Origin of the sequence: Beduini sp. (assembly GCF_047239305.1) — a bacterium.
Lineage (GTDB): Bacteria > Bacillota_I > Bacilli_A > Erysipelotrichales > Coprobacillaceae > Beduini.
Window position 1 is genome coordinate 57,672 of record NZ_JBKTEM010000006.1, and the last position, 51,451, is coordinate 109,122.

The following is a 51,451-nucleotide window of genomic DNA, read 5'->3' on the forward strand; positions in this document are numbered from 1 at the left end:
ACTTCTTGTACAAAGTCAATATTTAAAGCTTGAGATAATGCTAATCCGCCTGACCCTGTCATGGCAACTCTCATCGGCATATCCCCTAATTCGTCCATCATCTCCTTAATCATCCTTTTCAGATTTGCTTGCACATCCGAATAATGACGCTGATAAGTACGATATAGACATTCATCTGATTCATTGGTTAAATACAACTTAATGGTTGTAGAGCCAATATCAATTCCCAAGAAATTCATAAATACCCCCTAAGCAACCTCTTTTAAGATCATACAGATAGAATGAATAGCAGCATATAACTCCTTCTGCTTATCTTCATCTAAGCTCTTAAATCTTTCAACGATCTTGTTCACCATTCCTGATAACTGATCATCAAGTAATTGTTTTCCATCATCGGTAATATTAAAACGAATGACACGGCGGTCTACTTCATCGATCATTCGACTGACATAACCGACACTGACTAGACTTTTTATGATAAGAGATTGTTGTTGTTTTGTAATATTTTGAATCTTCGCCAACTCATTTAGGCTAAGATCCCCTTCTACATTGAGTACGCATAACGTACGAAACTGAAGCATAGTTAATTTTGAAATCAATTTATTTTCATAAGGTTTCAAAGTTTTTTGATTAAGCACAAGAATATCAAACAGATCATTCTTTAATGTAAGATAATCCAATATACTCCCTCCTATTAGTCAACCTTTATTGACTAATAAATAATAGCACAAATCAAAATTATAAGATACAAAAAAGCTTCTTTTTTTACATTATCTCACAAATTTTGTCATTTTGATTATCTATTTCAGCAAGTTCTTTAAATTGGTTGCATTCTATTATAAAATGTAATTAAGGAGGGATATTTTATGAAAAAACTTTTATTTCAAAAGATTATAATACGCCTTGTTTTGGTTGTTATTTTCTGTCTTATTTGGTATTTTGCACAGCATTCAACTTTAACCTATATTTTAATGTATCCCGTATTTATCTGTAGTATCCTCTTTTTCGCAATTGCCTGGTTTAGTTATCTGAACCTTGATGGCATGCAGATCAATCGATTCAGCTTTAGTCGTCAATCAAACCAAATGGTTAATAAAATCGGCAATGATCATATTGAACAGACAACAGTAATTGGTTCTGCCAGCAATGAAGTGATTGCTTTTTACAGTGATATTATCGTTGGAATTATCCTGATTTTACCTTCTGTTGTTCTATCTCTTCTATAATTTATCGGGAGCAAAGCAAGGCTTGCTCCTTTTTCTTTACAATTTGTTTAAAAGTATAAAATATGTTTAGTAAATTAAGTCGATCTTTGCTATAATAAGGAATGATGTTGAAAAAAGGAGTGTGAAGAAATGAAGAAAATTGCTTTTGATAATGATAAATATGTGAAACTGCAATCTAAGCACATATTGGAACGAATTGGACAATTCGGAAATAAACTATATTTAGAGTTTGGCGGTAAATTATTTGATGACCATCATGCGGCTCGTGTACTGCCTGGCTTTGCTCCTGACAGTAAATTAAAAATGCTGCTGGAGATGAAAGATAAAGTAGAGGTTGTGATCGCCGTATGCGCCGGTGATATTGAAAAAAATAAAATACGCAGTGATATGGGAATTACTTATGATGTAGAGGTACTGCGTTTAATTGATGCTTTCAGAGATATCGGTCTTTATGTCGGAAGTGTTGTGATTACGCAATATTCTAATCAGCCTTCTGCAGATACCTTTAAAAGTCATTTGGAACATTTAGGGATCAAAGTCTTTTTACATTATCCTATTGTTGGTTATCCAAATAATGTGGAAATCATTGTTTCCGATGAAGGCTATGGAAAAAATGAATACATTGAAACAACAAAACCACTAGTTGTGGTAACTGCACCGGGTCCCGGTTCAGGAAAAATGGCGACTTGCCTGTCACAGTTATACCATGATCATAAACGTGGCATTGAAGCAGGCTATGCAAAATTTGAAACTTTTCCAATCTGGAATTTACCTTTAAAACACCCTGTTAACTTGGCTTATGAAGCAGCAACAGCTGATTTAAATGATGTCAACATGATTGATCCATTCCATTTGGAAGCTTATGGAGAAACAACTGTCAACTATAATCGTGATGTTGAAATTTTTCCAGTACTAAATGCGATGTTTCAAAAGATTTTAGGTGAGAGTCCTTATAAATCACCAACGGATATGGGGGTTAACATGGTAGGATATTGCATTTGTGATGATGAGGCAGCCTGCGCTGCAAGCAATCAAGAAATTATTCGTCGCTATTATAATACAAAAGTAGAATTTAAAAAGGGACATGCGGATGAAGAAGCGATTCGCAAAATTGAAATCATCATGTCAACAACAAATATTTCAACGGATATGCGTCGCTGTGTTTCTCCTGCATTAAAGAAAGCAGAGTTAACTGATGGACCGGCAGTAGCCATTGAATTGCCGGATGGTTCTATCGTAACTGGTAAAACTTCTTCTTTGTTAGGAGCAAGTTCTTCAGCTTTACTCAATGCATTGAAAAAATTAGGGAATATCAACGATGAAATTCCTTTGATTTCACCAAGTATCATTGAACCTATACAGCGTTTAAAAATTAATTCACTGGGAAATAACAATCCTCGTTTACATACAGATGAAATACTTATCGCTCTAGCCATCAGTGCTACCACAAATCCTTTATCTCATTTAGCTTTACAGCAGTTAGATAAATTAAAGAATTGTGAAGCACACAGTACCGTTATTTTATCACAGGTAGATATGACAACATTCCGTAAATTAAACATGAACTTAACTTGCGAAGATAAATATCAAACCAAAAAACTTTATCATCGTTAAAGAAAAAAGTCTGTACTACAATTTAAGTACAGGCTTTTTTAATCTTCATTTTTAGCGAACTGACTTTGATACAGGTTTGCATAAAACCCATCTTTATTTAATAATTCATTATGCGTTCCCTGCTCAATTATCTTTCCAGCGTTCATCACCAGTATTGTATCCGCATTTTTAATAGTAGATAATCGATGAGCCACAATAAAGCTTGTTTTACCCTTCATCATCTCATCAAAAGCGCGCTGAACACGAATTTCTGTTAAGGTATCAATCGAGCTGGTAGCTTCATCTAATATAAGCATAGGCGGATTCAGCAGCATAACTCTGGCAATCGACAATAATTGTTTTTGTCCCTGAGAAATGCTGTTGCCATCATCACTAATGACTGTATCATACCCCTGTGGCAAACGTTTGATAAAACTATGCGCATAAGCCTTTTTAGCTGCTGCAATAATTTCCTCATCTGTAGCATCTTTTTTACCATAGGCAATATTTTCCTTGATCGTACCGCCAAATACCCAAGTATCTTGAAGAACCATTCCATATAATCCACGTAAATGATCGCGAGGTAAAAGCATCATATCTTTATCTTGAATCTTAATGCTTCCGTTATTAATATCATAAAAACGCATTAATAGATTAATAATTGTTGTTTTTCCGCAGCCGGTCGGACCAACAATCGCTATACGCTGTCCCGGCTGTACATGAATATTTAAATCAGTAATCAATGGACGACTTGGCTGATAAGAAAAATCAACATGATCAATATCTACTTTTCCTTCACAATGCTCCAGTGTCACAGCCGGTGTATGATCCGCTGACTGAGAAGGCTGATCGAGAATACCGAAGATTCGCTGAGCCGCAGCGACAGCACTTTGCAGTTCAGTAATGACACTGGAAATATCATTAAACGGTTTTGTATACTGATTAGCGTAGGATAAGAAGCTTGACAACTGTCCAATACTGACATGACCATAGACAACACTTAAAGCGCCGTAAATTCCTACCGCTGCATAAACCAGACCATTTACAAAGCGTGTGCTTGGTCCGGTAATAGCACTTAGCACCTGCGCCTTTACTCCGATTTTTTGCAGACGGCCGTTAATCTCTTCAAACTCCTGCTGACTGACTGATTCGTAGCTAAACGCTTTAACAAGCTTTAACTGACCAATATATTCTTCTACAAAGCCTCCCATTTCTCCACGCACCGCTAATTGTCCGCGCAGAAACTTATATGAGAATTTCGCAATCAGTGAAGCTACAACCAGAGAGATCGGAGTCATAAAGAATACAATCATCGCGATATTAAAATTAATCGACATCATAAAGATTAACGTTCCAACAATCGTCATGATCCCTGTAAACATATTCGAAAAGCCTTGCAGAAGACCATCACTGATTAAATCAATATCTACAATAATGCGGCTGATAATTTCTCCATGAGAGGTTGTATCAATATATTTTAATGGCATTTCTTCGAGCTTGCTAAATAACTCTTCACGAAGATCCTTCACTGTGCGATACGAAAGCTGATTAGTACATAACTGCATAAAATAAGTTAATACTGCACTCATCACCACAACAATCGCCAAATTTCTTAATATAATCAGCAGTCCTGTAAAATCTACTAAACCTTTTCCAATCAAAAGATCTACAGCCTGACCAATAATAATCGGTGTTAATAAAGTAAAGAACACACAACCGATCGCTCCTATTAGTGCTCCAACAAAATATTTTCGATATGGCTTTACATATTTAAGCAGTCGTTTCAATGGTTGTATATGCATTTTCTAACTCCTTACTAGATAGCTGAGATTTACAGATTTCCTCATAGATCTCACAATCTTTTAATAATGATAAGTGTGTTCCTTTTCCAACGATCTGACCTTCATCTAGAACAACGATCAAATCGGCATTTCTAACTGTATTGACTCGCTGTGAGACAATGATCACAGTAGTATTCTTCATATTTTTATAGATAGCTTTTCTTAAAGCTGCATCAGTCGCAAAATCTAATGCACTGGCACTGTCATCCATAATTAAGATTTCCGGATTACCGACCATAGCACGAGCAATGGATAAACGCTGACGCTGACCGCCGGATAGATTCTTTCCACCTTGATAGATCATCGTATCTAGTCCTTTTGGTAATTGATCCACAAAATCCTTAGCTTGAGCAATTTCTAAAGCACGGTAGATTTCTTCATCCGTTGCATCATTTTTCCCCCACTGCATATTCTTTCTTAACGTACCTGAAAATAAAGATACTTGCTGAGGTACTACAGATACTTTTTTTCTTAATATATTAAACGCATAATCCTTGACATCAACTCCATCAATTTTTACACTGCCCTTTGTTACATCATAGAAACGTGAAATCATCTGGATCAAGGTCGACTTCCCGGCACCTGTCACTCCGATTATCCCTATCGTCTGATTTGGTTTAATTTTCAAATTTATACTTTGTAAGAAAGCATCTTTCGAACTGTCATAAGTAAAATCAACATTATCAAATTCAATACAATAATCGCTTTTACAATTCAACATTGTTTTTGGATTTTCCACAACACTGGCTTTAATATCAAAAACCTCGTTGATACGTTTAGCACTGGCGTTTCCTTTATTAATAATGACTAAGGTGTTTGAAAAAGCAATTAAAGCGTTTAAAATAGTGGTCATATAGCTGATGAAAGCAATAATTTCCCCCTGACTCATAATCCCATTATCAATCTTAATTCCTCCTTGATAAATAATCAGGATTACCGCAATATTAACAATCAGTATCGTAATAGGATTCAGTAAAGCGTTTAGTTTACCTGCTTTTAAAGCAAGGTCACGCTGTTTTACTGCCGCATCTTCAAAACGCGTTTTTTCATAATCTTGACTGGATACGGAGCGAATAACACGTACTCCTTCCAGATTTTCTCTGGTAATCAAAGATAAGCGATCAAGCATTTTTTGTACTTTCTTGAAAGCTGGCATGGTTCGCGTGATAATATAATAAATACTCAATGCTATAAATATAGAAGCGATAATAAATATAATCGATAATTGAAGGTTTAATCGTATCGCTAAAATGGTAGCTCCAATAACTAAAAACGGTGCACGTGAAGCCATACGAATTGTCATCGCAATAGCACGTTCCACATTATTAATATCACTGGTAATACGTGTCATTAGTGATGGCGTTCCAATCCTATCTATTTCTTTATGAGATAATGATTGAATATGAGCAAATAAAGCATTGCGGATTTCAGTTCCTGTCCCCTGTGAGGTAACCGATGCAAAATACTGACAAGTCAATGAGCAGGCATATCCGACTGTAGATAAGATCACCAGCATTATCCCTTTTTGTAATACAATAGAAGCATCCCCCGTTGGAATTCCGTTATCAATAATATCTGCCATGACCAATGGAACAGCTAACTCCAAAGCAGCTTCGGCTATTTTAAAGAACGGTCCAAAGAAGGCTTGCCATTTATATTTCTTTAGATATTTAAGTAATCTAAACATAATTTTCCCCCTATCCTTCTTAAACTTCCCTAATTATAATATAAATGTTATTATATTAATAGTATATATTATATATAGTTACTATATATTAAAAGTATGGGAGAAAACTATGGAATTAAGACAGCTACTTTACTTTAAAACGATTGTTGAAGAGGGAACAATATCGAAAGCTGCCATTGCTTTACATATGGCACAGCCGCCGCTGTCCATGCAGCTTAAAAGCTTGGAAGATGAACTGGGAGTAACACTGCTAAGACGTTTACCACGCCGTGTAGAATTAACTCAGGAAGGACGTCTTTTTTATAAACGGACATTACAAATACTAGAATTAAGCGAACAGACCACAAGAGAAGTTCAAGATATAAACTATCATCAAAAAATTCATATCGGCATTACTTCTTCTAATGGTGGAATCATGCTGAATCCTTGTCTTGATACATTCAAAATCAAATACCCTGATTTGGCTTTTGAAATTCATGAGGGTAATACCTATGAAATGATTGATGAAATCAAATCACATCTTATTGACTTAGCGATTATTCGTACACCTTTTGACAGTACCGGATTGAGTTTTAAATATTTACTCCAAGAACCGATGATTGCGATTGGCGGAGGTGAATATTTAAACGATACTAAGCACATAACGCTTAGCGACATGATGCCCTTTCCGCTCATTATTTATCGCCGTTATGAACGAATCATTCAGGAGGCGTGTTTAAATCAGCATTTAGTTCCTAATATTATCTGCAAAAACGATGACTGCAGAACTTCCTTGTTATGGGCAAATATGCACAAAGGGATTGCTATTGTTCCACAATCTGCATTATCGCTGTATGCCATTTCCGAGGAAATAAAAAAAGTTCCCATTTTAGAACAGGAACTTTATACAAGTGTCGCTATTGTTTGGCGAAATGATCAGGATTTATCTGCCCTCATCAAAGAATTTATCGACGCATTTAATCCTCTTTCACAATAATTCCTAATAGGCGAGAAAGATTGATTGCCTGAAACGTATCGACAATCGCTCCCTTTAGATCATTCAGTGTGATCGCAATTCCTTCAATAGTATTCGTTCTTAAATCTACTCCGTTTAATGAAGTGAAAAAGAATTCACAGCGTGTTAAATCATTGTTTTTAAATTCAATGCCTTTAATCTTCATATCATTAAAGCTTCCATAAGACAGATCATTTTCTTCAAACAGCAGATGATCTGTTTTTGTTTTGGAAAAATTCATATAGGTCATTAAACAATGTTCAAAACGAACATCTTTCATATAAGATTCAATAATTTCTAAACCAGTACATTTACATTCAATAAACTCACAACGCAATATAGAAATATTAGCTAATGTGAGATTTGCTATTTCACAATGGTCAAAATGACAATCAACAAAACTGATGCGATGATCTTTAGCTAAGAAAAACTGCACGTTTTTAAAACGGCAGCCATCAAACTCTCTGATCCCCTCTTCATCAATAACCGTATTTTCAAAATAACCATGGCTGACAAACCCATCATCCATTACGACTTTAATGGATTCAATGACTTCCAACTTAGGCAGGATTTTAGGAGAATTTATTTTCATGACTCTTCAATGACCCCCATTAATTCTAATATACGATTCAGATCATCCGTATCTGTATATTTTAAAGTAATGGTTTGATCTTCCACCTTTGCTTTTGTTCTGAACTTCTTGCGTAAAAGTCCTTCTACATAAATAAATTCTTTGCTTTTTTCCGGTTTTTCTTTCTTTTTATTATTTTTGCTTAATTCAATTCCACGTACAATATTTTCTACATCACGAACAGATAGATGATCTTTGATTGCACGGTTTGCAATCTCTTCTGCCTTGCTTGGCTCTAATGTAATCAATGGTCGTACATGCCCCATTGATAAACTGCCATCTAACACATAGGTTTGCAATGTTGAAGGCAGCTGCAACAGTCTCAACGTATTTGCAATATGCGTTCTTGACTTTCCTAAACGTGTTGCTAACTGTTCTTGTGTTAAAGATAATTTATCCATCATCATACGATAAGCCTGAGCTTCTTCGATCGCATTCAAATTCTCTCTTTGAATGTTCTCTAATAAAGCCACTTCCATCATCTGATCATCATTAAATTCTACAATAATCGCCGGAACTTCATTCAATTCCGCAATCTTAGCCGCTCTGAAACGTCTTTCACCAGCCACAATCTCATATCCTTGCACAGATTCCTTTAAGATCAATGGTGTAAAGATTCCATGCTGTTTAATCGATAAAGCCAATTCATTTAATTTTTCTTCATCAAACAAACGTCTTGGCTGATAAGGATTTGGACGAATTTGATCCAATGTCACTGTAATTTGTGAATTCTTTGGTGTATTCTTTTCAATATCATCAATAAAAGAAGTCAAGTCTCCGCCAAAGATATCATCTAAACCTTTTCCTAAACGTTTTTTAGTTGTCGTTGTTTTCTTTTTACTTGCCACCATTTCTTACGATCACTTCCTTCGATAGATTTGCATAAGATTTTGCGCCTTCAGAAGTACGGTCATAATCATAGATACACATTCCTTCTGATGGTGCTTCTGATAATTTGATATTTCTTGGAATAAAGGTTTTATAAACCTTGTCTCTAAAGTATTTTCTTACTTCCTGAGATACTTCAATTCCTAAGTTAGTACGCTGATCCAGCATCGTTAACAATACGCCTTCAATAGATAAGTCCGGATTGAAAGAATCCTGAATAAATTTAATTGTACTGAGCAGCTGAGTCAGTCCTTCCAATGCATAATACTCACATTGAACCGGAATCAATACGGAATCACTGGCTGCCAAAGCATTTCGGTTAAGCAGTCCTAAAGACGGAGGACAGTCAATAATGATAAAATCATAGTCATCTTTGACTCTTGCCAGTTTTTCTTTTAAACGTAATTCTCTTCCTGTCTTGAGTTCTGACAATTCCAAATCTGCCGTTGCAAGGTCAGCACTGGCTGGAACAATTGATAAACGAGGTACAGATGTACATAATACAACATTCTTCACTTCCTCATCGCCAACGATAATATCATAAGATGTTCCTTTTATCTGCATACGATCAACACCGATTCCCTGAGTCGCATTTGCCTGAGGGTCAATATCGATCATCAATACTTTTTTATTCAAATAGGCTAATCCTGCTGCTAAGTTCACACTTGTTGTGGTTTTACCTACGCCACCCTTTTGGTTAGTGATGGATATGATCTTTCCCATATGTTTCTTCCTTTCTGATTGCTACGCCGATTTTTTCTCCCATTTTAACTTTGACTTCAATATCCTGTGTTGAAAAATCAATAATATCCTGGTCTATTTCTACGGTGTTCTCTTTAAATAATAAGACGACGGTAGATCCGCCAAACTCAAACCATCCTTTTATCATTCCTCTTTTGAAAGCTTCAACAGGCTGGTTTTTTATTTTTCCTACCATCATTGCGCCGACTTCCATCGCAATGACTTGATCAAAATGCACAGTCTCTAATACATTAACATTGCGACTGTTGGTTTTATAAATTTTATAGTGATAACTGGCGATTGGATTTACAGTATGTAACTTTCCTTTAATTCTGTAATCGAACAGATAGCTGCCTTCATCAATGAAACAGTAGCGATGATAGTCATCCACACTCAAACGAAAAATTAAAGCAACTCCATTTTGATATTGCTGTGCCAATTCTTTATTTTGCAGTAAATCCTCAACACTATATAAACTATCTTTAATCTTAAAGCAAGTATGCTCATCTATTTTATAATAAGTAACCTTACTATCGCAAGGGGAAATTAAATGATCGGCAATTTGATCAATAGGTCGGCATGCTTCTTTGATCTCCCTTGTGAAGAACTCATTATAGCATGAATACTTTGTCGGTTTGTATTCATTCATATCAATCTTGTTGTTTTTGATAAAAGAAGGGATCAAAAACGTTGAAAAACGAGTATTTAAAAAACCACCCGCTATTTTAGATACAGTTGGTCCAATCAATGGGCGAAGTAAAAATCTGCCAAACGCATGCGAATAAAGAAATCGCATAGATCCTGTCTGATCATCGGGCAATACTTCTCCATTTCTTTTAACGATGTGATTCTTCATTCTAAATCAGCCTCATCAGCAAAATAAATTCGATCAAGGCAATAATCACCATAACGCCAAGTCCTTTTTTACCTGCTTTTCTGATTCGAATATCCAATACGAAAAGCATCGCTACAATAATTACGATGGCTCCGTATATTTGTATAAAATAGGTTCCTAAATAATCTTTAAAAGCAAATACTAATGGAAAGATAATCGCCGATGTCGTGACCGGCATTCCTGAATAATATTTTCTTTTATCTGTTGTCTGTTTCTGTCTTGAGCTTTCCTGTACATTAAAATACGCTAATCGAATCATTGCACAAAGAACATAAAGCAGCAAAATTAAAACAGAAAAACTATTTTTCATTCCTAAAGAATAGGCGATAACTGCGGGAAAAACGCCAAAGCAAACTAAATCAGTCAAAGAATCAATCTGAATTCCAAACTCTTTTTCTTCATCGTTACGTGCTTTTGTACGTGCAATCGGTCCATCCAGCATATCACAAAAACCAGATGTCATCAGACAAATGAACGCAAAAACTGGTTTTCCCGACATTGCAAAATGAATCCCGACTACTGAGACGCAAAGACTTATATATGTTAAAATGACTGTATAGTTATAATACCCTAGCATTGTTATTCCTCCAAAATCTCCTACTATCTGACATTATAGCATAAAACACTTTGACTATTATCATAATTTTTCAAAAATGTAAGTTTTAATGGTTAAAAAAATCCGCTTTAAGTTGATAAACCACATGGATTCCTTGGTCTTGTTTACTTTTTCACACAATAATAATTTCTTAAAATTTTATTACCATTACTACATTTAATGAAAGATCCAATATTTTGTTTAAAGTGTCTGACCTTTACTCAATTTTTTGAATATATTTTTATACATCAATATTGACTTTATAATTATTAATAATTACTTTTATATCTTCTAATTTATTGCGCTATTTTAATTGAACATTTTATTGTCAGTGCATACTGTGTTAAAATAAAAACAGTTATAGATGATTGGGAGGAAAAGAATATGGATTTAAATGATATGAAAGAAAGAATGCTGACGGGAATGCTTTATCTTCCCAATGATGAATCGATCATGAATGAACAGGCACTGTGTTTAGAAAAACAATATGATTTTAATGCCACACGTCCTATGCAAAAAGAATTGCGACAGACTCTGTTGAAAGACATGCTGGCGAGCCTTGGTGAGGACTGTTATATTGAACCTCCGCTGCACGCAAACTGGGGTGGGAAGCGACTGCACTTAGGAAACAATGTTTATGCAAATTTCAATCTTACTTTAGTCGATGATGTTGAAATTTATATTGATGATTATGTTATGATTGGACCTAACGTAACGATTGCCACCGGTACCCATCCAATTTTGCCGGAATTAAGACTGCAGGCTTATCAATATAATATGCCCGTTCATATCAAAAAAAATGTATGGCTTGGTGCAGGATGTATTGTATTGCCGGGTGTTACCATTGGTGAAAATACCGTAATCGGAGCGGGGAGTGTCGTTACAAAGGATATTCCTGCCAATGTAGTCGCAGCAGGTACTCCATGCCGTGTGCTTAGAGAGATCAATGATCATGATAAGCAATACTATTATAAAGACAGAAGGATTGATTTATAAAATCTATATAAATCATAATTCTCAGATTAATAAATGAAGTCCTATTAAAAGCATGTCATTTCTTTATTAGATAGTGATATGCTTTTTTGTGGTTTATTTCATTATAAAGATGAAAATAAAAAAGTTAAGAATTTTATTTCCTAACTATTTATTCTTTTTGATTTTAATAGTCATGATATAATAATCATCCTGATCACTTTCATCCATTACTAAATCAATTCCGGTTTTATGTACCATTTCCACAGCTTGCTTGACTGTATTAACTGCTAATTTAATATGTTGCGATATTCCCTTTTTAGGGGCTTTTTTTATTGTTTCTTTTTGCTTTTTATTAATCATTTCTTCCGTTTGCTTGACATTCAATCCCTGATTAACAATTTTATTTAAGGTCTTGACTTGTGAAGATGCATCCGGCAAACTCAGCAAGGCACGGGCATGACGTTCGGTAATCTCACGATTCTTTACAGCATCCTGTACTTTCTTAGGCAGATTCAGCAAACGTAACTTATTGGCAATCGTTGACTGTTTCTTTCCGACTTGTCCGGCTAAAGTGCTTTGTGTATAGCCGTAGGCTTCAATCAACTTTTGATATGCAACAGCTTCTTCAATCGGCGTTAAGTTTTCTCTTTGAATATTTTCAATGATCGCTACTTGCGCCAGTTTCGCATCATCGTAGTCCTCGACAATGCAAGGAATCGTTTGCATCATTGCTTTTTGACACGCTCTGTAACGTCTTTCCCCGGCAACGATCTCATATTGTCCTAATTCGATAGGACGAACAACAATCGGCTGAATCAATCCGTTTTCACTAATTGATTGTGCTAGTTCGCTGATTGCTTCGCTGTCAAAATAGGTTCTAGGTTGATTGGCATTTGGAACGATGTATTCCATATTAATCATTTTTAAATTTTTCTCGCTCATAGTTTTCTCCTATTTCAATGGACTTTTCTTAATCTTCGCAAACATTCGCGGATACCCCTTTGGTGTGGAGGAAGTCTTATGAATATAAATATTAACACGCTGATCATCATGATCGGGTAAAGTAAATTTATCTATCTTTTCTACTTTACCGCCTAATTTTTTAATAGCCTGCTGGCATTCTTTTAATTCCTGCTCTCCCTGAGCTCCTTTTAAGGTTATAAAATATCCCCCCACTTTGCATAAAGGCAGACAAAGTTCATCTAAAATATTTAATCGGGCAACTGCTCTGGCACTGACGATATCAAAGCTTTCACGATGATCCGCCGCATATTCTTCTGCTCTGGCAGCAACTGCCTGTACATCTGTTAATTTTAATTCATTAACTAGATGGTTTAAAAAGGTAATACGCTTATTTAAAGAATCGACGATGGTAATCTTTAACTTAGGAAAAACAATTTTTAAAGGAATACTTGGAAAACCTGCTCCGGCACCTATATCACATAAGCTTTCGTCATTTAAAGGATGCTTAAAAGCAAGGGTCAATGAATCATAGAAATGTTTGAGATAAACATCCTCTTTTTCAGTAATATTTGTAAGATTCATTTTCTCATTCCATTCTACCAGTAATTCAAAATACCTTTCAAATTGGTTTAACTGAGTTTGAGTTAATTCGATATTATGTTTTTTTAAATGTTGAATAAATGTTTCAATATTCATATGCGTTCCTTTACTTTGAGTAATTTTGTTTTAAGTGAATGAGTAATACCGAAATATCTGCGGGGTTAATTCCTGAGATACGGCTTGCCTGTCCAACCGTTAATGGTCGGATTTTTGTTAGTTTCTGTTTTGCTTCCAAAGCTAAATTCTTAATGTCATCATAATTGATATCTTCGGGAATTCCTTTTTCTTCCATCTTCTTTTGCTTTTCTACCTGACGTTTTGCCTTTTCGATATAACCGGCATATTTAATTTCTATGTTAATGTCATTCATTTCTTCATCTGTCAGATTTGGGGCATCAATATAGGGAATTAACACTTGATAGGTTACTTCCGGGCGTTGGATCAGTTCTTTAGCGCTGATTCCTTCATTCAGTCGATTAGATCCTAACTGTTCAATTATATCATTGACCTCATGTTTAGGTGTAAAACGAATTGTTTTTAGACGTTCAATCTCCTGATGGATATGTTCTTGTTTTAATAAATACTGCTGATAAGTGGCTTCACTGATTAAACCAACACGATAAGCATAATCACGCAGGCGTACATCCGCATTATCATGACGCAGCAACAAACGATATTCTGCACGGGATGTCAGCATTCGATAAGGTTCCTCTGTTCCTTTAGTTACAAGGTCATCAATCATAACCCCAATATAGGCCTCATCTCTCCCTAGAATAACCGGTTTTTTATTTTTAATTTTCATAACTGCATTAATTCCGGCAATTAAACCTTGTGCAGCTGCTTCTTCATAACCGCTGGTTCCGTTGATTTGTCCGGCAGTAAATAAATTCTTTAATAGTTTTGTTTCTAAAGTTGGCCATAACTGAATAGGATCAATCGCATCATATTCAATAGCATATGCATATTTTAATATCTTACAGTTTTCCAATCCGGGGATAGTACGTATCATTTCTTCTTGCACATCATGAGGCAATGAAGTTGAAAATCCCTGAACATAAATCGTTTCCATTGACTTAGATTCCGGTTCTAAGAAGATTTGATGCTGAGGCTTATCACTAAAACGCACAACTTTATCTTCAATAGATGGGCAGTAACGTGGTCCAATTCCCTTTACAATTCCCGAATACATGCTTGAACGATGCAGATTGTCACGTATGATCGTATGAGTGGTTTCATTGGTATAAGTTAAATAACATGGGGTTTGTTGTTGTATAGGAATATAGTCCGTTGTTTCAAAGCTGAAAGACAGCTTGGCATCTGTTCCCGGCTGTAGAGTGGTTTTTGAATAATCAACACTATCTTTATGTACACGTGGAGGTGTTCCCGTCTTTAATCGTTGAATCTTAAAGCCATAGTCCGCCAAACGATCCGATAAATATAAGGATTGTCTTTGCTGATCAGGTCCGCTTGGAGTCTTAGTAGCTCCCACTAATATTTCCGATTTCAAATAAGTCCCGGTTGTTAAAATGACACAGGCTGCTTCAATTTTTGTCCCGTCTTCCAGCAAAACACCGTGAACTTGATTTCCTGCCACTATCAAATCTTCCACCATTGCTTCTTTAATTTCTAAATTTTCCTGATGCAAAATGATTTCCTGCATATATTTTGGATAATCAACTTTATCCGCCTGGGCTCTTAATGACTGTACACCCGGCCCCTTTGCCGTATTCAGCATTTTCATCTGCAGATAGGTATGATCGGCAGTTTTCCCCATTTGTCCGCCCAAGGCATCAATTTCACGAACAATGATTCCTTTAGCAGGTCCCCCAATAGATGTATTGCATGGAAGACTTGCCACATTATTAAAATTAGAGGTGATCAGAAGTGTCTTTAATCCCATTCTGGCAGGTGCCAATGAGGCTTCTACACCGGCATGACCACCACCGACAACGATAATATCGTACATACTCATCCCTCCTAACTTTTACTATTATAAGCATAATTGTTCTATATTACAAATAAAATTGGTTAAAAACAAGAAAAGCTGAGTCGTCAAAACTCAGTTTTTCTGTCTTATTTTTATAATCGATTAACCGATAATTCTAAATTGAGTATCATAAGAAGTTGAACCGCTAAAGAATCGGGTTCCTTTTTCTGATCCACTAAAAATATCGATTTTTGTTCCTGTTATATCGCCACCGCGATCCAACACTACCCCATAGATAACGGGTTCTAATGAAAGGTTATGATTAGAAATTTCGATAATCGTTCCAAATGGAATCGATCTGTCTGCAGCTAACACATAATACCATCCACCATTATAGAAAACTTTAGCACTTCCCGAATTGTTTGCTCCATTACCGTTTAAAGTTACACCGGCAGCGGTAATTCCAGAACATCCGTAACAGTCTCCGCCGTAAGTCGTTAAACGTCCGGTAAAGGCTCCTGAGGCTGAACTTCCTTCAGCAACAACTGTTGTTTGAACAGGTGCCGTATAATTTTCTACTTGGTTTATAGTTTCTTTAAGTGTTGTTTCACTGATTAATTCACGGCTGGTTTCTACGCCATTTTCTAATCGAACTTTATAAGTTTTTTCGATCAGTCCGTTTTCACCAACCTGTAAAACATCTACACTGGCACCATCAACGTCATCACCGTTGATTTCAGTTTCAAAAGGAACTTCTTCCTCTGTTTTTTCTTCAGTATACGTCACACGTGTGATTTCCACTGTTTGGTTGTCTTCCAATAAAGTAGTTGCATCAATATTTAAGAAGTCATCGCTTCCTAAAGTAATCTCTAATTCATCTAATACGTCTTGTAATGTAGCCTGTTGTACTAAATGTCCAACCGGTTCATTAGCGCCATCTTTGATCGAAATATTGATAGCGGGTGTATAATTCTCAATTTTTGTCATGGCTTCAACATGATTGAAACCAAATGCAATCGCTACATAGGCAATTGCTACTAATAATAACATCTTAATTCTCGAGTCTGTTTCCTCGATTTTCTTTACAAAATTTTTCATCTCAATTTTCCTCCTTATTTAATACCAAGCACTCTTTTGGCATTAAACGTTGTGATTCTAGCAACGTCTTCTATTTCCATGTTTCGCAGTTTTGCGATCTCCATGGCAATATACATAACATTTGCAGGCTCATTCAACTTTCCTCGGTATGGATGAGGTGTTAAATAAGGACAGTCCGTCTCGATCAACAATCTATTTAAATTTATATTTTGGGCTACTTCTTTTGGTACTCTGGCATTTTTAAATGTCACCGGTCCGGCAAGAGAGATATAAAATCCAATGTCGATAAACCTTTGCGCCATTTCATAGCTTCCGCTATAACAATGCATGATACCATAATGTTGACCTGCCTTTAGTAATTCGTAGGTATCATTCAAGGCATCCCTTGAGTGAATAACAAGAGGTACGTTATGTTTTTTAGCTAGCTCGATCTGCTTGCTAAATACTTCTTGCTGTTTGGATCTAGGGACTTCATCCCAGTAATAATCCAGTCCTACTTCTCCTAATGCAATTACTTTTTCTTGAGCGAGCATCTCATCAATCTGATTCAAATCTTCATCTGTCGTCTCTTTACAATCATTTGGACCAATGCCTACAGCTGCATAAATAAACGCATACTGATTAGCAATCTCGATCGCTTTTCGACTTGTCTCTAAATCGAATCCAACGACCATCATCTCGTTAACTCCATTTGCTAAAGCATGTTCGATATACGTATCGATGTCCTCATATAAAGGGCTGCTGTTCAAATGAACATGGGTATCAAAGTACATGAGCCTCACCTCGGGCAACATCATAACAAATATTCATTTCTTTGTCAAATCTCTGCCATTAAATTGCATTTTTCGCCGAATTAATCGGTTCTTTTTAACAAACCTCCTTTATCTTGTTTATACTTATATATGAGGAAAATTACTAAAATATTCTAAAATTTAAACACTTTTTATTGACAAAAAAAGAGAATCCGAGGCACCACTCAAGATGTCATCCACGCATTCTCCTAAGCTATCTACGATGTAAATTTCTTTACTGCTTTCATTGTCTTCCTTTAATGCATAAAGGTTGTCAATACCTTCAATCAGCTCAAAATCACTGTAATAATCCGCAATCATACTCACATCGCTAATTAAAATATTTTTTAATCCACATAAAACTTCAACAGATTTATCCAAACTGCTTTTCTTAGAAAAGATACAAATCGCATTTTCACTGACACTAATGCTGATTACAGCATGAAAATGCTTTTTTAATTGAGCAAGAATCTGCTCTTGGTCACAATCCATAATGCGAATACATGTATATATCTGGTTTTTATCCAGCTCCGTTTCACTTTCATAGCTCATCTCTGCAGTTGGTGTAGTAACTAGCGCATTAAAACTTCCATTTAAAGAAGATAAGATCATTTCGATCTCTTCTTTTTCAAATGGCTCATAATCAAAATACTGGTATCCTTCTTTAAATAAGATCGATCCATCTTGTCTGATCATAAAGTCAGCAGTGATTCCATGTTCTGCTAACAAATGATCAATAGCTGGATCCTGCTCTTGTATAAATAATCCAAATATATGTCCTAAATCTTGAAATTCCTTGATCTTATTGGCATCCATAAAATTAATACCGGAAAGTTTATCGTTGTTGTATAAGGTATTTTCGAATTTACTTATCAGTGCTTTCATGTTAACCCTCCTATTCGACAAATAAATATTATCATGTGCAAAAAAGAACCGCAATCTAAACTCTTTGACTTAAATTTACAGCGTTCGACAAATTCCTCCATCATAACGAGATTTTAAGCGCTTTAATACGTAGAACTTGCCGTTTTTTTGACATATCTTGTCGAATAAAAAAGAATGAAATTAATCATTCTTTAACACTTTTTTTAATGTTTCAGCAAAAATCGCATTTTGTCTCGGTATTCCGACACTTACACGTGTATACTCTTTAAATGCTCGGATAATAACCCCATAGCTTCCTAATTTATCCACAAGCTCATCCGAAGTAAAGCCATTTGGATAAAAATAGATAAAACTGGCATAGCTTTTTACTACATCAAACCCCGCTTCTTTCAATACTGTAGTTAAGAATTCTCTTCCTTTTGTATTATTATCTAATGATCGTTTTATATATTCGTGGTCTTGAATGGCAGCCACTGCTCCGGCAAGTCCTATTCGGCTAGGTCCATAGTTCCACTCAACATTGCGCATTTCCTTACATATATCAGATAGCATAATGCCATAACCGATACGTACCCCCGCCATACCGTAGAGTTTAGAGAATGTTCTTAATACAGCAATTTTCTTTCCTTCTTTTACATATTTAATGGCAGACTGATAATTTTTATCCCCAATCCATTCAAAATAAGCTTCATCGATTACCACAATAACATGATCCGGTACCTTTTCCATGAAATTATCTAATTCCTCATTCGTCAGCAAGGTTCCCGTTGGATTGTTTGGATTTACAATAACCGCTAGTTTTGTTTTTTCTGTCATCAATTCCAGCATTGCATCTAAATCATATCCATAATTTTTTAGTGGTGCTGCAATAAACTTAGCACCATAGCGATTTACCATTGCTTTATAGGAATCATAAGTAGGTTCACAGCTTACCACTTCATCACCCGGATTCAAAAATATCTCTCCAAAAGCCGAAATGATACCTCCCGATCCTGCGGTAATCATAATATTATCTGCCTTTACCCCATGATAATCTGCAAAAATCTGTCTGACTTCTTCCAGCTGTCCAAAAGTAAAAGGATAAAACTGAGAAATCTCTGCAGCTTCTTTCATTGCTTCAATGGCTTTAGGAGAAGGACCTAATTGATTCTCATTTGCATTTAGCTGAATGATCTCTTCTACCCCATCTCTTACCTTAACCTTTTTCCCCCCTGGCTTATAAGCAGTAAACCCTTTTAATGGTTCTCTTAATAGATCTTTTATTTCCATTTTATATCCTCCTCATTCACATTGTATACACTTCGTCATGGTCATTTTATACTAGCCTATTCAAATTGTCTACTACAAATTGTACTAAAATTATATTATTAGGAAATAATATCCATATTTTTTATTAATTAGATAATTATTGTTTTTAATTATAAACATTTTTACTTTTCCCTACTTCCTATCTTATGCATTATCTCTGTAAAAGTTTTCATCTATTGCAAATTTTTTGACTTTGTCAGTAGGGAATTCTATATTCAACTTATAAAGACAAATAGAGGAGGACGTTATGAAGAAAATAGGTATCTCATTATATCCGGCATATTCTACTAAAGAAGAGAATATGCGTTATTTAAAAAAGGCAGCGGAATGCAACTGCTCTTTGCTGTTTTTAGCTTTACTGGGGGTAGGGGAAGACCGACAAACGGTTATTGACAACTATCATCCCATTACACGTTACGCTAAAGAATTAGGCTATGAAATTATTTGTGATGTCAATCCAAGTGTATTTAAGCATTTTGGTGTCAATGCTTCCTTATTTAATGGACCCATCGATCTTAGTTTTTTTAAAGAACTAGAGGTTGATGTTTTACGTTTGGACTTGGGGATGAATGATATGGAAGAAGCTTTCTTAACACGTAATAAAGAAGGTATCGCTATTTGTTTAAGCGGAGCCAATGTCAACAATCATATTGGAGCTGTTTTAGCAGCTGGCGGTGACCGTGATAAATTAATTGGCTGTCATAACTATTATCCACATCGCTATACTGGTGTTGCTTTGGATTTCTTTAATCAAGGTACCGCTTTTTGGAATCAATATAACCTGCGCTGTCAGGCTTTCATCTCTTCAAATCAAGAAAACGCTTTCGGTCCTTGGCCGGTTACAGAAGGGCTTCCAACCTTGGAAATGCATCGTGACCTGCCGATTGATGTTCAATTAAAGCACTATGTTTTAATGGGAACAATCAGCGATGTAATGATTGGAAACTGCTTTGCCAGTGATGAAGAATTAGAAGCGTTAAAGAATGTTAACTTAGATATGATTGATTTTAAAGTAAAATTAGTGGAAAATGCACCGGCTCATCAGGTCGAACGTTTAAAAATGAATTTGTCTCGCCGAGGGGATCGCAACGACTATATCCTTCGTACACTGGAAAGTCGTTTAGCTAAGGGTAAAGTAGAACCATTTAATACTGTTGATATCAAACGTGGAGACGTTATTATCGATAATGAACTCTATGGTCAATATTGCGGTGAAGTTCAAATCGCTTTAAAAGATATGAAAAACAGCGGAAAGACCAATGTGATTGGACATATTCGTGAAGAAGAAGTATTCTTGATCGATTATATTAAATCTAGTCAGCCATTTACATTTACTTTAATTTAAAAAAGGAGCCTAGGCTCCTTTTAGTCTATACTTTCATATCTTTCAAATAATCGTGTTGAACATACCATCAACAGCAGACAGATGACAACACTATACACAATAATAGCAAACAGCGCCATTTCATTGGAAATCATAAGTGCCGCCATAACTGCAATCACTATTCCAACAACTAATACTAATCCCTGAATCAACATCTTTAATAACGTTAATCCGGTATTCCCCAAGGATTTTCCTAGGATATTCTGACAAATAACCTGAATATAAAGCTTGATTGCCATAATACTGACATGGGCAACAATACATAGAATCATTTGTGGGATAGATAGCCCCATCCCAATCCCTGCCGGAATCACCATCAACAAGCCATCAATTAAAGCACGGAGATGTTCAATTAAAGTAGCATACCACATTTTTCTAAATGCCGTATCCGGAATCAGAAATGTATAGGCATTATCAATTTCCTTACTCCATTTTGTAGCGTAACCACTCATTAAGAATGAGAAATAGGCACTCAATCCGGGTAAGATAAACAAAGCAAATTCAATAGGCGGACGTTCTTGAATACTGAAATAGCATAAAACCAGTCCGGCTCCCAATGAAAGGAGTGTTGTCCCGCCAAAGATAAAGAAACGATTCTTTTTATATTCTAATATCTGACGGTAAAAGATAGCTTTTGCATAAGCCCCTTTATAAGCGATAGAAGCTTTTTTATATTTTCTTTTACCAAAGCTGACTTCACCTTTTTTAGCTTTCTTTCTCTTTTCACTATAATCACGGGCATAATCTGAAGCTTCTTCATAATATTTCCCCGTACAAGGCATTTTAATCGCACTCACCAGCAGCAGAATTGTTCCAACTGCAAATAAAACCGTACAGATTACATTGATCGGTGTAGCCCCTAGAAAAATAAGATGATACGGGGCTAAAATCCAACCGAATATTGGAATGAATAAGAATAGTTCTTGTAATGGGAAAATTGCTAAGGCATTAAAAGTATTATCTATAAAGATAAAGACATAAAGCGCATAAGCAGCAAATAGCGCTAAACATGCCCATGTCCCTTTTTTGATCCAATCCACATGTTTTTCTGTTAAACGTTCATTTGCATAAACATTCATCATTAAGCCGGTTTCAAACAGCGGCTCAATAAGGACAACTACAATGAAGAACAAAACAGCTTGCAGTGTTGTTGCTTCAAATATGAAGAACGCTCCGATTGAGAGTACAAGATTCATAATAATAGAAGGAACCAACAGTTTCATAAAACGATACAACAATATCTGTTTTGGACTAATTGGTGTATTAAACAGAAAATGCAGGTCACTCATCAAAAAGATAATTCCTTTTTTTCGTACATACATTAATATATTGGTTGGCACAGACATTAAAACGATATAAGTCAGAATAATGACTATTCCTTCTTTTGAATCTAATTTAAAGTTTACAGCCATTCCGCCAAAAATAAAAATCATATAGGCAGCATACGCAATCCAAAACAATATCAGCAGTAAAGCAGAGGGCTTATGCAAGGCCTTTTTTAATTTATTGACAAATGTTGTTTTTGTAAGATAGATTAAGGCATTCATTGCTGATCACCTGTCATTTTAAAGAAAATATCTTCAATTTCCTGATCTTCAATATCTTCCTTGCGATATTGTCCGATAATTTTCCCTTTATCAATAATGACCATATCATCCCATAAGTCTTTTACCATTTCCAGCATATGGGTACTGATAATAATCGTAGCTCCTTGGCTTTTTAATTCTAAAATCAGTTCCTTTAATTCTTTGATTGCTTTAGGATCTAATCCGATCATCGGTTCATCAAATAAAACAACCTTAGGTTTAATCATCAAGGCACAAACGATACTGACTTTCTGCATCATCCCTTTAGATAATTCATCCCCCAGCTTATCTAGTTTATCATCAAGTTCAAAACGAGTCGCCAATTCCATTGCATAATCCATATGATCCACATTGTAAGCTTTATTAATAAATTCAAAATGTTCTTTTATAGTTAAGGCATCATACATGGATGGCAGTTCTGGAATATAGGCAAAACGTTTTTTTGCTTCAATATCTCTTGAATTGATATGATCTATATTAATCTTTCCGGAAAAGAATAATAGTCCTGCGATACTTTTAATAATAGTAGATTTACCAGCCCCATTGGGTCCTAGTAAAATCCCAACTCTTCCTGTTGGAATCGTAAAACTGACATGATCTACCGCAAGTGTTTTTTTATAGCTTTTGGTTAAATCGATAATTTCTAACATGATAGTTCTCCCCCCTTATTGTGAATATCTTAACATATTTAATTTGAATTTAAAATCTTTCTTATAAGATATCACTTCATTTTAACACCTTTTTAACGGGATACATTAAATAATGTTGGGATATATTCTAAGTGTAGAGTATAATGAAGAAAACAAGAGGAGGGCCAGTCAAATGGTTAGAACGTTATAGATAGCTCAAGTTAGCCTTTTAAAATTCTAAAGAAAGCAGGTTAACTTATGAAAAGTTATAAAATCAATTTAAATTTAAATTATATGTATGAATTCTTACTCAATTGCAATATTACGCAATTACTTTGGCCGACTTATTTAATTATTCGCGGCTATTCTTTGGTGGATGTCGGCATAGCTGAAAGTCTTTTTCATCTGACTTCTATGCTGTGTGAACTGCCCACCGGAATTGTCAGTGATTTATACGGACGACGTTTCAGTCGCTTAATGGGACGCCTTTTATCTATCCTGTCGATTATCATCCTGATGTATGAAGCAAGCCGCTGGATGATCTATCTGTCCTTTATTATCAGCGCACTTTCCTATAACTTAGAATCGGGAACCGACAGTGCCTATGTATATGATCTTATGTTGGAAAATAATGATGAGGAACATTTTCCTAAAATCCAAGGATATCGTGAAATGGTGCTTCAAACGGCTTGTTTTATTGCCATCATGATCGGTGGAAGCCTTGCAGATATATCGTATTTTTTAGCTTATGGTATTTCACTTTTAATTACGATCATTTCTATCATCATATTACTTCAAATGAAAGAAATAAAAAATGCCGGTTATCAAAAAATGAATATGTTTAAAGGAATGCTTCATCAGTATCAGACAAGTTATGCTTTATTCAAAGAAAACCATCAGATTCTTTATCTTATTTTAAGTTATTCTCTGTTTACTGCCGCAATCACGACATGTCATTATTACTTAACAAACTACTGGAAAGAAATGGGAATGTCAATCTCACAGATTTCCTTCTTCTTTACCTTGGAAAACGTTGCCGGATTAGCAGCAGGATTATTAGCTTATAAAATGATTCAGCACTATTCAAAAGAAAAGATTGTTTTATATTTGCCTTTATTTGTTGTAGTGGGGCTTATGGGAATTCCTTTCTTTCCGATTTCTATCATTTCTTTAATCTTTATAGCCTTTTTTGAATCATTGCTTTATATCAGCATTACTACCTTTTTAAATCAAATTATTCCCAGTTCATCAAGAGCGACATTACTCTCCTGTATGTCAATGGTCTTTAGTATTATGATGATTATTTATTTTCCGATTATAGGCTGGATCGGTGATCACTATCACTTAAAGACAGCATTTATCATACTTGCGGTAATATCCGTAATTGTGTATATCCTTTATCAGCATATACTACGTACACGTTTATTAAAGAAAGACGTTTTTGAATAGTTCCTTTCTTTTGAAATTATTTTTCATTTATCTTATAGTATATAGGGAGGTCTCTATGAATAATAAACGCTATGAATTTGATGCCATCATTTTAAAGGTACCGGATATCGATGGTGCTTATATAGAATTTCCTTACGACGTTAAAGAGGAATTCGATAAAGGACGGGTTAAAGTCGAAGCCACCTTTGATGGCTATCCGTATTCAGGAAGCTTAGTAAGAATGAAAACACCCGGACATATCATTGGCATAAGAAAAGATATTCGCCAAGCAATTGGCAAACAACCCGGAGATGTCATACATGTGACAATAAAAGAAAGAACTTAAAAAGGCTTATGCATGATCATAAGTCTTTTAAAATACAGCGGTATTCTTCGATTAATTTTTCTAAATTATAATTACGGCAGTTAGCCGGACTGGTCGATGGCAGATATATTGATGCCATGCCTGTACTTTTAAAACAATGTAATTTATACAACGTGGTAGCCTTTAACCCTGTTGTATAAATTTTTTGAATGGAAGTCTCCTTCAATAACTGATCGATAGCATTTACTTCAATAGAAGTAATCGAATTATCATCAGCCCCTTTGATTTCACAGCTTTTTAATACATCCCATAAAGCAATATGATGTTTTTGCATCATCTCTTTTTTCTGCTGATTAGTGATAGGCAGGTCTTCATTAAACAAGGCTGCCATAATCTTCCAGAAACGATTCTGCGGATGTGAATAGTAAAATCCTGCCTCTCTGGATTTAGGGGAAGGCATTGTTCCCAAAATTAATATTTTGGAAGAAGCATCATAAATAGGGGAGAGGGTATGTTCTACTTTTTCTAATTGATTCATTTTTATCACCTTTTTCATCATAACATCTCTTTAAAATTATTTTAAACCATATTATAATTTTAGTGGAGGTATTTTATATGAAAAAAGCAATTGTTTTATTTAAAGAAGGATTTGAAGAAGTAGAAGCCTTAACCGTTGTTGATGTTTTTCGCAGAGCAAATATGCCTTGCCTAATGATTGGGATGGACAGCAATGAAGTAACCAGCAGTCATCAAATTACTGTAAAGATGGATGCACAATTTAGTGAAGATTGCTATGAAGCGGATCTTGTTGTTTTACCCGGCGGTCTTCCCGGAGCAACCAATTTAAGAGAAGATCAACGTGTTATTGATATATTAAAGAAGTTTAATGATGAGGGAAAATGGATTGGGGCTATCTGTGCCGGACCTATCTCATTGCAAAAAGCAGGAATTATTCAGGATAAAAAGTTCACCTGCGCTCCCGGATTTGAAGATCAACTGCCTGATGGATGCCATCAAGATACATTGGTAGAAATAGACGGACAAATCGTGACCGGACGCGGACCGGCAGCTTCATTGGAGTTCGCTTACACATTACTGGAAAAACTAGGCGGAGACAGTATGCCATTAAGAGAAGGTATGCAGTACAACTTTCTTACAAAACAAAAGTAAAACTAATGATAAACAGTCAAAAAGGCCTGATCCTCATTGAAAGAAGATCAAGTCTTTTTCCTTTTTGATATAACTGAACCTATTGTTTGTTATAGGTGAATATGTCTATCAGCATTAAAACTAACATAGAATTTTAATTCTTCGTCTGCTAAAATAAAAACAGATAGATAAACATTATTTATATTACGGGAGGGTAAATAAAATGAGTAATATGGAAAAAGCACTAGGTATTATAGGCGTCCTTGTTGTTTGTTTTATATTTTTAATTGTTATTATCTCTGTTTCATTATTCATAGGAAAATGGAGAGCAAAGGGTATCAACCCCAACAAGAACTTTCCCCGCAATCCTATCAAACACTGCTTAGCTGAAAATCAGCAGCGAGCTATCAACGTTGGAGCCATTCTTTCAGCCAGCAACAGTGATTTTTGTGATAGTTTACAAACCAGCAAACCCAAAGCTATAAAAACAATTAAAGAAATTTTATCACGTGATTGGGATATACAGTCATCAAAAGAAGCTATCGAAGTGTTAGATGAATTAAAATATGGAAAACATCACCAAATTTTTAATTATATTTTGAAGAATGCATCTCGAGTACTCCCATATAAAGAAGGAACAGTCGATCCCTTAGGGCTATACGAACAGATCGGATTTTCATTGCTCGATAAAAGAATATTGAATGACTATGCTAAAGAAGTTGCGATTGCTGAAAAAAATATTCATTTAATGAATGATATACTTAATGCTTCTTCTTATGAAGAAGCAAAAAAATATCAATCACTGTTTGGTGATGAAGAAACATTCTTGGCTTGCATTAAAATCTTTCATCTGTTTTATAAGCAATTTCTTTCTTATGAAAATGGCATAAAAAATTTAGACTTAACCCTTTCAGACCTGCAAAGAGAAGGATTTTTTGGATCAGATCTTTCAGAACTTAAAAATATTAATACGATTTCATGGGATATGGGGCGTATGGTAAATGTTGCCAGATATAGTTATGATGCTGAATATATTACAGAAAATGAAGCTTGGGAATATCTCTTTTTTGCAAGCAAAACATGTCAGTTGAACTATTCAGACTGGACAGAATTTGGTAAAAGCTATATCGTTGGAAGAGCATTATGGGGAGGGAATACGATAAGCTTCTATTTAATGTTGAATATGATGAAGGAATTAAAAGAAGATACTACTAGCCCATGGAAGCTTGTATCTTTGCATTAAAGCCAAATACAAAGTGATTTAATCTATTATACTTAAGAATTATTTTATAAGACAGGCGATTCAACCGATTATGGCTAAAGCCTGTTTTTATATATAATTTGTATATAAATTAATTTAAAACCATTGGTGATGTACGAGAACAGTATATGACCTTGAATGGATTAATTGGCATCAATATTGTCCTTGGAAACATATTTGATAAAAACATTAATAACGGTCAACACTTTTGTGACTTCATTAAAAATAAGCGAAATAATTATGTAGGATGGGGATTCTATTCAAGAGGTTTTATGTTAAGTGAGCTTCAGCATACTAGTATTTTTAAGAGAAGTATCAAGGATAATTTTGTAAATATTTTCATAATTTAATTCATATTCATTAAACAGAAATGCAAAAGAACTATGTTTAATCGTATATGGTGTGGCTGCTATATCAAAAACAAAAAAATTATTATTTTTATCAATTCTAAAATCGATGCTAGCAGATTCAAAAATATTTTTAATAATAACTTTTTTCCCTTTCAGTGCATCTATAGTGTTTGAAAAAAACTCTATTATAGTAAATAGTTTTAGGTACAGTGATTCCATTTTTTGATGCTATTGAAGACCAACAGAATTTATTTCTACACAGGGATATAACAAAAGCATTGGAGCCACTATATTTAATAGAAAATAAATCACAAAATGAGGAAACTAGAATTTTTTACCTTCATTTATCCCATCTCGCGCTAAATTATATACAATTATGTCATTGAGAATCATTTTATGTGAGTTATTAAGTATGTATTTTATAAATTCAGCTTCATTATAAAAAACATTTACATAACTCCCTGTTTTGAATAATGCAGTAGTAATTTTCTGAAATTCTTCTAATAAAAAAAATTCATCAGAAAAAGCATGTTTTATTTCGTAATATGTCATTTTCTCAGAATATAATTGTGCATTCGCCACTAAGAAAATATCAAATTTTCTTTCCTCCTATTATTGATAATCCCTTTATTATCTATAGGTATACCATTTATCTATTAGCTGTATATATTATAATATTTTTTTCATAGCATTATCGTACTGCTTGCAAAACCATGGAATTGGATAGTCAACACTTATTTGGACAAATTTTATGAGAACATACGATAGGCTACAGGTGTCATGTAATTCAATGAACCATGTATCCTTACATCGTTATACCAGTTGACATAGTCAAATAATTCCAGTTCTATCAAAACTTTTAAAACGGCGATTAAATGCTTGTTTTACCAACTTGGCATCTTTATTTTGCCTGCTGCATAACCTGCGATTTCTCTATTGTATAAATCAATAAGCGTTATAATTTATGCTTCCTTTCATGTTTTTTTATCCAATTAGTTAAAGTATTATGATTTGTATGTAATAGCCTTGCGCCTTCACGTTTACTAATTTTATTTTCCTTCCATAAATGATAAATTTCATCAAATTCTTTTGGAACAGGAAGAGGTGGTCGACCAAGCTGAACCCCCTTTTCTTTTGCTATTCGTATGCCTTCAGCTTGTCGTCGCTTTATATTTTCACGCTCTATTTGCGCTACATAAGAAAGTATCTGCAACACTAAATCCGCAATAAACTTACCTGTAATTCCATTCACTTGATTTCTTGTATCTAATAATGGAAAATCTAAAACAATAATATCAATATTTTTTACTTTCGTAAGATATCGCCATTGTTCCTGTATCTCATCATAATCTCTCCCTAAGCGATCTATCGACTTAATATACATTTCATCATTAGAATTTAACTGTTTTAATAAAGATTGATACTGCTTGCGGTCAAAATTTTTACCTGATTGCTTATCAATATACATGTTTTTTTCTAAAATCCCTATTTCACGCATCGCTTCTACTTGTCTATCAATATTTTGATCTTTACTCGAAACTCGAATATATGCATATTTATTTGTCATAATAATTCCTCCTAAATGTTCCCCTTATAGGAGGAATTATAAATTTACTTGCAATATAAAACCATAAATATCATGAAATGAAAAAATTACACTAAAAACTGCATACTTTCATTTTAATTTTAAATGTACTGTTTTTATACAAAACGCTTATTAAAAAAATACTTAAATGACTTATAAATATATTAATTTGTTTTTCTTTTCTTTAGGTATACACCGATAGTGACAATACCTGATACAATCAACAATAATGTCCAAATTGTCATATTTGTTTTGTCGCCTGTTTCCACACTTACGGTATCATTAGGCTTATTAGAATCCTGTTTGATTGGCTTATTGGGTTCGTTTGGAACTATTGGTGTATCTTTTTCTGTAACAGTAATTTTAATCGTTTTAATTGTTGAAGCACCCTTGCTGTCTGTTACTTTATATATAACTTCATATACCCCTGCTTTGTTTGTATCAACTTCATTTTTTAAGATTTCAATTTTCTTTGTAATATCTCCATCTTCTTTATCCATTGCCGTTACATCTTTATACGGATCAAATTTATCTCCAACTGTTAGTATCTTATCATTTGCATTGATGGTTGGAATATGATTGATGATACTTGCATTTTTCTTAAACTCCCATGTACCTGTAAACTGAATATGTCCATTATCATTAAGATTATTAACACTAGAAAGTTTACTATTAGAATCATAACCCTTAAATGACCATACGCCATTTGAAACTTTAACTTCATTTTTAGTTGGTTGAATTGCATTTATTGTTAGCTCTTCTAGATATTTATTATTATCTACTGGGATCAAATCAGTCACTTCTTTTGGAAGCACTTGTCCACTTGTTCCACTAACAAACTCATAAATAACTGGATATTTTTCTTTTTGTACGTAAGTCATATAATTTAATTGGTCTTCAGCTTTACTTTTACCAATAACTAACCCTTCCATCATATAACTGCTTGGAAGATATAGTTGTTTATATTCAGCATCCTGAGCTGCCTTTATATCTCCTGCTTCTTCATGATAATTAACTAAGCGTGTACCTTTGTTTTGTTCATCTTCCACAACACAATCTTCACTTGTTATAGAGATACTCCTTTCTTGTGTAATATTCTCTAATGGTTTTATAACATCAATTACACGATTACTTGGAAGATACACATCATTATCATTTTGAATCAATACTTTTTCACCAACGTTTAACTTACTGTTTTGATAAATACCATCACTACCTTCGCCTTTAGCTGCAGTATTTGACTTGATTACTCCTCCAAGTATAGTACAAATGGCAGTCTTATTATTCCAAGCAGGACTATCAATATATACACCACCGCCATAGTGACTAGCATTATTATAACTTATTTCACCAGATTGCATGGTCATTTCCGAAGCATACAAATATACCCCCGCTCCCACTGCTGCTTTATTTTTTGAAATAACCGTATCAGTCAAATTAATTACTGAATTAAAAACTCCATAGATTGCCCCACCTTGATATTCAGCTTCATTGTTAGTAATATTCGCACTTGAAATATTAACATCTGTAGCTTCAAAATATGCAGAAATTGCTCCGCCATTTATTGCTGTATTTCCAGTTATATCACCTTTATTTATGGTAATTGTAATAGAAGGTTTTTTTTCATATCCTGCATAAAAAGCCGGATAAGTTGCAATAGCTCCACCTAATCCTTTCTCATCAGTTGATGATTGGTAAGTAGCTTCATTCCCTAATATTGTACCACCATTCATTGTGAAATCTGCCTCACCTGCAATTTCACGAGAATAATCACCACCTACGGTTGTCCAATTTTGGAAATTTGAAACATAGATACCACCACCATAGTGACCAACATAACTATCTTTACTGTTTGCTGAATTATTTTTAATTTCTCCTCCATTCATTACCATAGAAGATGCAATTAAACATACTCCTCCACCTCGAACTGCATGATTATTTTCAATCAATCCTCCGTTCATAATAAATTTACCATGATTTTCTAGATGAATTCCCCCGCCAAACTGAGCAGTTTTATCTAGAGTACCATTATTTCTTATGATTGCTCCATTCTCCATTATAAGTGTGTTATAACTGAAACCAGCAATAGCACCACCTATTCTTCTGTTATTATTGTTATTCTCTAAAATAGTTCCAGATTTCAAAATTACATTTGAGCCATCAGCTTCAGTTCCTGCTAACTTACCTAATTTAATAATTGAATGGGAATCATCATCATTCTTACTATAATGAGTTCCATCTATTACAATATTTTTTAGTGTAAGAGTAACTTTTGAATTAACTACTATCATGTCCATAGCAGTATTTCTCTGTAATTTTGAGTTTGGCTTATCTGATAGATCCCATGTTTCATCCTTATCAATTTCAACATGACTATCAAGTAAAATTATGTCTCCATCTTGAATTAATGATTTCGCCTTTTCAAATGTACGAACACTAGTTAACTCTGTCAATCCATCATTACTATCATCTCCATCATGGCTATTTAGATGAATATAATTTATGCTTTCAGTATTAACTTCATTAGAACTAGCAGATCCTTCTTTTAGCAACATATTTGTGTCGTTTTTATCAGAGACATAATTTTTTTCATCCACTAACTCAGTTACTTCAACAGGTATTCCTTCTTCTTGTTCAGCACCATCCATTGAATAATTTACTTTGAAATCGTATGTTTCATTTTCATATACAGTATATCTAACGGTGGATAAATCACCCGTTTTTTCTGTACCATCCGGCATTTTTACTTTTTCTAAATGAATGATTTCTGTATCTGTAAACTTTATAGAAATAGTTACTTCTGTTTTATCCTCATTCATGTCTTGTAATACTTCATATTGAAGTGGGGAACTAGCTATTTCTTTTGCAAATACAGTTTGAGGTATCAAACCTAAAACCATAACCTGTATAAGAAACCATACAGTTACTCTCTTAGATAAATTCACCATTATCTCCTCCTTATCTATCTTTTTTGAGATAAAAAAGATATAAAAGATAAACTAAATGGTAAGGAAAGTAGACTTTTTAACTCGGTATTGATAAAATAGGAAACGAGATAAAAATAGAAGTATTTCTAGATATTTAAAAGTAAAATAACAGTGGTATAAAAAGTCTACATTTTGTACCACTATTATTCAATTTTCTTATCAGTTTGATACCTTATAGCGCATCGTGTAAAAGTATTATGATTTTGTATTCAGTAATCTAGCTGCTTTATGCTTGCTTATTTTCTTTCCATAAAGAAAACATCTTCAAAACCATTTGGAATCTTTGTTTTAGGTCTACCAAATTGCACTTCACTTGCTTTTATAATTTAAATACCTCAGCTTGTCTTTGCTTTAAGTTTTCTCCTTCTATTTGTGCTACATAAGATAAAATTTGTAACACAAGATCTGCAATAAATTTTCCAGTAATACCCATAATTTGATTTCTTGTATCTAAAAGAGGGAAATCTAAAATAATGATTTCTATATTCTTCAAGTTCCAGCGGTCTGTCCTAGGACGTTATGGCAAAGGCATAAGTCTTATCATCACGCAGTTGCAGTATCAAATACAATGCTAATGTAATCAATCTTAACGGATTCATTCTTGTATATAGTTATAGTGCATTGCTCCTTTCGTATGCCCCGTTTTTTGCAAGGTAAAATTGTATTTTGTCTTTTATTTATCACAGTTTCTAGGTATTATGACATGTATACGCAGGGTGGTGTTACAAAAAAATCATTCCTAATACTTCTTCACAAGTAGACTTTAATGAAGCAAACTATGTGAGATGGAACAGAGGTCTTTAATTTTCTCTTGCGTGGAAGATACAGCAAACAAAAAGTCCAGTAAAGAGTGCAAAGCACCCCCCAATGGTGGCAAGGATCTTGACGGGGCTTTTTCTTGACTGTAGTGGATAATCAAAAGAAAAAAGGTGTAGAATGTTAAAAAAATTGACAAAACTACAATGATGTAGTAATAAATTGGAGGTGCAATATAAAACTATTTTAAAATTTATAAGAAATAATGGTCTATCTTTAGGAATGTACGGATAGTAAAACACTTGGAGAACTTTTAGAGTATTTTAATCAATATCGTAATAAAGATTGGAAATCCCAAACCTTATCTACTTTTATGACAAGATTGTCCGGAAAAGATATTGTTACATAGACAGTAACGGGCAGAACTAAACACTATTATCCGCTTTTAGCAAGAGAAGAATTTGAAAGTGAAAAAGCAAAGAGGATTTTGGATAGTATGTATAATAGTTCACTAAAAAAGTTTGTTGCTACACTTTATAGAAGCAACAAATTAAGTGAAGATGACGTAAATGAATTAAAAGAATGGCTAAATAATCAGGAGGAATAATATGTTTTTATCGTATACTTTAAAAATGAAAAAAACTTACATAAATGATACAGGCAATCTTAAAAATGTAAATTGGAATGAAAAAAGGGAGATATACTAATGTTTCGTATTAATCTCCCTTGTTAATTTTAGTGTCATATCAAGGCTCATTCAATCGTGGTAAATTTGTAGTAAAATGGGTGTTTTTCTATACCTCGAAATGTTTGAAAGTATAGTGTTTATACAGATAATCAAAAACCAGATATAAAATTTAAAACAAATTAAATAATTATTATAAAATAACATAAACAACTATTAATTATATTTGATATTAAGCAAACATTATGCTATATTGTTTATTAAGGAGGGATCGTATGAATATAAAAGAAGTCACTTTAGCACAATTAGAGTGCGGATATATAGAAAATCAGCAGAGTTATCAATGTATGCACTGTGATTTTAAAACAATAAAAGGAGAAATTTATTCTTATGAACATCATTTTTATGATGCGAAAAAAAGAATGGAAATTCATCTTCAATACGATCATCACGGATGTTTATTTCCTTTACTTGAAGCTCCGAAGAAAGTAAATACTTTAACCGATAACCAAAAACAGATGATGACTTATCTTTATCAGCACAAAAGTGACAAAGAGATTGCCAAGCTGATGGGAATCAGTGAAGCTACTGTCCGCTATCAGCGCTTTTCATTAAAAGAAAAGGCTAACCAAGCTAAGGTATTTTTAGCGATGTACCATTTATTAGAAAGTGAAAACAGGATCGATACATTTTTAGATATTCATAAGGAGGCAACAATGATGGATGAACGCTATATAGCTACAAAAGAAGATGAGCAGAAAGTACATCAGGATTTCTTTATTTCTCTTAACCCATTAAAACTGAAAAATCTTCCAAGAAAAGAAAAGTATAAGATTATAGTATTTAAAACGATTTATGATCAATTTATTAATGGAAAAGAATATTCAGAAACGGAAGTAAATGACATATTAAAAGATATTTTTGATGATTATGTAACAATACGCCGTTATATGATTGAATATGGTTTCTTAAAACGTCGTGATGATGGTTCAGTCTATATAAAAAGCTAAAGGGAATAAGCTTCCCTTTTTTTATTCACATTCTGAAACTATTTTCAATTGATTAAAATAATAAAATCCTAATTTTAACGATAGTATAATAGCACTAAACAGAAAGGTGGAGGAATTATGAGTTATCCAAAAGGTTTTTTATGGGGTGGAGCTGTTGCAGCCAATCAATGTGAAGGTGCATGGTTGGAAGATGGAAAACAGCCCAATGTTACCGATGTCATGGTAGGGATTGCCAATAAAAATCCAAGTATTAAATGGAATGAAGAAAAAAGTAAGTGGGAAATGGCACTAGATCCTAATAAGGTTTATTTAAGTCATGAAGCAATTGATTTTTATCATCGCTATAAGGAAGATTTAAAGCTGATGGCAGGAATGGGATTTAAAGCCTTCCGTACCTCTATTGCGTGGGGACGTATCTTCCCTAATGGGGATGAAACTCAGCCAAACGAAGCTGGACTTAAATTTTATGAAGATATGATTGATACAATGATTGAATTAGGCATGGAACCAGTTATTACATTAAGCCATTATGAAACGCCTTTACATTTATTGACTGAATATGGCGGATGGAGCAATCATCAATTAATAGATTTTTGGAAACGTTATGTGACAACCGTTTTTGAACGTTTTAAAGGAAAAGTAAAATACTGGCTGACATTTAATGAAGTTAATAATATGAAACATATGCCTTTTGTTGCCAGTGCTGTCCTAAATACCAATCCAAAAGACACAAATGATCCGATCGGATCAATTACGGAGCAGGAAAAATGGCAGGCTTACTACAATATTTGTGTTGCAAATGCTTGGACAGTAAAAATCTGCAAAGAAATTGATCCAAAAGCTAAAGTAGGGTGTATGCTGACAAGTTCATGTGTTGCCACTTATCCATACAACTGTGATCCTGATAATGTTTTCGGAGCTTATGATGCACAAAGAATGTCTAATTTCTATTTCGGAGATGCTTTCTGCTTAGGAATTATTCCGGGATATGTAAAACGTGTTTGGCGTGAACAAAACTGCGAACCAAAGATGTGTGATGATGAATTAAAACTGATCAAAGAAAATACAGTTGAGTTCTTCTCATTAAGCTATTATCGTTCATCTACTTTTGAAGGAACTGTTTCTTTAGGCGATACCGGTGGTCTTATCGGTAAAGAAAATCCATATCTAACAGGATGTTCACCGGAACCTTGGCGCTGGCCAATTGATCCAAAAGGCATTCGTTATATCTTAAATGTCCTTTATGATCGTTATCATCTACCTTTATTCATTGTTGAAAATGGAATTGGTTTAGATGAAGCACCGGATCAAAATGGTAAAATTGATGATCCTGAAAGAATGAAATATGTAGAAGACCATTTACATTATATCCATGAAGCCATCTTAGACGGAGTGGAAGTCATGGGATATCTCTATTGGGGACCGATTGATATTGTTTCAGCAGGTACCGGAGAAATGAGAAAACGCTATGGCTTTGTCTATGTTGATCGTCATAATGATGGAAGTGGAACAATGGAAAGAAAGATCAAAAACTCTTATTATCGTTATAAAGAGATTATTGAAACTAACGGAGAATGTCTTCTTAAAAAAGATAAATAATATTAAAATTTAAAAACATTGCTTTTCAATTAAGCAATGTTTTCTTTTTTATAATGGAATAATGCGATCACATTGATCAGCTACATAAGGATCATGTGTAACAATAATAATTGTTTTACCCTCATTATTTAGTTCTTTAAGCAATGACATAATAATCTCCTTATTTTCTTCATCTAAAGATCCAGTTGGTTCATCCGCTAAAATGAGATTTCCTTCTTTGAGTATTGTTCTGGCGATTGCCACTCTTTGCTGTTCACCTCCGCTTAATGCACTGATCTTAGTTTTAACATCTTTATCAATCCCTACTTTTTCTAAAGCAATTTGAATCTCAGATAACTTTTCACTTTTACTTAAATTCTTAAACTCTAAGCCAATTAATAGATTATTTAATATACTATCATCATCAATTAACGCAAAATTTTGAAATAGATAATTAATATGATTGCGGATCATTTCAGTTGCTAGTTTTGAATTAGGTTTAATATTGAGATGATCATAAAAATAGTAATCGCCTTCATCATACTCTTCTATTAACCCGATAATATTCAGCAAAGTCGTTTTACCGCTACCACTTCTTCCAGTAATAGCGATCATTTCCCCTTCATTAATCCTTAAATCAAAAGTATTTAAAATAATATGCTCCTTATACTTTTTTGTTAAATTTCTGATATTAATTATTTCCATAATAATCTCCCTTAATCAACGAATTCAATGAACGTTTTTCAACCATTTTAATATTAAAGATTAAAAAGCATATATCTATTGCAATCATTGGAATAAAAAATAAATAAACAAGTGGATTTCCTGTTATATTATGAAATTGATCCATCATGGTTGGTGTTAAATAATTGTATACAGTCATTAAATAGGCTATAGAAAGCATAATATCAATAATAATGTATTTTACAATATAAGATTTCATAGACCGAACCAAACTGAAACCATTTAATTTCTTTATGCCAATCGTTTTTAAATTGTTTTTAATGTATAGCTTTACCGATTGTACAGTGATCATAACATAAATAATAAGGACTAATATTAAAATAGGTATATTGAATCTCAACGTTATATTAATCATTTCAATTTGATCCATAAATGGCTGTGATAAATTTTCAACTTTCATACCAATCGATTGATTAAATATTTCTTTTAGTTCGTTGTTCACTTCTTCTATAGTCCGGTTGTTGAGAGGAATTTTTAATCGAGAATTGATATCTGTAGCCAAAATATCTCCAACTTCAATGTCAAGCATATTTTCTATTGTTATGATATTAAATATCGGTGAATAAATATTATATTTGCCATCATCATTCATATCCATATTGAAAGAAAAAAACTTATTGTTCTTTGTATCATCATACACAACAAACTTTAATTCATAAATGTCAGGAATCTGATTATAACCTATCATATAAACCTTCAAGATATATTCATAATTATTTTTGTCCACTTTTGAATTAGGTAGCAAAATAACACGTTGATTACTTATCCTATTTACAATAATATCATTTCCGTGCATATCTTTTAATCCTAACGTATTAAGATAATTAATATTAATCGTTGATAAATTGAAATCTATATTTGGATTAAATTCCTCAACTTCGATGCCATCACTTTCACTGATATCTAAAATATTTTTTCCATTTATACCTAAATTTTGTGTTTGATAATGCGTATTATAAACATAGAAGCATCCTTGATCAAAAAGAGTTTTTTGAGCTTTTTTTAAGTATTCTATATTATCTGAGTTTGTTAATACCAAAGGATTGTTTACTTTTAAATTTATAGGAACAGCAAAATCTTGATAATCAATCCATGAAGCAATCACTTCTTTGAAATTTTGAACCCGACTTATATTACTAAAAAGAATTGCACTAAATATAAAGCAACAAACTAAAATGATTATTCTTAAAAATTTATTTAATTTTTCTATTAATGTTTTACCATAATTTCCTTTTAATACTTCAGATAATGTAAATCTAGATACAATAAAATAACTAATTGAAGAAAGAATAAGCACTAAAGTATATAGTAAAAAAATATTCTTTAGCATTTCTATCCAAAAAGTAACATTAGTATTTTTAATCACTAAAAACATTATACCTAATTCAAGCCATGTCGTAATTAGAACTGTCTTATAGATGGGTTCTAACAATTTTTGGAAGATATAAGATTTATCATAGCCCATCAACTTTAACACACCAATTCTTTTTGAATCCCAGCAAGTATTATAAAATACAATAATAGTAAAACAAAATAAACTTATAATAATAATTACTGTTATCATGCTATTTAAACTATTAGTATTATTAATATGTACGGGGGTTGAGATGATATCTTCCTCATTTATTCCTAATTGTTTAGTTAATTCAGTAAAAAATAGTTTTGCATTACTTATATCTTTAAAACGAACTTGAAGATTATTATTTAAACTAAACATGTTTAAATAATAATCCATGGTTCCCACAACAACATGATTATCATTAAAAACATCCTTAATTTGTCCAATTTGTCTATTATCTTCGTTGCTTGATGTTGAAACATAGGCTTCTTTTCCCATATCGGTTATAGTTATATCATTTCCTATAATTTGATAGGGATGGTATTCATCATAAGTTAAATAAACACCTACATATTTTTTTGTTACTCCTTCTGTTACAGTTGTGTTCTTATAAAGATTAGCTGAATACTTTTGTGCTAATGGCTTAACTATTTCATACAGCATTTCATCATCAATTTTAATTTTATCACTAATATTCAAAGTAATGGTATTATCTAAAAATAGTTCATCCCATTTATGGCTGTCATTATACTTAAACATAATAGTAAAACATCCCATACATATGCTTATTATTATAAATATAATAACCATTAGTTTATTTTTCATAATCCACCTCATAAAAAATAAATTTGAGACGTCTCTCAAATTTATTTATTAAAATGTTCCAATCATTGCTGTTCCTAACGCACTTGTAGTACCATTCGGCGTTTGTGCATAAGCAGTCTGCCCTGAAGCAACTCTTCCACTATATTTCGATAAGTCTCCTAAAAATGCAAAGGATTCATGTGAATAATTCGCATTAAAATAATTACTATAAGTATACGCATAAAATAACGCATTTCTATTTCCATAAGTCCAATAATAACCCGAACCCTCTTGGGTATATCCTTCATCATTTAATCCTTGTGCTGCATTATTTTGTCCTGGACCAAAACCATTTGCGTTAACTTGATTTCCTTGCATTAATAAGCCACATATCATTGCACACATAATTAAACCCACAAAATATTTTTTCATTTTTTATTCCTCCTTTTTTTGAAATAACATGTCTTTTCTATTCCAAAATTAGCATAATTTAACTTAATTCGCAAGCGCTTTCATTCTTAATGCAACAAATATAGTACAAATAGCTTTATTATCAATAAAAATCAATGATGTAAAACAATAAAACAAATTATTGAAACTAACGGAGAATGTCTTCTTAAAAAAGATAAATAAAAAAAAACCACAAGTGAGTCATAATGATTTACTTGTGGTTTTACTTTATTTGTTTAATTGATAATCAACGATTGTCATCTGGTCATTTATTTTAATAGGCGCTGTTTCTAAAACTCGCTTAAATCCTAACTTTTCATAAAAATAAATATTTCGTTCTTCTTCTAAGATTGTTGAAAGCTTCCAAGTATGTACAAAGGTATATTGCTTTTGTAATTCAATCATGACATTTGTTCCTAAATGCTGATCTCTAAATTCAGGGAGAATACCAAAATCATCAATTTTATATACCTTTTCTTGTTCTTTTTTTAATTTGATAATCCCAATTACTGTATCATTATTTTTAATAAAATAAATAGTTGAATTTAGATCTTCAATATATCTTTTGATAGAAGCAGCACTTTCATTAGTAGGATTAATTGTGTCATCATGGTATCGGTCTAAGAATTCAATAAAACATTGAGTTTGTACTGAGATAACTTTATAAACATCATTTACAGTTGCTTTTATAAATGTAATCATTATTTCCTCCTAAAATAAAACTCCCGTTTGGGAGTTAATCAACATCATAGGCAGTTAGATCATCAAATGTCTGTCTTCGTATAACTAAACGATCCTGCCCTTCATAAGTAAAGACGACAGCCGGCTTTGGCAGCTGATTATAGTTATTGCTCATTGAATAATGATAAGCTCCTGTAGAGAAAACCGCTAAAATATCTCCAGCCACTGGTGAAGGCAAATCAATACTTTGAATGAGAATATCACCTGATTCACAATTTTTACCGGCTACACAAACCGTTTCAACTGGTTCCTCACTGGCTTTATTTGCGATCAATGCTTCATACTTTGCCTGATATAAAGCTGAACGGATATTATCAGTCATTCCGCCATCAACGCTGATATATTTTTTTATTCCTGGTATTTCTTTTGAAGAACCTACTTCATAGAGTGTAATTCCGGCATTTCCAACTACAAAACGTCCCGGTTCAATTAAAACCATTGGTCTCTGCCAACCTTTATCTTCAAATCCTTTAGTGATGATCGCCATAATCTTTTCAGTAATCAATTCAAAATCCAATGGAGTATCTTCCTTTGTGTAGGCAATTCCATAACCGCCACCGGCATTTAATTTAGTAATAACAATTCCAAAACGATCATGAATTTCATAAGCAAATTCTACGAATTTATGCATCGCTTCCTCATACTTCGTAATGTCAAATACTTGTGATCCGATATGGCAGTGTATTCCTTCAAATCGAATATGTTCAGCTGATAAGATCTGCTGGATTGCTTCTAAATAGGTACCATCATGAGATGAAAAACCAAATTTTGTATCATCTGCCGCAGTTTGGATATATTTATGTCCGCCAGCCGCAACACCCGGTACAACACGAATTGTAGCATTGATTGTTTTTCCTAACTGACAGGCAATTTCTTCAACCAATTCAATCTCATGAAAATTATCAATGACAAAGTTTTCTACTCCATTAGAAACAGCGTATTCAATCTCACTTTTCAACTTATTATTTCCGTGGAAATATATTTTTTTAGGATCAAAATCAGCTTTTAAAGCTATTGATATTTCCCCCGCAGATACACAATCAATACCGATTCCATATTCTTTAGCGAGTTTATAAATTGCCACACAACTAAATGATTTTGATGCAAATAATGGCAATGTATTTTCAAATTTATCAATCATTTTTGTTTTTAAAAGGTTCATCTGTTCACGAATGTGTCCTTCTGACATCACATACAGCGGAGTACCGTATTTCTTAACTAAATCTAAGCTTGAAACACCATCAATATATAATGTATTATCATGAATCGTGGCATATTTTGTTTGAATGATTTCCTGTGTCTTAATATCCATTACCATAATCTATCCTATTAATATAACGTTTTTAACGTATATAATCCTTTCTCTTTGGTTTCTAATAACTGTGCCGCATGAATCGCTCCAAGTACAAAGACTTCTTTCGATAGAGCCGTATGTTTAACTTCAACAATTTCATCATTTCCGGCAAACATAATTTCATGTTCTCCAAAAATGGTTCCGCCTCTTAGCGCCTGAATCCCAATTTCATTTTTTTCTCTGCGCTTAGAAATGCTGCTGCGATCATAAACAGGATGCAGATGTTCAATCTCTTCATCCATTACTTCGTAAAGTAATTTTGCTGTTCCGCTTGGAGCATCTATTTTTTTATTATGGTGCTTTTCCACAATTTCAATATCAAAGCCGTTTTCATAAAATTCTTTTGCCACTGCTCTTAATATTTTGGTAACCATCTGCATTCCAAATGAAGTGTTATAGGATTGAAAGATAGGAATCTGATGAGAAGCCTCTTCAATCTTATTTAACTGTTCATTCGTAAATCCGGTTGTCGCTAAAACCAGTTTTGTATTATTTTTTAATGCATAAGCTAAGATATCGTCTAAATTATTGGGATGTGAAAAATCAATAATGACATCTGCTTTTTCTGTGCATTCTGCTAACTTGGTATACATTGGATCATCGATTTTCTGATCAAATTCGTAAGAGACAACGCCGATCATATCAAATGCTTCATTATTTTTAATGGCATGGTAAATTTTCTTTCCCATTAAGCCAAATCCATAAACGATTGTTTTCATCTTAATACCCCTTGCTTTCAAAAATTTCCATCGCAATAAACAATTTTTCCTGATTTTCTTTAGTTGTTGGAATCAGAGGCATTCTTAAATGATCACTGCATATTCCCTGATGTGCTAAAGCTGACTTCACACAAATAGGATTGACATCTAAGAATAAGCCTAAACATACATCATGAAGATCATAGCTTAATTGCTGTGCCTTAGCATTTTCACCAGCTAAAGCTAATTCGCATAACTGCTGGCATTCTTTTGGATACACATTGCTTAATACTGAAATAACACCTTTTCCTCCAGCGGCAATCATTGGTAAAATCAAACCATCTTCACCTGACCATACATCAAAATCAAGATCTTTTACTTTAGAAAGAAGTTCCATTGTATACGCCATGTTTCCTGTAGCATCTTTCATACCAATGATCATCGGATGTTGTGCTAACTGCAAAGCTGTATCCACATTAATCATTAAGCCTGTTCTCCCAGGTATATTATATAAAATAATTGGCAGTCCGATATTATCCGCTAAATAGGTAAAATGCTGAATCAATCCCTGTTGACTGGTTTTATTATAATAAGGCGTTACAATCAGACAGGCGTCTGCTCCCATTTCTTTCGCTATTTTAGACTCTCTTAAAGCATGCATTGTATCATTGCTTCCGGTTCCGGCAATAACCGGTATTTTTTTATTTGCCAGTTCTACGGTGATTCTTAATAACTCATGTTCTTCATCTACAGTTAAAGTAGAAGCTTCAGCAGTTGTCCCATTAACCAATAATGCCTGAACATTATTATCAATCATCTTGTTTACTAAAGTGCGAAACGCTTCATAATCTACTGATCCATCTTCATGAAATGGTGTAACTAAGGCAACGGCACTGCCCACAAATAATTCTTTCATCTATATATCTCCTTATAATTGATATTCTTTTTTTATTGCTTCTACAATAACATTCAAATCTTTTTTATTTACTAAAAAATCAATACTTGTCAGTGAAGTTGATACTTGCAGGATATGAATATTCGCTTCAGCAAAGATATTGAATACATTTGCAGCGACACCCGGTGTATTACGCATTCCTTCCCCTTCAACCAATACCTTAGAAACCATACGATCTTGAGTAATTACAATTTGTTTATATTTATCTCTGATTAATTCTAATGCTTCATCTAATGCTTTTTGTGAATCCTGATCACAAGTGATCTGTAAGTTTACTTCATCTTCCAGCATAATTTGGCTGATCATATCAATATCTACGTTTTTTGAAGCAATAATATTAAAGATATCGGCAATAAACATAGAATTTTTATGTACTTTTCCTAATTTTACTTGAATGATGTCTTCTAACACTGTAATTTTACTTATTGCTTTTTCCATCATGGAATCCTCCTTTTTTCCTCCCAATTAAAAATGTCGCATGTGTTTCATTGCGACAAGATGATAGACCATATTGACCAATGATAGCACAACATTATCAAATATAGGATAATGACAGTCTTACAGATATTCTCTGTAATCCCAGAAATCAGATTCATGCAATAATCTGCTTCTTCGGCAATGGCTCCTACGCTTATTCTGTTTGCACCCACTAATAAGTTTAATAACACAATGCACCTCTATCAATTTTTTTCAATATAGCACACATTCCCTAAAATAACAATATGTTTCCTGATATATCTTTCGATTTTCTATAAAATATTAGATTTGTTTTCTGTTTTTAAAATAATGATAAATATCATTTCCAAACCATACTATAAAATAGAGACATAAGACACAAAAACCGATCAAGGCAAAGCGAATACCTAAATGAATATCACGATAAACAAAAGCCAGTGTAAATGAACTGGTGAAGAAAAATCCAAAAACTACCGCTAAAAGAGTGAGTATAATTCTTTTTATTGTTTCCATTGTATTCCTCCTAACCGGCTAAAGCAGGGCGATCATCCACTTCTTCTAAAAACGTAAAATGAATTCCGTCATTGCTTATATAATGGGCACTGTTATAGCCATAGTCGCCATTTTCACCTTGACCGACAATAAGATGTATCTGTCCATCTTCTTTATAGATACGATCTACCTGAATATATGGGGTTATACTATCTCCCATAAAAGATATTTCTTTTAATTCAAATGTTATAGGGGTAAAGGTTTGTCCGCCGTCTTCCGTTCGATAGAAAGAAAGATTATCTCGGCTATCATTATTACGATAAGCGACATATCCAATATCATCATCACTAAAGAAAGCATAGGTCATTACTCGCTGCTCAGGATCCTGATAATTAACAGATTCAAAATGAATACCATCTGTGCTTTTCATTAAGCTGTGACTTTCTGCTGACATTGCTTTATCCGTAGAAAATAAAACATAAAATTGATTGTCTGTCTTTGATAAAAAACGTGCTCTTAGATAATAGTGTTCGTTTGAAGCAATGGTGGTTGTCTCCCAGCTTTTACCTTGATCGTGAGAATAGATGAGATTTAAGCTTCCTTTATCAACATATAAGAAAGCAGTATAGTCCTCTTTAATTATATAGCTGCCTTCAGGAACTGTTTCACCATAGGAATAATTCGGATCATAGGTTACTTTTTCATAATCTATCGGTACTTCAGTAAAGTTGTCCCCATGATCGTAGGTAACCCATAGTTTATGATCCAAAATCGTATAATCACAATCCTTTTCAATCGCATATTGTGTTGGCTTTTTGCCTTCTGTCATAATGTTTGGATCTGTTTGAATCTGATAATTGACTGGGCGCATTTCTTCTTTTGCTTGATAACCTTTTGCCGTCTTTTCAAATTTTAATACAACTTGCTGTTTATACCAGCCGTCATCACTTTGCATTAATCCGCCATGATTAAAGATCAGCTGCTCATTACTAGAAAATGGCAAATAGGCATAGTCAACTTGAACATAACCGTTTTTCTGATCTAAAAGCTCAATATTATCAATGCGTGCTTCTTTTATCTTGTATGAAAAAGGAGTCAGCCAATCTTTGAACTGTTCCGTATATTGATCAAACCAAAGTCCGGCAATATTCTCTAACCGATCCTCTGTTGTTTTTACTTCAATCGCTGTTTTTTCAGTGGCTTTAAATGTTTGCCACTTGTATTGAATAAAACCAAATGTTAATAATGTAATTAAGGTTATAAATATAAATGCTGATTTTATATTCTTCATAAAGAATCCTCTTTTCAATTTCATTCATTATATTACATTTTCACTTTGAATAAAATATGAACTGTTTATTAGTTCATATCATTTGTCTATATATTTCAAACATGGTAAAGTTAAAATAAACTAACAACAATAAGGGAGACTTTGACATTATGAACATGACCACATTACTAGAAAACTATTTACAAAAAACAATCGAGCCAAACTTATTTGAGCATTGCCAGAATATTTTTGATTTAGATCAATTGGAAGACTATTTAACTTTACAGCAGAATATTATTAATAAGTTTACAGGTTATTCTTTATCCGGATCATGTTTATCTGTCATCAAAGAAATAACATTGCGCTATAATGAAGATATTTATTCTATCGAACATCTGTATGATAAATTTGAAAGCTTTGTCAGCAAGACAGCTGCTCCTGAACAGGTTTTAGATATGCTGATTAAATCGGCTGTTGAATTAATAAGTCAGGAAGCTCCTCAATGGGAATTTATTGCTTCTTATCTGTTAGCTTTAAAACTGGATCAGCAAATCAAAGAGAATACAAAACAATATCACATTCACGATCTTTACAGCAAGATTGAAAAATTAACCCAGATTGGTTTATATGGGGAATATTTATTAGAGAATTACAGTAAGGAAGAGGTTCAGATATTGGAAAGTTATCTGAAACCGGAACGTACGCATCTGTTAACTTACAGCGGACTGGAACTATTGAGTAAACGTTATTTGATCGCCGACCATCAGCATCACGTATTAGAGAATGTGCAGGAAATGTTTATGATCATTGCAATGCATATTGGAATGAATGAAAAAGATCGTCTGCCTTTTATCATGGATTTTTATGATCTGTTAAGTCAATTAAAAATAACGATGGCAACCCCTACCTTAGCCAATGCTAGAAAGCCATTGCATCAGCTATCTTCATGTTTTATTGATACAGTGCCAGATTCCTTGACCGGTATTTACAAAAGTATTGATAATTTTGCTCAAATCTCTAAGTATGGTGGCGGAATGGGAATGTATTTTGGCAAAGTCAGAGCTATAGGTTCTGACATTCGTGGTTTTTCCGGTTGTGCCGGAGGAGTTATTCGCTGGCTGAAATTAGTAAATGATACCGCAGTTGCAGTCGATCAATTAGGTGTACGCCAAGGAGCCGCTGCTGTCTATTTGGATGCTTGGCATAAAGATCTTCCTGAGTTTTTGCAAATACGTACGAACAATGGGGATGATCGATTAAAGGCTCATGATATCTTCCCAGCCGTATGCTATCCTGATTTGTTTTGGAAAATGGCAAAAGAGGATTTAAATCAAACTTGGTATCTCATGTGCCCACATGAAATACTGATGCAAAAAGGATATGCCTTAGAAGATTATTATGGTCAAGAATGGGAAAAGCGTTATTTCGATTGCATTCACGATCCGAAGATTTCTAAAAGAGAAATTTTATTGAAAGATCTTGTTCGACTTATTTTGAAGTCTGCAGTAGAAACCGGAACACCCTTTACTTTTAATCGTGATACAGTAAATCACTTTAACCCTAATGCTCATCAGGGAATCATTTACTGCTCAAACCTTTGTACCGAGATTGCACAAAATATGTCTGAAACACATTTTTATGAAAAGGAAACAATGGTCGTTGATGGAGAAGCGATAATTGTTGAAAAGAGTAAACCGGGGGATTTTGTAGTATGTAATCTTGCTTCTTTATCTTTAGGACATCTCAATATTCAAAATGATCGTGAGTTGCAAAAGACAATCTATACAACAATTCGTGCCCTAGATAATGTCATTGATTTAAATTTTTATCCCATTCCTAATGCCAAGATTACCAATCAAAAATACCGTGCGATTGGTTTAGGGGTAAGTGGTTATCATCATCTTTTAGCAAAACAGCATATTGCCTTTGAATCTGAAGATCATTTAACCTTCAGTGATCAGTTATTTGAAAAGATCAATTATTATGCGATTGAAGCCAGCTTATTATTAGCTAAAGAGAAGGGGGCTTATTCTTTATTCAAAGGTTCTGACTGGGATAATGGAAACTACTTTTTAAAACGTCAGTATACAACACAAAAGTGGAAACTATTACAGGCACAAGTACATCAGTATGGATTAAGAAACGGATATTTATTAGCGATTGCTCCAACCAGTTCTACTTCAATTATCTCCGGTACAACAGCTGCCGTAGATCCTATTATGAAACGCTTCTTCCTAGAAGAAAAGAAGGGGAGTATGATTGCCCGTGTGGCGCCGGATTTAACGACAGAAAATTTCTGGTACTATAAAGCTGCACATTTAATCGATCAGGAATGGGTAATCCGCTCAGCCGGTATCCGTCAGCGTCATATTGATCAGGCACAATCCGTTAATTTATATATCACAAATGAATTTACTCTGAGAAAATTATTAAATCTTTATATATCCGCCTTTGAAAACGGAGTTAAAACAATTTATTATGTCCGCAGTCAGTCTCTTGAAGTGGAAGAGTGCGAATCATGTAGTGCATAGGAGGGAAAACATGCTATTAAAAAAGAAAAAACTATTTAATGAATGGGGAGACATTGAAGTTGAAAAAAGACGTTTAGTAAATGGTAATACAACTAATCTAAATGACTTTAATCATCTTAAATATCCGTTTGTTTCCTCTTGGTATCGTCAGGCAATGAATAACTTTTGGATTCCTGAAGAAATCAATTTGAATCAGGATATAAAAGACTATCGGCTTTTAAGTAATGAAGAAAGAACAGCTTATAATAAGATTCTTTCTTTCCTGATTTTTTTGGACAGTATTCAAACAGCGAACCTGCCCTCTATTGGAGAGTATATCACCGCTAATGAGATTAATTTATGTTTAACCATTCATGCGTTTCAAGAAGCTGTGCATTCACAAAGCTATAGTTATATGCTGGATAGTATCTGTCTGCCAGAAGAGCGTCAGGAAATTTTATATCAATGGAAAAATGATGAACATTTATTAAATCGCAATCGCTTTATTGGTGATTTATATAATGAATTTCAAGAAAAAAAAGATACTTATCAGTTAATTAAAACAATGATTGCCAACTACATCTTAGAAGGTATCTACTTTTATTGTGGCTTTATGTTTTTTTATAACTTAGCCCGTAACGGAAAAATGCCGGGATCTGTTCAGGAAATACGCTATATTAATCGTGATGAAAACACCCACTTATGGTTATTTCATCAATTAATTTTAGAAATGAAAAATGAAGAACCGGAATTATTCAGCGAGGATCATATTCAAGAATACAGAGCGATGATTCAGCAGGGTGTAGAAGAGGAGATTGCTTGGGGAAATTACGTCATTGGTGACCGCATTCCCGGTCTTACTCATCAAATGATTGCTGATTACATCAAATACTTAGGAAATTTAAGAAGCAATGCTTTAGGGTTTGGAACTTTATATGATGAAATTAAGGAAGAGCCTGAAGCAACAAAATGGGTAAGTCAATACAGCAATGCCAACTTAATAAAAACGGATTTCTTTGAAGCAAAATCAAGTGCTTACGCAAAATCAAGCGCTTTGGTAGATGATTTATAATAGGCAGCTTATCTTTATAAGCTGTTTTTGATTTAAAGATAAAACAGAAGTAAAATACAGTTTTATCTATTAAAAAAGCTGTGACAAATCATCACAGCTTCATATTATTTCTTATCTTTACGATTTAACATGTAAGCACACATTCCCTTTAACACAAAATATTCCACTAAACAAGACAGACAAACGACTAAACCGATAGAGGAAATAAAACTTAAAGTTGAATTTCCGGTATTTAAAGCAATAATAATGAAACTGACAACAAAAGCGACTAACCCAATTTTCAAATTAATTTTAGACCATTTTTGATAACGTTCAGCAATGGTTTTGTTGATTTCCTGACTGTTCATTTTTTTCCTTCTTCCTTATTTACCAATACAGAAACGACTAAATAGTTCATCTAATAAATCTTCTTTTGCTTCCTCACCTAATATATCTTTTAGAGCTTTCCAAGCATCGTAAAGATCCAATACAATAAGATCCGTTGGGATTCCCATGTTCATTGCCTCAATTGCTTTTTCAACACTTTCTTTAGCACTTTCCAACAAAGTGATATGACGAATATTTGAAATATAAATATCCTCTTGGTGAGATAGTTTTCCTAGCTGGAAGACTTTTTTTATTTCCTCTTCCAAAGCTTCTATATCTAAATTTTTGGCGCTGATTTGAATACCTTCTATATCAATATGGACACCTTGATCTTTCTTATTCACTACAATGATTCGATTCATTGACTGTGTCAGATCAAGTAATTGCTGGTCTTCATTTTCTAATGGCTGTGATCCGTCCAACACAAGCAAAACAAGATCAGCTTTAGAAAGCATTGCTTTAGATTTTTCTACACCGATTTTTTCAACAATATCCTCTGTATCACGAATTCCGGCAGTATCGATCATATTCAAAACAATTCCGCCAAGATTAATGCTTCCTTCCACAATATCACGGGTTGTTCCGGCAATATCCGTTACAATCGCTTTTTCTTCTTCTAATAAAGCATTTAGTAAGCTTGATTTTCCAACGTTAGGTTTACCAATAATGACTGTTGCAATCCCATCGCGAATCAATTTCCCACTACGGGCATTTTCTAATATTTTATTAATTTTATTCATAAAATCAGCACTTAATGGCAAGAGCGATTCGGCGGTTAATTCTTCTACTGAATCATATTCAGGATAATCAATATTGACCTCAATCTGAGTTATAATTTGAATTAAATCTTCTTTTAAACCCTTGATTAATAAAGAGATTTTTCCTTGAATCCCATTTAGTGCCAAATGACTGGCAGTCTTTGTTTTAGCACTGATCAGATCAGCAATAGATTCAGCCTGAGCAAGATCAATACGACCATTTAAATAAGCACGTTCACTAAATTCTCCCGGATTAGCCAAACGAGCACCATATTTTATACATGTTTCCAAAACACGATTAGTAATAAAAATACCGCCATGACTGTTAATTTCAACCATATTTTCTCCGGTAAATGTTCTTTCCCCCTGATATACATTCACCAACACTTCATCTATTATTTCTTCACCATCACGGATGTACCCATAATGAATCGTATGGCTTTTAACTTTAGTCAGATCCTTTTTAAATATTTTTTTCATTACTTCAAAAACATGAGGACCGCTTAATCGAATGATGGAGATAGCGGCTTCATTTCTACCGGTCGCTATGGCGACAATTGTATCTTCTAACATGTTCTTATCACTCCTTGCTTTTGATTATAACCGAAACATTTCTTTTTACAAAGTATTTTAACCTTTTATATTATTTTGCATATAAATAATATTAATAATTTATTGAATATTATTAATCAAATGATATACTATAGATAGAAGATGATTATAAAGTTTTTTATTCTTCACTATTGTATAATATAAATAGGAGGAATGAGAATGAAACATTATAGAATTGCAATATTAAGTGATATTCATGCTAACATTACTGCATTTAAAGCCTGCATGGAAGAGATTGAGAAACAATCCATAGACTTACTGGTTTTTTTAGGGGATAACGTCAGTGATTATCCGTTACCTCAAGAAACGTTTGATTATATTTATCAGTTAAGGAAAAAGTATTCGACTGTTTTTGTGAAAGGAAATCGTGAAGATTATCTGTTGAATCCAAAAGACAATTGGAAGGCTTCATCGAAGAATGGTTCATTATATCATACATGCAAACATTTAAGACCGATCGATATTGAATTTATGAAAAC

The 51,451-nt window shown here is 33.6% G+C and carries 48 protein-coding genes, 2 pseudogenes and 1 riboswitch (1 of these 51 running past the window's edge); of the genes and pseudogenes, 15 read left to right on the forward strand and 35 right to left on the reverse strand.

Annotated elements, in window-relative coordinates; translation table 11 throughout:
• Positions 1-239 carry the beginning of an acyl-CoA dehydratase activase-related protein gene (locus ACLRVU_RS10040; RefSeq protein WP_412891750.1) on the reverse strand. 3,982 nt of this gene lie to the left of the window's left edge, so only the first 239 of its 4,221 coding nucleotides appear in the window; the start codon lies at positions 237-239; the stop codon falls past the left edge of the window.
• A 9-nt stretch (positions 240-248) separates the two neighbouring features.
• Complete coding sequence (locus tag ACLRVU_RS10045; RefSeq protein WP_147550044.1) at positions 249-680, reverse strand: MarR family transcriptional regulator; 432 nt, start codon at positions 678-680, stop codon at positions 249-251.
• Positions 681-866: 186 nt separating this feature from the next.
• On the opposite strand from ACLRVU_RS10045, the gene ACLRVU_RS10050 reads away from it, so the two are divergent.
• Together ACLRVU_RS10050 and ACLRVU_RS10055 are read left to right on the forward strand one after the other, a co-directional pair.
• Positions 867-1,226: a hypothetical protein gene (locus ACLRVU_RS10050; RefSeq protein WP_412891751.1), complete on the forward strand. Its 360-nt coding sequence runs from the start codon at positions 867-869 to the stop codon at positions 1,224-1,226.
• 129 nt (positions 1,227-1,355) lie between these two features.
• Positions 1,356-2,840, forward strand: a complete 1,485-nt coding sequence (locus ACLRVU_RS10055; protein WP_147550038.1) for a DUF1846 domain-containing protein — start codon at positions 1,356-1,358, stop codon at positions 2,838-2,840.
• 38 nt (positions 2,841-2,878) lie between these two features.
• Here ACLRVU_RS10055 and ACLRVU_RS10060 read toward each other — a convergent pair whose 3' ends face one another.
• Together ACLRVU_RS10060 and ACLRVU_RS10065 are read right to left on the reverse strand one after the other, a co-directional pair.
• Positions 2,879-4,621 (reverse strand): ABC transporter ATP-binding protein, encoded by a 1,743-nt coding sequence (locus ACLRVU_RS10060; RefSeq protein ID WP_412891752.1) that lies wholly within the window; start codon positions 4,619-4,621, stop codon positions 2,879-2,881.
• Entirely contained in the window at positions 4,590-6,347 is a 1,758-nt protein-coding gene (locus tag ACLRVU_RS10065; RefSeq protein WP_412891753.1) for an ABC transporter ATP-binding protein, read from the reverse strand. Before ACLRVU_RS10065 ends, ACLRVU_RS10060 begins: the two co-directional genes overlap by 32 nt.
• A 109-nt stretch (positions 6,348-6,456) precedes the next feature.
• Here ACLRVU_RS10065 and ACLRVU_RS10070 point away from each other — a divergent pair, with 109 nt between their 5' ends.
• Positions 6,457-7,323, forward strand: coding sequence for a LysR family transcriptional regulator (locus ACLRVU_RS10070; protein WP_412891754.1), 867 nt, complete (start codon positions 6,457-6,459; stop codon positions 7,321-7,323).
• Here ACLRVU_RS10070 and ACLRVU_RS10075 read toward each other — a convergent pair.
• The 5 genes from ACLRVU_RS10075 to ACLRVU_RS10095 are packed head-to-tail and all read right to left on the reverse strand — an operon-like array spanning position 7,304 to position 11,073.
• Positions 7,304-7,933: a pentapeptide repeat-containing protein gene (locus tag ACLRVU_RS10075; protein WP_412891755.1), complete on the reverse strand. Its 630-nt coding sequence runs from the start codon at positions 7,931-7,933 to the stop codon at positions 7,304-7,306. The genes ACLRVU_RS10070 and ACLRVU_RS10075 overlap by 20 nt on opposite strands.
• Positions 7,930-8,823 (reverse strand): ParB/RepB/Spo0J family partition protein, encoded by an 894-nt coding sequence (locus ACLRVU_RS10080; RefSeq protein ID WP_412891756.1) that lies wholly within the window; start codon positions 8,821-8,823, stop codon positions 7,930-7,932. Before ACLRVU_RS10080 ends, ACLRVU_RS10075 begins: the two co-directional genes overlap by 4 nt.
• Positions 8,810-9,583, reverse strand: a complete 774-nt coding sequence (locus ACLRVU_RS10085) for a ParA family protein (protein WP_041140332.1) — start codon at positions 9,581-9,583, stop codon at positions 8,810-8,812. The genes ACLRVU_RS10080 and ACLRVU_RS10085 overlap by 14 nt, the downstream gene beginning before the upstream one ends.
• Positions 9,558-10,457: a phosphatidylserine decarboxylase gene (locus tag ACLRVU_RS10090; protein ID WP_412891757.1), complete on the reverse strand. Its 900-nt coding sequence runs from the start codon at positions 10,455-10,457 to the stop codon at positions 9,558-9,560. Before ACLRVU_RS10090 ends, ACLRVU_RS10085 begins: the two co-directional genes overlap by 26 nt.
• A gap of 1 nt (position 10,458) precedes the next feature.
• Positions 10,459-11,073, reverse strand: coding sequence for a CDP-alcohol phosphatidyltransferase family protein (locus ACLRVU_RS10095; protein ID WP_147550015.1), 615 nt, complete (start codon positions 11,071-11,073; stop codon positions 10,459-10,461).
• A gap of 402 nt (positions 11,074-11,475) precedes the next feature.
• On the opposite strand from ACLRVU_RS10095, the gene ACLRVU_RS10100 reads away from it, so the two are divergent.
• Complete coding sequence (locus ACLRVU_RS10100) at positions 11,476-12,087, forward strand: sugar O-acetyltransferase (protein WP_412891758.1); 612 nt, start codon at positions 11,476-11,478, stop codon at positions 12,085-12,087.
• Positions 12,088-12,231: 144 nt separating this feature from the next.
• On the opposite strand, the gene noc is transcribed toward ACLRVU_RS10100, so the two are convergent.
• The 7 genes from noc to ACLRVU_RS10135 form a co-directional block, all read right to left on the reverse strand.
• The gene (gene noc, locus ACLRVU_RS10105; RefSeq protein WP_412891759.1) at positions 12,232-13,008 is read right to left on the reverse strand and encodes a nucleoid occlusion protein; all 777 of its coding nucleotides are present in this window, start codon (positions 13,006-13,008) and stop codon (positions 12,232-12,234) included.
• Between the two features lie 9 nt (positions 13,009-13,017).
• Positions 13,018-13,725, reverse strand: coding sequence for a 16S rRNA (guanine(527)-N(7))-methyltransferase RsmG (gene rsmG / locus ACLRVU_RS10110; RefSeq protein ID WP_412891760.1), 708 nt, complete (start codon positions 13,723-13,725; stop codon positions 13,018-13,020).
• A 10-nt stretch (positions 13,726-13,735) separates the two neighbouring features.
• Positions 13,736-15,595: a tRNA uridine-5-carboxymethylaminomethyl(34) synthesis enzyme MnmG gene (mnmG, locus tag ACLRVU_RS10115; RefSeq protein ID WP_412891761.1), complete on the reverse strand. Its 1,860-nt coding sequence runs from the start codon at positions 15,593-15,595 to the stop codon at positions 13,736-13,738.
• A 123-nt stretch (positions 15,596-15,718) separates the two neighbouring features.
• Positions 15,719-16,654 carry a G5 domain-containing protein gene (locus tag ACLRVU_RS10120; protein WP_412891762.1) on the reverse strand — a complete coding sequence of 312 codons (936 nt, stop codon included), beginning with the start codon at positions 16,652-16,654 and terminating at the stop codon, positions 15,719-15,721.
• A gap of 14 nt (positions 16,655-16,668) precedes the next feature.
• Complete coding sequence (locus tag ACLRVU_RS10125; RefSeq protein ID WP_147549997.1) at positions 16,669-17,427, reverse strand: TatD family hydrolase; 759 nt, start codon at positions 17,425-17,427, stop codon at positions 16,669-16,671.
• A gap of 159 nt (positions 17,428-17,586) precedes the next feature.
• A complete protein-coding gene (locus ACLRVU_RS10130) occupies positions 17,587-18,330 on the reverse strand; it encodes an HAD hydrolase family protein (protein WP_412891763.1) in 744 nt (247 codons plus the stop codon).
• A gap of 180 nt (positions 18,331-18,510) precedes the next feature.
• A complete protein-coding gene (locus ACLRVU_RS10135) occupies positions 18,511-19,599 on the reverse strand; it encodes a pyridoxal phosphate-dependent aminotransferase (RefSeq protein ID WP_412891764.1) in 1,089 nt (362 codons plus the stop codon).
• A gap of 286 nt (positions 19,600-19,885) precedes the next feature.
• On the opposite strand from ACLRVU_RS10135, the gene ACLRVU_RS10140 reads away from it, so the two are divergent.
• Positions 19,886-20,983, forward strand: coding sequence for a DUF871 domain-containing protein (locus ACLRVU_RS10140; protein WP_412891765.1), 1,098 nt, complete (start codon positions 19,886-19,888; stop codon positions 20,981-20,983).
• A gap of 20 nt (positions 20,984-21,003) precedes the next feature.
• Here ACLRVU_RS10140 and ACLRVU_RS10145 read toward each other — a convergent pair whose 3' ends face one another.
• Both ACLRVU_RS10145 and ACLRVU_RS10150 read right to left on the reverse strand, forming a co-directional pair.
• Positions 21,004-22,569 (reverse strand): putative ABC exporter domain-containing protein, encoded by a 1,566-nt coding sequence (locus ACLRVU_RS10145; protein WP_412891766.1) that lies wholly within the window; start codon positions 22,567-22,569, stop codon positions 21,004-21,006.
• Positions 22,566-23,258 (reverse strand): ABC transporter ATP-binding protein, encoded by a 693-nt coding sequence (locus ACLRVU_RS10150; protein ID WP_147549983.1) that lies wholly within the window; start codon positions 23,256-23,258, stop codon positions 22,566-22,568. The genes ACLRVU_RS10145 and ACLRVU_RS10150 overlap by 4 nt, the downstream gene beginning before the upstream one ends.
• A gap of 237 nt (positions 23,259-23,495) precedes the next feature.
• Between ACLRVU_RS10150 and ACLRVU_RS10155 the strand changes: the two genes are divergently transcribed.
• Both ACLRVU_RS10155 and ACLRVU_RS10160 read left to right on the forward strand, forming a co-directional pair.
• On the forward strand, positions 23,496-24,686 hold the full coding sequence (locus tag ACLRVU_RS10155) for an MFS transporter (protein ID WP_412891767.1): 1,191 nt from the start codon (positions 23,496-23,498) through the stop codon (positions 24,684-24,686).
• Between the two features lie 55 nt (positions 24,687-24,741).
• Positions 24,742-25,011 (forward strand): DUF1905 domain-containing protein, encoded by a 270-nt coding sequence (locus tag ACLRVU_RS10160; protein ID WP_412891768.1) that lies wholly within the window; start codon positions 24,742-24,744, stop codon positions 25,009-25,011.
• 16 nt (positions 25,012-25,027) lie between these two features.
• On the opposite strand, the gene ACLRVU_RS10165 is transcribed toward ACLRVU_RS10160, so the two are convergent.
• Positions 25,028-25,528: a DNA-deoxyinosine glycosylase gene (locus tag ACLRVU_RS10165; RefSeq protein ID WP_412891769.1), complete on the reverse strand. Its 501-nt coding sequence runs from the start codon at positions 25,526-25,528 to the stop codon at positions 25,028-25,030.
• Positions 25,529-25,605: 77 nt separating this feature from the next.
• On the opposite strand from ACLRVU_RS10165, the gene ACLRVU_RS10170 reads away from it, so the two are divergent.
• Positions 25,606-26,160: a DJ-1 family glyoxalase III gene (locus ACLRVU_RS10170; protein WP_412891770.1), complete on the forward strand. Its 555-nt coding sequence runs from the start codon at positions 25,606-25,608 to the stop codon at positions 26,158-26,160.
• Between the two features lie 202 nt (positions 26,161-26,362).
• The gene (locus ACLRVU_RS10175) at positions 26,363-27,382 is read left to right on the forward strand and encodes a DUF1266 domain-containing protein (protein ID WP_412891771.1); all 1,020 of its coding nucleotides are present in this window, start codon (positions 26,363-26,365) and stop codon (positions 27,380-27,382) included.
• A 1,117-nt stretch (positions 27,383-28,499) separates the two neighbouring features.
• On the opposite strand, the pseudogene ACLRVU_RS10180 reads toward ACLRVU_RS10175, so the two are convergent.
• The 4 genes and pseudogenes from ACLRVU_RS10180 to ACLRVU_RS10195 all read right to left on the reverse strand — a co-directional run.
• Positions 28,500-28,601 (reverse strand): annotated as a pseudogene (locus ACLRVU_RS10180) (IS3 family transposase); the annotation flags it as partial.
• A 104-nt stretch (positions 28,602-28,705) separates the two neighbouring features.
• Complete coding sequence (locus ACLRVU_RS10185) at positions 28,706-29,317, reverse strand: recombinase family protein (RefSeq protein ID WP_412891772.1); 612 nt, start codon at positions 29,315-29,317, stop codon at positions 28,706-28,708.
• A 182-nt stretch (positions 29,318-29,499) separates the two neighbouring features.
• The gene (locus tag ACLRVU_RS10190) at positions 29,500-32,283 is read right to left on the reverse strand and encodes an SHIRT domain-containing protein (RefSeq protein ID WP_412891773.1); all 2,784 of its coding nucleotides are present in this window, start codon (positions 32,281-32,283) and stop codon (positions 29,500-29,502) included.
• Between the two features lie 358 nt (positions 32,284-32,641).
• A complete protein-coding gene (locus ACLRVU_RS10195) occupies positions 32,642-32,815 on the reverse strand; it encodes a hypothetical protein (RefSeq protein WP_412891774.1) in 174 nt (57 codons plus the stop codon).
• Positions 32,816-33,505: 690 nt separating this feature from the next.
• Here ACLRVU_RS10195 and ACLRVU_RS10200 point away from each other — a divergent pair.
• The 3 genes and pseudogenes from ACLRVU_RS10200 to ACLRVU_RS10210 form a co-directional block, all read left to right on the forward strand.
• A pseudogene (locus ACLRVU_RS10200) lies at positions 33,506-33,685 on the forward strand (BlaI/MecI/CopY family transcriptional regulator); the annotation flags it as partial.
• Between the two features lie 353 nt (positions 33,686-34,038).
• Positions 34,039-34,773 carry a DUF2087 domain-containing protein gene (locus ACLRVU_RS10205; protein WP_412891775.1) on the forward strand — a complete coding sequence of 245 codons (735 nt, stop codon included), beginning with the start codon at positions 34,039-34,041 and terminating at the stop codon, positions 34,771-34,773.
• A 117-nt stretch (positions 34,774-34,890) separates the two neighbouring features.
• Positions 34,891-36,372, forward strand: a complete 1,482-nt coding sequence (locus ACLRVU_RS10210) for a glycoside hydrolase family 1 protein (RefSeq protein ID WP_412891776.1) — start codon at positions 34,891-34,893, stop codon at positions 36,370-36,372.
• A 48-nt stretch (positions 36,373-36,420) separates the two neighbouring features.
• Here ACLRVU_RS10210 and ACLRVU_RS10215 read toward each other — a convergent pair whose 3' ends face one another.
• From ACLRVU_RS10215 to ACLRVU_RS10260, 10 genes are all read right to left on the reverse strand, one after another.
• Positions 36,421-37,056, reverse strand: coding sequence for an ABC transporter ATP-binding protein (locus ACLRVU_RS10215; protein ID WP_412891777.1), 636 nt, complete (start codon positions 37,054-37,056; stop codon positions 36,421-36,423).
• The gene (locus tag ACLRVU_RS10220) at positions 37,043-39,259 is read right to left on the reverse strand and encodes a hypothetical protein (protein WP_412891778.1); all 2,217 of its coding nucleotides are present in this window, start codon (positions 39,257-39,259) and stop codon (positions 37,043-37,045) included. Before ACLRVU_RS10220 ends, ACLRVU_RS10215 begins: the two co-directional genes overlap by 14 nt.
• Positions 39,260-39,307: 48 nt before the next feature.
• Positions 39,308-39,670 (reverse strand): hypothetical protein, encoded by a 363-nt coding sequence (locus ACLRVU_RS10225; protein ID WP_412891779.1) that lies wholly within the window; start codon positions 39,668-39,670, stop codon positions 39,308-39,310.
• Positions 39,671-39,916: 246 nt separating this feature from the next.
• A complete protein-coding gene (locus ACLRVU_RS10230; protein ID WP_412891780.1) occupies positions 39,917-40,390 on the reverse strand; it encodes a GNAT family N-acetyltransferase in 474 nt (157 codons plus the stop codon).
• A 34-nt stretch (positions 40,391-40,424) separates the two neighbouring features.
• A complete protein-coding gene (gene lysA / locus ACLRVU_RS10235; protein WP_412891781.1) occupies positions 40,425-41,741 on the reverse strand; it encodes a diaminopimelate decarboxylase in 1,317 nt (438 codons plus the stop codon).
• 17 nt (positions 41,742-41,758) lie between these two features.
• Complete coding sequence (gene dapB, locus ACLRVU_RS10240) at positions 41,759-42,502, reverse strand: 4-hydroxy-tetrahydrodipicolinate reductase (RefSeq protein WP_412891782.1); 744 nt, start codon at positions 42,500-42,502, stop codon at positions 41,759-41,761.
• Position 42,503: 1 nt separating this feature from the next.
• The gene (gene dapA, locus ACLRVU_RS10245) at positions 42,504-43,397 is read right to left on the reverse strand and encodes a 4-hydroxy-tetrahydrodipicolinate synthase (protein WP_412891783.1); all 894 of its coding nucleotides are present in this window, start codon (positions 43,395-43,397) and stop codon (positions 42,504-42,506) included.
• Positions 43,398-43,409: 12 nt separating this feature from the next.
• Positions 43,410-43,874 (reverse strand): ACT domain-containing protein, encoded by a 465-nt coding sequence (locus tag ACLRVU_RS10250; protein ID WP_412891784.1) that lies wholly within the window; start codon positions 43,872-43,874, stop codon positions 43,410-43,412.
• 76 nt (positions 43,875-43,950) lie between these two features.
• Positions 43,951-44,124, reverse strand: a riboswitch (Lysine riboswitch).
• 71 nt (positions 44,125-44,195) lie between these two features.
• Entirely contained in the window at positions 44,196-44,405 is a 210-nt protein-coding gene (locus ACLRVU_RS10255) for a hypothetical protein (protein ID WP_412891785.1), read from the reverse strand.
• A 10-nt stretch (positions 44,406-44,415) separates the two neighbouring features.
• Positions 44,416-45,675, reverse strand: coding sequence for a WD40/YVTN/BNR-like repeat-containing protein (locus ACLRVU_RS10260; RefSeq protein WP_412891786.1), 1,260 nt, complete (start codon positions 45,673-45,675; stop codon positions 44,416-44,418).
• A gap of 149 nt (positions 45,676-45,824) precedes the next feature.
• On the opposite strand from ACLRVU_RS10260, the gene ACLRVU_RS10265 reads away from it, so the two are divergent.
• On the forward strand, positions 45,825-48,185 hold the full coding sequence (locus ACLRVU_RS10265; protein ID WP_412891787.1) for a ribonucleoside-diphosphate reductase subunit alpha: 2,361 nt from the start codon (positions 45,825-45,827) through the stop codon (positions 48,183-48,185).
• Between the two features lie 10 nt (positions 48,186-48,195).
• A complete protein-coding gene (locus ACLRVU_RS10270; RefSeq protein ID WP_412891788.1) occupies positions 48,196-49,236 on the forward strand; it encodes a ribonucleotide-diphosphate reductase subunit beta in 1,041 nt (346 codons plus the stop codon).
• 104 nt (positions 49,237-49,340) lie between these two features.
• Here the strand turns inward: ACLRVU_RS10270 and ACLRVU_RS10275 are convergent, their stop codons facing one another.
• Together ACLRVU_RS10275 and mnmE are read right to left on the reverse strand one after the other, a co-directional pair.
• Entirely contained in the window at positions 49,341-49,583 is a 243-nt protein-coding gene (locus tag ACLRVU_RS10275) for a hypothetical protein (protein ID WP_147549928.1), read from the reverse strand.
• Between the two features lie 15 nt (positions 49,584-49,598).
• On the reverse strand, positions 49,599-50,933 hold the full coding sequence (gene mnmE, locus ACLRVU_RS10280; RefSeq protein WP_412891789.1) for a tRNA uridine-5-carboxymethylaminomethyl(34) synthesis GTPase MnmE: 1,335 nt from the start codon (positions 50,931-50,933) through the stop codon (positions 49,599-49,601).
• Between the two features lie 198 nt (positions 50,934-51,131).
• On the opposite strand from mnmE, the gene ACLRVU_RS10285 reads away from it, so the two are divergent.
• Positions 51,132-51,451 (forward strand): metallophosphoesterase family protein (locus tag ACLRVU_RS10285; protein ID WP_412891790.1); only part of this gene is annotated, 320 nt, incomplete at its 3' end.

Excerpts from the sequence above, each read along its gene's own strand:
- ACLRVU_RS10050 (WP_412891751.1), top strand. The coding sequence starts at position 867 with ATGAAAAAACTTTTATTTCAAAAGATTATAATACGCCTTGTTTTGGTT.
- ACLRVU_RS10055 (WP_147550038.1), top strand. The coding sequence starts at position 1,356 with ATGAAGAAAATTGCTTTTGATAATGATAAATATGTGAAACTGCAATCT.
- ACLRVU_RS10060 (WP_412891752.1), bottom strand. The coding sequence starts at position 4,621 with ATGCATATACAACCATTGAAACGACTGCTTAAATATGTAAAGCCATAT.
- ACLRVU_RS10065 (WP_412891753.1), bottom strand. The coding sequence starts at position 6,347 with ATGTTTAGATTACTTAAATATCTAAAGAAATATAAATGGCAAGCCTTC.
- ACLRVU_RS10070 (WP_412891754.1), top strand. The coding sequence starts at position 6,457 with ATGGAATTAAGACAGCTACTTTACTTTAAAACGATTGTTGAAGAGGGA.
- ACLRVU_RS10075 (WP_412891755.1), bottom strand. The coding sequence starts at position 7,933 with ATGAAAATAAATTCTCCTAAAATCCTGCCTAAGTTGGAAGTCATTGAA.
- ACLRVU_RS10080 (WP_412891756.1), bottom strand. The coding sequence starts at position 8,823 with ATGGTGGCAAGTAAAAAGAAAACAACGACAACTAAAAAACGTTTAGGA.
- ACLRVU_RS10085 (WP_041140332.1), bottom strand. The coding sequence starts at position 9,583 with ATGGGAAAGATCATATCCATCACTAACCAAAAGGGTGGCGTAGGTAAA.
- ACLRVU_RS10090 (WP_412891757.1), bottom strand. The coding sequence starts at position 10,457 with ATGAAGAATCACATCGTTAAAAGAAATGGAGAAGTATTGCCCGATGAT.
- ACLRVU_RS10095 (WP_147550015.1), bottom strand. The coding sequence starts at position 11,073 with ATGCTAGGGTATTATAACTATACAGTCATTTTAACATATATAAGTCTT.
- ACLRVU_RS10100 (WP_412891758.1), top strand. The coding sequence starts at position 11,476 with ATGGATTTAAATGATATGAAAGAAAGAATGCTGACGGGAATGCTTTAT.
- noc (WP_412891759.1), bottom strand. The coding sequence starts at position 13,008 with ATGAGCGAGAAAAATTTAAAAATGATTAATATGGAATACATCGTTCCA.
- rsmG (WP_412891760.1), bottom strand. The coding sequence starts at position 13,725 with ATGAATATTGAAACATTTATTCAACATTTAAAAAAACATAATATCGAA.
- mnmG (WP_412891761.1), bottom strand. The coding sequence starts at position 15,595 with ATGTACGATATTATCGTTGTCGGTGGTGGTCATGCCGGTGTAGAAGCC.
- ACLRVU_RS10120 (WP_412891762.1), bottom strand. The coding sequence starts at position 16,654 with ATGAAAAATTTTGTAAAGAAAATCGAGGAAACAGACTCGAGAATTAAG.
- ACLRVU_RS10125 (WP_147549997.1), bottom strand. The coding sequence starts at position 17,427 with ATGTACTTTGATACCCATGTTCATTTGAACAGCAGCCCTTTATATGAG.
- ACLRVU_RS10130 (WP_412891763.1), bottom strand. The coding sequence starts at position 18,330 with ATGAAAGCACTGATAAGTAAATTCGAAAATACCTTATACAACAACGAT.
- ACLRVU_RS10135 (WP_412891764.1), bottom strand. The coding sequence starts at position 19,599 with ATGGAAATAAAAGATCTATTAAGAGAACCATTAAAAGGGTTTACTGCT.
- ACLRVU_RS10140 (WP_412891765.1), top strand. The coding sequence starts at position 19,886 with ATGAAGAAAATAGGTATCTCATTATATCCGGCATATTCTACTAAAGAA.
- ACLRVU_RS10145 (WP_412891766.1), bottom strand. The coding sequence starts at position 22,569 with ATGAATGCCTTAATCTATCTTACAAAAACAACATTTGTCAATAAATTA.
- ACLRVU_RS10150 (WP_147549983.1), bottom strand. The coding sequence starts at position 23,258 with ATGTTAGAAATTATCGATTTAACCAAAAGCTATAAAAAAACACTTGCG.
- ACLRVU_RS10155 (WP_412891767.1), top strand. The coding sequence starts at position 23,496 with ATGAAAAGTTATAAAATCAATTTAAATTTAAATTATATGTATGAATTC.
- ACLRVU_RS10160 (WP_412891768.1), top strand. The coding sequence starts at position 24,742 with ATGAATAATAAACGCTATGAATTTGATGCCATCATTTTAAAGGTACCG.
- ACLRVU_RS10165 (WP_412891769.1), bottom strand. The coding sequence starts at position 25,528 with ATGAATCAATTAGAAAAAGTAGAACATACCCTCTCCCCTATTTATGAT.
- ACLRVU_RS10170 (WP_412891770.1), top strand. The coding sequence starts at position 25,606 with ATGAAAAAAGCAATTGTTTTATTTAAAGAAGGATTTGAAGAAGTAGAA.
- ACLRVU_RS10175 (WP_412891771.1), top strand. The coding sequence starts at position 26,363 with ATGAGTAATATGGAAAAAGCACTAGGTATTATAGGCGTCCTTGTTGTT.
- ACLRVU_RS10185 (WP_412891772.1), bottom strand. The coding sequence starts at position 29,317 with ATGACAAATAAATATGCATATATTCGAGTTTCGAGTAAAGATCAAAAT.
- ACLRVU_RS10190 (WP_412891773.1), bottom strand. The coding sequence starts at position 32,283 with ATGGTGAATTTATCTAAGAGAGTAACTGTATGGTTTCTTATACAGGTT.
- ACLRVU_RS10205 (WP_412891775.1), top strand. The coding sequence starts at position 34,039 with ATGAATATAAAAGAAGTCACTTTAGCACAATTAGAGTGCGGATATATA.
- ACLRVU_RS10210 (WP_412891776.1), top strand. The coding sequence starts at position 34,891 with ATGAGTTATCCAAAAGGTTTTTTATGGGGTGGAGCTGTTGCAGCCAAT.
- ACLRVU_RS10215 (WP_412891777.1), bottom strand. The coding sequence starts at position 37,056 with ATGGAAATAATTAATATCAGAAATTTAACAAAAAAGTATAAGGAGCAT.
- ACLRVU_RS10220 (WP_412891778.1), bottom strand. The coding sequence starts at position 39,259 with ATGAAAAATAAACTAATGGTTATTATATTTATAATAATAAGCATATGT.
- ACLRVU_RS10225 (WP_412891779.1), bottom strand. The coding sequence starts at position 39,670 with ATGAAAAAATATTTTGTGGGTTTAATTATGTGTGCAATGATATGTGGC.
- ACLRVU_RS10230 (WP_412891780.1), bottom strand. The coding sequence starts at position 40,390 with ATGATTACATTTATAAAAGCAACTGTAAATGATGTTTATAAAGTTATC.
- lysA (WP_412891781.1), bottom strand. The coding sequence starts at position 41,741 with ATGGATATTAAGACACAGGAAATCATTCAAACAAAATATGCCACGATT.
- dapB (WP_412891782.1), bottom strand. The coding sequence starts at position 42,502 with ATGAAAACAATCGTTTATGGATTTGGCTTAATGGGAAAGAAAATTTAC.
- dapA (WP_412891783.1), bottom strand. The coding sequence starts at position 43,397 with ATGAAAGAATTATTTGTGGGCAGTGCCGTTGCCTTAGTTACACCATTT.
- ACLRVU_RS10250 (WP_412891784.1), bottom strand. The coding sequence starts at position 43,874 with ATGGAAAAAGCAATAAGTAAAATTACAGTGTTAGAAGACATCATTCAA.
- ACLRVU_RS10255 (WP_412891785.1), bottom strand. The coding sequence starts at position 44,405 with ATGGAAACAATAAAAAGAATTATACTCACTCTTTTAGCGGTAGTTTTT.
- ACLRVU_RS10260 (WP_412891786.1), bottom strand. The coding sequence starts at position 45,675 with ATGAAGAATATAAAATCAGCATTTATATTTATAACCTTAATTACATTA.
- ACLRVU_RS10265 (WP_412891787.1), top strand. The coding sequence starts at position 45,825 with ATGAACATGACCACATTACTAGAAAACTATTTACAAAAAACAATCGAG.
- ACLRVU_RS10270 (WP_412891788.1), top strand. The coding sequence starts at position 48,196 with ATGCTATTAAAAAAGAAAAAACTATTTAATGAATGGGGAGACATTGAA.
- ACLRVU_RS10275 (WP_147549928.1), bottom strand. The coding sequence starts at position 49,583 with ATGAACAGTCAGGAAATCAACAAAACCATTGCTGAACGTTATCAAAAA.
- mnmE (WP_412891789.1), bottom strand. The coding sequence starts at position 50,933 with ATGTTAGAAGATACAATTGTCGCCATAGCGACCGGTAGAAATGAAGCC.